Source organism: Vandammella animalimorsus, assembly GCF_002285285.1.
Taxonomy (GTDB): domain Bacteria; phylum Pseudomonadota; class Gammaproteobacteria; order Burkholderiales; family Burkholderiaceae_C; genus Lampropedia; species Lampropedia animalimorsus.
Window position 1 is genome coordinate 1 of the sequence record NZ_NSJF01000009.1, and the last position, 56,992, is coordinate 56,992.

Here is a 56,992-nt window from a genome sequence, read left to right on the forward strand (position 1 = left end):
TTCGAGGAAACTTCGCATTGTAGCAGAAATTTTGAGTCAGTCAACTAACCTCAAACCATCTGCCACCGCAACCACCCAACAGAGCAGCTGCAATCAAGCGAAGGCGTGACTATAACATAAGTTTTTCGACACATGCAAGTATTTCGCGAACGAAGAGCTGTGGCCTTGTCTAGACTGCATGGCCTATCGGGGCATGGAGGCACAGGGGACGCGAGGTCCCGATACGCCTCATGCCTGCGGCAAGAAGCCTTCTACTGACAGATAACGCTCGCCCGTATCGTAATTGAAGCCTAGCACCCTGGCTTGGGCGGGAAGCTTGGGCAATTGCTGCGCAATGGCCGCAAGAGTAGCGCCGGAAGATATGCCGACAAGCAGTCCCTCTTGAGTCGCGCTGCGACGTGCATATTCTTTTGCGTCTTCTGCATCAACCTGGATGACTCCGTCGAGCACACTGCTATCCAGGTTGCGAGGGATGAATCCAGCCCCAATGCCTTGGATGGGGTGAGGTGCAGGCTGGCCTCCAGAGATCACGGGCGACGCGGCAGGCTCAACGGCAAAGACCTTCAACTGTGGCCAACGGGCTTTGAGGGTTCGCCCCACTCCGGTGAGATGCCCGCCAGTGCCAACGCCGGTGATGATGGCATCCAGGCCTTCGGGAAAGTCCGCCGCAATCTCCTCGGCCGTCGTGCGCACATGGACATCGATGTTGGCCGGGTTCTCGAATTGCTGTGCAATCCAGGCACCCGGCGTTTGCGCCTGCAGCTCCTGCGCGCGCGCGATGGCGCCTTTCATGCCTTGTTCGCGCGGCGTCAGATCGAAGCGTGCGCCATAGGCCAGGAACAGGCGCCGTCGCTCAATGGACATGCTTTCGGGCATGACGAGAACAAGCTGATAGCCCTTGACCGCAGCCACCATGGCCAGGCCCACTCCTGTATTGCCAGAAGTGGGCTCGATGATGGTGCCGCCAGGCTTGAGCACGCCGGCCTTTTCTGCTTCTTCGACCATGGCCAGGGCGATGCGGTCTTTGATGGAGCCGCCAGGATTGGCTCGCTCGGCCTTGACCCAGACGTTCGCGTCCGGTCCAAACAAACGGTTGATGCGGATGTGCGGGGTGCGACCAATGGTTTCGAGTACGTTGCGAAAAGGCATGGTTTCCTCCTAAAAAATGACAGCACCGCTCGGCGGCACTTGATCGCATTGTCCAAGGCCTTTTATGACTGATTCGCAATGAGCTTATGGCCCGAGATCAAGGCGCTGAGCGCCCAACTCCTGCTGCGCCGGCCTCACTGTGCATGACGCCATACCACTCCGGGCAACTCACAAGCATGGATGGCATTGCGCAGCGCGACGATGGCTTCGTAGCGGGTGAAGCTGCGGCGCCAAACCAGAACGACCCGCCGCATGGGCGCTGCGTGTGTACCGTCGTCTTCAATAGGCAGGTAGTGGATGAGTTCGTCACTGCCTCGGGGCAATGATCGCTGCGCAATCACACCATCAGGCACGGCCAGGCGCGGCACCAGGGTCAAGCCCATACCTGCGGCCACCATGTGCTTAATGGTTTCCAGTGATGAGCCCTCAAAGGACTTTTGGATGCCCTCGCTGTCCGAAAAGCGGGCGAATTCCGGACAAACCTGCAGCACATGATCGCGAAAGCAATGCCCTGCACCCAACAGCAGCATGTTTTCCTTTTTTAGAGCGCTGGTGGTGATGAGCTGCTGCTGCGCCAGCGGGCTGCCTGCAGGCACAGCCGCCCAGAAGGGCTCGTCGTACAACTCGGCCACGGCCAAGCCCGCGCTGGGGAAGGGCTCTGCCAGGATGGCGCAGTCGATCTCCCCGGCTCGCAACATCTCCAGCAGCCGTGTAGTGAAGTTCTCTTGCAGCATCAGCGGCATCTGCGGCGTGCGGGCGATGGTCTCACGCACCAGCTTGGGCAGCAGGTAAGGGCCGATGGTGTAAATCACACCCAGCCGCAATGGGCCTTGCAGGGGGTCTGCGCTGCTTTGCGCAATTTCTTTCAGCAAATGGGCTTGGTCGAGGACGTTTTGCGCCTGCTCCACCAGGCGCTGCCCGAGTGCCGTGACACTGACTTCCCCGGAGCTGCGCTCGAAGATGCGCACGCCCAGTTCATCCTCCAACTTTTTCACCGCCACCGAAAGCGTGGGCTGCGACACAAAACAGGCTTCTGCCGCACGCCCAAAGTGCCGCTCGCGCGCCACGGCAACGATGTATTTGAGCTCTGTCAAAGTCATGGGGGTAGCCTGTTGCGCGATCGCGGATATGCCTGGACTGGATACCTTCAGAAAGGCTGCAGCTGACCATCAACAAAGGCTTTGAGCTCCCCCGATGCAAAGGGCACCCAGGTTTCATTGCTGGTCAACGGCGCCGTCACGATGATGGCAGTCTTGTCGTCTGGGCTGGTGTGCTGGGAGAAGTCCACGCTCAAATCCTCATCACTCAACGACACCATGGAGTAAGGCCAGGCGCGTTCGGTGTAGCAAAGCTGCGTGGTGGCGTGGGCCCAGAGCGCATCGCCATTGGAGAGCAAGAAGTTGAACGTGCCATGCCGGGCAATGCGCGCGGCCAGCTCCCGCAGCGTCAAAGTCATCTCCTGAATGCTGGGCACACCGGCGTGCGACTTGGCCAACTCCTGCATGATCCAGCAAAATGCCAGCTCGCTGTCGGTGCCGCCCACCGGGTGGAAGTGGCCATGCAGGCGAGCGTCGAAGCCCACCAGGTTACCGTTGTGCGCAAATACCCAGTAATTGCCCCACAGCTCACGCACGAACGGATGGCAGTTCGACAAGGCCACTGCGCCTTGCGTGGCCTTTCGAATATGGGCGATGACATTGGTGCTTTTGATCGGATAGCGCCGAATCAGCTCCGCGACCGGCGACTTCATGGCGCTTTGATGGTCCACGAAGTGGCGCACCCCGTGGCCTTCAAAAAACGCCATACCCCAGCCATCCACATGATCGCCGGTGCGCCCTGCGCGCTGCGCAAAACCCGTGAAACTGAACGTCAAGTCTGTCGGGTTCTTGGCATTCATTCCAAGCAATTGGCACATGATCAATACGCCGTCAGCGCCTGTCGCTTATTGATTGGGGCCACCCGATTCGTGAAAGGCATTCGCGCTCTGTGCAGCCCTGGCCTCACGCTCAGCCAGCGTCTTCTGCAGCTCCTGCTCGGAAATCAGCTCAAACATCCGCACCACCTTGCGCACCCCCGATACCGTGCGTGCGGCCTGGGTGGCGGCCTGCGCTTCACGGGGCGTGACTAAGCCCTGCAGATAAACCACTTCCTGCTCCGTCGTCACCTGCAGAGACTTGCTCGGCAAACCGTCTGTGGCCAATATCTGGCTGCGCACCTTGCCCGTGATCCAAGTATCGCGCGAGCGCTGCGAATAGCTGCTGGCGGGCATGATTTGCAGCTCGTTGTACACACCGCGCACGTTTTCCACCTCTTTGGCCAACTGCGCCGCGCGCTGGCGCTGCGCCTCATCGGGCACCTCGCCAGTCAGTAACACGCGGCGGTTATAGCTGTTGACGTTGATGTGGGCCTGATCGCCCAGCTGCTCATTGAATGCCGTGCGCACTTTCAATTGGATCGCCTGATCGTCCACTTGCGCGCCCGCAGTGCGGCGATCCAGCGCTACGGAGGTGGCCACCACAGCTCCACCAACAATCAAGGGTGCGCAGCCAGTCAGCCCTGACAGCCCCGCCACGCCCATCCATGCAATCGCCACAAACCGCTTCAAATACATAAAAGTGCACTTCCCATTCATGCCGTCGTATGCCTGGGCGTCTGTTCAAAACTACGGGCGCAATATCAAACCACTGCAATAGAGAAGCCCTGCACGCGAGGATCCGTTCGCGCGCGCATTCTTGCCGGCCGTAAAGAGGCTTTGAACAGGCACTGAAACCAGGCCGCGCACCGCCTGTGTGCGATGCGGCCGGAAACATACCATATCCGACCGCCCATGGCCTGCGCCCCCACCGCAAGCGCGTAATGGCAAGCCTGCCTGCCTGCCTCTTATTCAAGAATGATTTATCACTATAATTTGCCGTGTTGATAATCTATTTTCACAACAGGAGTTTTTCCATGGCGCAATTTGTATGGCATTGGCAAAAAAGCACACTGGTGCTGGCATGTGCAATGGCCCTGGCCGCATGTGGCGGTGGCAGCAATGATCTGGACACCAAGCCGCCAGCGGACGACGACCACTCCCATCCCCACATCGAAACGGCTGGGCGCCTGGTCGCACTGGAAGCTGGCAGCCCCCAGGTCCACGTCATTGATCTGGACAAAGGGCGCCTGCTGCAAAGCTTCACGCTGGACAACCCCACTTCGGCCATCTACCCCAGCCCGAACAACCGCTATGCCGTGCTGCCGCAGCGCGCGCAAAACCAGGTGCAATTCATCGACGGCGGCATCTGGCAAGAAGACCATGGCAACCATTTGCACGATTACATGAAGGATCCGGCGCTGCTGCCCACCCGCCTGACTGGCTCGCGCCCCACGCACTATGAACGCCACGCTGGCCAGGCAGCCCTCTTCTTCGATGGCAATACCGCAGCGGGCCAAAACGCCTCCGTGGCCGTGCTCACCGATGCCAGCATCGGCAAACCCCATGCGCCAGCAATGGCCACACAAGGTCTGTCGCTGCCCATGCACGGCACGGCCGAGCCACGCGGCGACTGGCTGCTGACCACCTGGCGCGCAGAGGTGACGCCCGGCGGCTCGACCCTGCCCAGCCAAGTTGAGCTCTACCACCGCCATGACGACCATTACCATTTCGAGCGTCGCTTCGATGAGCAGTGCCCGATGCTGCATGGCAGCTACTCCAATGAAAAGTACTCCGCATTCGGCTGCAGCGACGGCATTCTGGTGGTCAAGCAAGACGGCGATACCTTCACCGCCCGCAAGATCGACAACCCTGCCGACATCGGTGAGAACGTGCGCATCGGCGCCATCATTGGCAATGCCCACTACGGCAAATTCGTGGGCATCGCCAGCCCTGGCCATTTGTTCGAGATCGATCCGGAAGCAGGCCGCATCAGCCGCATCCAGTGGGGTGAGGGCTTGATCCGCCGTGCGCACGCCATGGATGCCGAAGGCGAAAACCTGCTGGTGCTCGACAGCACTGGCACCGTGCACATTTTGGACGTCAAGACCTGGCGCAAGCGCGCCGAGATCGCCGGCGTGATCGCCAACATGCCGGCCAAGGCGCCTTACCCCAGCTTCGCCGTCAGCGCCGCCCACGACAAGGCCTGGCTGAGCGATCCGCAGGGCCAGCGTCTGCACACCATCGACCTCGACGAGGCCCGCGTGCAAGGCAGCATTGCGTTGAACTTCAGCCCCACCAACATGGTTTGGCTGGGCCTGCCCGAGCACAAGCACTGATGGTCGGGCCAGGCGCGCGCGTGCAAGCACCGCCCGCGCCTGGCCGCATCCTTGCCAGCGCCTTGTTTCTTCACCGCCTGCCGCCTCGTGCGGCAGCGTTTGTTTTCAGGCCATCCGTGGCTGGCACTGCCCCGGTGGCTTGTCACACCGCCCCATTATTTTTCTGCATCGCCATGACCAAAGCATCTTTCCCATTGCACGCCCTGGCATTGCTGTGTGCCAGCCTGGGCGCACAGCCGCTGGCCCAGGCACAAACCCAGACTCAGTCGATCGCCGGCCAGAACCAGGCTTCCGCAACCGCCAGCACGTCTGAGCTGGCTGAGGTCAGCGTCAGCGGCCGCGCTCTGGACATCCCGCTGGAGGAGTCGGCCACGCCCGTGGATTTGCTGGATGCCGATGATCTGCAGCTGCGCGGTTCGGCCACGCTGGGCGACACCCTCGATGGCCTGCCCGGCGTGCGCAACAACAACTACGGCGCAGGCGCGGGGCGCCCGGTCATCCGCGGCGCCGATGGCGCCCGGGTGCGCATACTCAGCGATGGCAGTGAAGTGCAGGATGCCTCGACATCCAGCCCAGACCACGCCGTGGCCATCGAGCCCATGCTGGCGCAGGAGGTGGAGATCCTGCGCGGCCCATCGACCCTGCTGTATGGCGGCGGCATCACTGGCGGCGTGGTCAATCTGCGCGATGGCCGCGTGCCCACGGCCTTGCCAGACAAAGGCTATGAAGGCCAGCTGCAGCTGCGCAAGGACAGCAGCGCCCGCGAAGGCACAGGCGCCTTCGCGCTGACGGGCGGGCGCGGCCCGCTGGCATTGCACGTCGAGGGCCTCAAACGCTCGGCCGGCGAATACCGCGTCGGCAGCGGCTGGAGCAGCGAGCGCGTCAGCGGCTCCAACAACGCCACTTGGTATGGCAGTGTGGGCGGCGCGCTGGTGCACGAGCGCGGCTACCTGGGCCTGGCCTACAGCCGCCTGCGCAGCCAGTACGGCCTGCCCGGCCACAGCCACGAATACGAAGACTGCCACCTGCACGGCAACTCGCTGCACTGCGGCAGCCACGGCCATGCGCACGACCCGCGCCCAGCGCCGCCGGGCTGCCACTGGCACGGCCAGCACCTGCATTGCACGCATGGCCACGACGAGGACCATATTGCCCTGGTGAATATGGACACCGATCGCTGGGACCTGCGCGGCCAGTGGAGCGAGCCGCTGCCGGGCTTTTCACGCGCGCGCCTGCGCGCCAGCGTCACCGACTACCGGCACGATGAAATCGACCATGGGGAGATTGGCACCACCTTCAAGAACCAGGCCCACGATGCGCGCCTGGAGCTCGAACACCAACCCATCGCGCTGGGCGCCGGCCGGCTGCGCGGCCTGATTGGCTTGCAGCACAGCCGCCGCGAGTTCAGCGCCGTGGGCAACGAAGCCTACGTCGAGCCCACCAACACCAGCAACCGCGCCCTGTTTGCGCTGGAGGAATACCGCTTGGGCGACTGGCGCCTGGAGCTCAGCGGGCGCTACGAATGGCAGAACGCCCGGCTGATGGGCCAGCGCCGCAGCGGCAGCGTGCGGCACCACATGGGCTCGCTCTCGGCCGGCGCCAGTTGGCAGTTCGCGCCTGGCTACGTGCTGGCCGCCAGCGCCTCGCGCTCCTCGCGCGCGCCCACGGCCGAAGAGCTGTTTGCAGGCGGCATTCACCTGGCCACCAACACGTGGGAGCGCGGCAACAGCCGCCTCAAGGCCGAACAATCGAACAACCTCGACCTCACGCTGCGCAAGAACAGCGGCGCCACGCGCTATGAGCTCACAGCCTTCTACAACCGCATCAACCACTACATCTACGCCCACACCACAGACCGCCACGAAAACTTCCGCCTGATCGACTACCGCCAGCACGACGCCGTGTTCAAGGGCCTGGAAGCGCGCATCAGTCATCAGCTCAACAGCCAGTGGCGCGTGGGCGCCTACGCCGACATGGTGCGGGCGCACTTCGTCGGCGCGGGCGCGCGCGTGCCGCGCCAGCCCGCCCATCGCCTGGGCCTGAACGCACTCTGGCAGTCCGGGCCCTGGTCCGCCGGGGCTGAGTGGTACCACAGCTTCGCCCAGAATCGCTTTGCCCACTACGAAACCCGCACCCCAGCCTACGACATGCTCAACCTGCACGCCAGCTGGCGCCAGCGCATGGGCGCGTGGGGGCATTACAGCCTGTATGCACAACTGTCCAACGCGCTGGACGAGCTGGCCTTCAACCCCAGCTCCTTCGTCAAGGAAGCCTCGCCACTGCGCGGGCGCAATCTGACGCTGGGCCTGAAGCTGGAGTTCTGAGCAAGCTCTGGCCCAACTCGGGCGCCCCATCAGCCGCCTCGGCCACAGGCCAGGGCGGCTGTTTCGTTTTCGTAAAATGCGCCCTTTTGTTCAATGACGCCGATGATGCGCGCCGCTGCAGGCATGGCAGCCACGCACACGGCATGGAAAGACGAGGCAAGCACCCATGGCAGGGCATAGCAAGTGGGCCAATATTCAGCACCGCAAAGGGCGCCAAGACGAGAAGCGCGGCCGCATCTGGACGCGCCTGATCCGTGAAATCATCGTGGCCGCCCGCGCCGGCGGCGGCGACCCGGGCGCCAACCCGCGCCTGCGCCTGGCCATCGACAAGGCCAAGGCCGCCAACATGCCGGCCGACAACATCAAGCGCAACATCGACAAAGCCACGGGCAACCTCGAGGGCGTGAACTACGAGGAAATCCGCTACGAGGGCTATGGCATCGGCGGCGCGGCCATCATCGTCGACACCATGACCGACAACCGCCAGCGCACCGTGGCCGAAGTGCGTCACGCCTTCAACAAGTACGGCGGCAACATGGGCACCGAAGGCTCGGTGGCCTTCCAGTTCCAGCACGTGGGGCAGCTCTTCTTCGCCCCCGGCACCGATGAGGACAAGCTGATGGAAGTGGCCCTGGAGGCTGGCGCCAACGACGTCATCAGCGACGACGAAGGCGCCATCGAGGTGCTGTGCGCGCCGGGCGATTTCGAAGCTGTGAAAAACGCGCTCGAAGCGGCAGGCTTTAACGCAGAAATGGCCGAGGTGACCATGCGCGCCGACAACAGCATCGCCCTCGAAGGCGAAGACGCCCAGCGCATGCAAAAGCTGCTGGACGTGCTCGAAGATCTGGACGACGTGCAGGACGTCTACCACAACGCCGAGCTGGCGCTGTGACATTGCGCCGCACGGCCTTGGCCGCCGTGCCTGGCCCAGCCCCAATCCCCTTTGTCTGACCCCCGTATGAAAGTCCTCGTCATCGGCTCTGGCGGCCGCGAACACGCTCTGGCCTGGAAACTGGCGCAATCGCCGCGCGTGACCCAATTGTTCGTTGCCCCCGGCAACGGCGGCACGGCGCGCAACCCAAAATTCACCAATCTGCCCATCACTGAGCCCCAGGCCCTGCGCGAATGGGCACAGCGCGAAAAAGTGGCGCTGACGGTGGTCGGCCCCGAAGCCCCGCTGGCAGCTGGCGTGGTCGATGAATTTCGCGCCCACGGCCTGCGCATCTTCGGCCCCACCAAGGCTGCCGCGCAACTGGAAAGCTCCAAGGCCTTCTCCAAGGCCTTCATGCAGCGCCACGGCATCCCCACCGCCGCCTTCGACACCTTCAGTGACCCGGATGCGGCCAAGGCCTACATCGACCGGCTGGGCGCGCCCATCGTCGTCAAGGCCGATGGCTTGGCCGCAGGCAAGGGCGTAGTGGTGGCCGAGACCATCGAGCAGGCCCACCAGGCGGTGGACGACATGCTGCTGGACAACCGCTACGGCGCAGCCCACAACCAGGGCCAGGCGCGCGTGGTGATCGAGGAATTCCTCAGCGGCGAGGAAGCCAGCTTCATCGTGCTGTGCGACGGCAAGAATGTGCTGGCGCTGGCCACCAGCCAAGACCACAAGCGCCTGCTCGACGGCGACCAGGGCCCCAACACCGGCGGCATGGGCGCGTACTCGCCCGCGCCCATCGTCACGGCCGACGTGCACGCCCGCGCCATGCGCGAAATCATCCTGCCCACCATCCGCGGCATGGAGCGCGACGGCATCCCCTTCACCGGCTTTCTCTACGCCGGCCTGATGATCGACGCCCAGGGCCAACCGCGCACGCTGGAGTTCAACTGCCGCATGGGCGATCCGGAAACCCAGCCCATTCTGATGCGCCTCAAGAGCGACTTGTTCGAAGTGCTCAGCGCCGCAGTGGATGGCCGGCTCGACCAGGTCGAGCTGGCCTGGGACCGCCGCGTGGCGCTGGGCGTGGTGATGGCCGCGCACGGCTACCCCGAGTCGCCACGCAAGGGCGATGCCATCAGCGGCCTGCCCAGTGACGATGCATTCGATGATGCCGTGGTTTTCCACGCCGGCACCACGCTGGAGGAGGGCGTCATCAAAACCAGCGGCGGCCGTGTGCTGTGCGTGACCGCGCTGGGCGATAACGTCAAACTGGCCCAGCAGCGCGCCTATGCCGTGCTCAGTCAGATTCAGTTCGACGGTGTGCAATACCGTAAGGACATTGGCCACCGCGCCATCAAAAGCCAGGGTCGGGGCGAGGCCGGCTGAGAGCCTGTTCAAAATCTCGGCGCGAGTGGGCAAGAAGCGGTTTGGGGTGGGCTGCAAGGCGCAAAACGCAGCCATAGCTCTGGGGCTATGGCGAGGCTTTGCGGGCGCAGCAGAGCGCCCCAATCCGCTCTCTTGACCGCCGTGCAAAGATTTTGAACAGGCTCTGAGACCGCTGAGCCATTCGGCGCCGCCAGCGCGCCCCGGCAAGCGCCTGCCTGCCAAGGCGATCAGCCAGACCGAAACACAGGTAACAGTGTGCATGCGCCCATTCGCTCTACGGCAAGGCACCTACAATGCGCCACGCATCTTGGCAGGCGCAGACTTTGCGCCGATCCTGCCAAGCCTGTTTTCATACTCATACTTTGAAGGGAGTATTGCCATGAACATCAAAACCCTGTCCATGCTGGCCGGTTGCGCTGTGGCGCTGGCCGCTTGCAGCGGCACACAGCCCAAGCAGCCTCAAAACCAAGTGACTGGCCATGCCGCAACAACGGTTGCGCCCGCCCAGCATCACGAAATGATGGCCAGCAAATTTGCTTGCCAAAACGGTCTGACCGTCTGGGTGCAGCCCCGGGGCACAGAGCAGCTGGAACTCAAGCTTGACGACAAGAGCGCCATGCTGAACATCACTGTCTCCGGCTCCGGCTCGCGCTACGTCGGCAAGAGCGGGCTGTTCGGCCGCGGCGCTGAATGGCACCAGAAAGGCAATGAGGCTTTCTTCAGCTTCTACGATCCTTACAACAATCTGGTGGAAACCAACTGCACCAGCGCCGCAAACTGAATCAGCCAGCGCTAAGTTCATGAAAAAAGCCCATGCAGTTTTTGCTGCATGGGCTTTTTTCATGGCTGCGATGCATCAGGCATCGCGAAAAACCGGCTGGCGTTTTTCCAGCCCAGCCATCACGGCCTCGCGCTGGTCGGCGCTGCCCAAGAGCTGCAGCTGCTCCAACGATTCGGCCAACAGCAATTCGCCGGCCGAGGCATCGGCCGTGCTGTTGAGCAGACGCTTGGCCGCGCGCATGGCCTGCGGGCTGAAGCCAGCCATTTGCCGGGCCAGCTCCAGCGCTTGCGCCAAAGGGTCTTGCACCAGCCGGGTCGCCAGACCGATCTGGCAGGCCTCCTGGGCGTCCACCATGCGACCGCTGAACACCAGCTCGCGCGCGATGTCGGCGCGCACCAATTCACGCAACAGCGCCATGCCCGCCATGTCGGGCACCAGGCCCCAATGCATTTCACGCACCGACAGGCGCGCATCGGGCGCCACCAGGCGCACATCTGCGCCCAGGGCCAATTGCAGGCCACCGCCCAAGGCCACGCCATGCAGCGCGGCCACGACTGGCACCTCCAACGTGCGCCACTGCCAGCAAATGTGCTGGGGCAGGTTGGCCTGGCCATGGCTTCGCTCAGCCAGCCGACCCAGGGCTGGATCCAACGCCTGGCCACGCAGCAGGCCCTCGAAATTGGCCATGTCCAGCCCAGCGCAAAAGGCTTTGCCTTCACCGGCCAGAACCACAGCGCGCAGGCCAGCGGCCTCGCGCAGCCAGGCGCCGGCGGCAGCCAAGCCCTTGAACATGGCCACATCCAAGGCGTTCATCTTTTCCGGGCGGCGCAGCATGACGGTGGCCACGCCATCGGCCCCCAGGTTCACGGCAACTCGGTCTTCAAAAACTTGTTCCTGCATGGCAAGACTCCTGTGGTGAATGTCATCGGCCCGTGACCGGCGGGCAGGGCAGGGCGCTGAGGACGGCGTCACAAACGCTCGACGATGGTGACATTGGCCATGCCGCCGCCCTCGCACATGGTCTGCAGGCCCCAGCGCTTGCCGTGCCGGCCCAGCGCATGCACCAACGTGGTCATGAGCTTGGTGCCCGAGGCCCCCAGCGGGTGGCCCAGCGCAATGGCGCCGCCGTGCACGTTCATGCGCGCGGCATCGGCGCCCAGCGCCTGCTGCCAGGCCAGCGGGATGGGCGCAAAGGCTTCGTTGACTTCGTACAGATCCATGTCCTCGATGCGCATGCCGGCTTTTTTCAACGCCGCCTCGGTGGCCGGCAGCGGCGCTTCGAGCATGATCACCGGGTCGTGGCCCAACACGCTCATGTGGTGGATGCGCGCCAGCGGCGCCACGCCCAGCGCGCGCAGGCCGCGCTCATTGACCACCAGCACGCCCGAGGCGCCATCGCACACCTGGCTGGCATTGGCGGCGGTGATGACGCCGCCTTCCTGCAGCAGCTTGACGTTCTGGATGGCTTCGAGCGTGGCGTCAAAACGCAGGCCCTCGTCCACGGTATGCCACTGGCCGGTGCCCTGGCCCTGGGCGTCGCGCACTTCAATGGGCAGAATTTCCGCCTCGAAGTGGCCTGCCTGGGTTGCGGCCACGCCGCGCTGGTGGCTTTGCAGCGCATAGGCGTCGAGCTGCGCCTTATCCAGGCCGTATTTCCTGGCCATCATTTCCGCGCCCATGAACTGGCTGAACTCGACCCCGCCGTAGCGCGCGTCGATGCCTGGGCTTTGGTAATAGCCCATGCCCGCCTTGCGCGGCAAGGCCATGGGGCTGCCCATGGGTACGCGGCTCATGGATTCGACACCAGCGGCGATGACCACATCCATGACGCCAGACATCACGGCCTGCGCGGCAAAGTGCAGGGCCTGCTGCGATGAGCCGCACTGGCGGTCGATGCTGGTGCCGGGCACGGCCTCGGGCAGCACGGAGGCCAGCACGGCATTGCGCGCCACGTTGGCGGCCTGCTCGCCGATCTGGCTGACGCAACCCATGAAAACGTCCTCGACCTGGGCAGGATCGACGCCGCTGCGCGCCACCAGCGCGTCGAGCACCTGCGCGGCCAAATCCACGGGATGCCAACCGGCCAGGCGGCCATTGCGACGACCGCCGGCGGTGCGCACGGCGGCCACGATGTAAGCGGGGGAGGGCATGGGCAAGGATCTCCTTGAAAAAAACAGGCCACCGTTCAGCAGCGCCTGTGCAAGGCCGCATCGCAGCCCGCAATGCGGCCAGGGCAGGGCAGATCAGCCCATCAGGCGCTGCAAGGCCTCGGTGTACTTGGCGGCAGTCTGCGCAATCACTTCCGGCGGCAGGCGTGGCGCCGGCGGGGTTTTGTCCCAGGGCTGGCCGTTGACGCGCACCTGCTCCAGCCAATCGCGCAGGAACTGCTTGTCGTAGCTGGGCGGATTGCTGCCTTCGCGCAAGGCCTGCTCATAGCCTTCCACGGGCCAGTAGCGCGAGCTGTCGGGTGTGAGCACCTCGTCCATCAGCGTCAGCGTGCCATCGGCGTCCAAACCAAATTCGAACTTGGTGTCGGCAATGATGATGCCTTTGGCCAGGGCCAATTGCGCCGCGCGCTCATAGAGCGCCAGACTGACGCTGCGGATCTGCGCGGCCAGCTCGGAACCGACCATTTCGACGGTTTTCTCGTAGCTGATGTTCTCGTCGTGCTCGCCCACCTCCGCCTTGGCAGCCGGCGTGTAAATGGGTTCGGGCAGGCGCTGGGCATTGCCCAGGCCAGCGGGCAGCGGCACGCCGCACACGGACTGGGTTTGTTGGTATTCCTTCCAGCCGCTGCCAGCCAGGTAGCCGCGCACCACGGCCTCGATGGGCAAGGGTTTGAGGCGCTTGACCAGCATGGCGCGGCCTTGCACCTGCGGCAGCTCCTGCTCGGTGACGACGCTCTCGGGCGCCTGGCCGGTCAGGTGGTTGGGGCAGATGTCGGCCAGCTTGTCGAACCAGAACAGCGCCATGCGGGTCAACAGCTCGCCCTTGCCGGGGATGGGCTGGCCCATGATGACGTCAAAGGCGGAGATGCGGTCGCTGGCGATCATCAGGATGCGGTCATCGCCAACGGCGTAGTTGTCCCGCACTTTGCCGCGAGCCAGCAAGGGCAACGAAGTCAGGGAGGAGGTGTGCAGGGCACTGGTCATGTCAACAAGCCAACAAACAATCGAGAGTATCTACAAATGCCTTGGAGCCGCAGAGCAAGGCCTGCAGGGCAGGGGAGGGCAGGCGGCATTATTGCCCAGCCACAGGGCCGCGCACCGCTGCAGGGCCCGTGCGCTCACATGGAAGAGCGCGCCAACATCCACAGTGCCCAGGCACGCGCCACCAGCCAGCCGTTGAGCGCGCCGCCCAGCGCCGCCGTGGCCAGCACGAATGCAGGCTGCGCAGCCAACGCCGGGTTCACGGCCTGCGTGGCGGCCACCGCATAACGCAGACAAAAGATGCCCAGGATGATCAGCAGCGGCGCCCAGCTACCGGCCAAGTGCAGGCGGCGCGTGGCGGCGTCGAAATGCTCCCCGGGAAGCAAGGCCCGGCGGCGGCCAATGAGGGCAGCGCCCAGGGTGCCGGCGCCCCAAACCGCCAGCGCGGCCGTCAGAGAGCCTGTGGCGGCCAAGCGCACGACCAGCGTCGCAGGCGTGAGGATGAGCATGACCAGCGGCAATGCCAGCGCACGCGCCAGCGAGACGCGACGCGCACGCGTTTGCATCCAGCCCAGCGCCAGCAGCGCCGCCAGCAATGGCCAGACCCACACAGGTGTGTGCGTGATGAGTTCCGTGGCCGTCATGGCGGCAGGCGCTCAAGCAGCCGCCGCGCTGCTCTTGAGAAACAGGCGATAGGCCGGGTTGTCGCTTTCCTCGACATAGGGATAGCCCAACGCATCAAGAAACTGCTGGAATGCCGCATCGTCCTCCTGCGGCACCTGGATGCCCACCAGGATCTTGCCGTAGTCCGCCCCTTGGTTGCGGTAGTGAAACAGGCTGATGTTCCAGCTCGGCTGCATCAGGCTGAGGAACTTGAAGAGCGCGCCAGGCCGCTCCGGGAAGATGAAGCGCAGCAGGCGCTCGTGGTTGGCCAGCGGCGCTGGCCCGCCGATGAGGTGGCGCAAATGCTCCTTGGCCAGCTCGTCGTGGGTCAGGTCCAGCGTCTTGAAGCCGTGCGCATCCAGGTGCGCGGCAATCTGCGCCGATTCGCCCGGCCCATTGGTGGCCAGGCCAACGAAGACATGCGCGGCATGCCGGTCGCTCATGCGGTAGTTGAACTCGGTGACGTTGCGCGCTGCGCCTGGCAGCTGGGCAATGGTTTCGCAAAAGCTGCGGAAGCTGCCGCGCTCTTCCTTCATCGTCACGGCAAACAGCGCCTCGCGCTGCTCACCGACCAGCGCGCGCTCGGCCACGAAGCGCAGGCGGTCAAAATTCATGTTCGCGCCGCACAGAATGGCTGCGTAGGTCTGGCCCTGGGTGTGGTGCTGCGCCACGTACTGCTTGATGGCCGCCACGGCCAGAGCGCCAGCTGGCTCGACGATGCTGCGCGTGTCGATGAAGATGTCCTTGATGGCGGCGCAAACCTCGTCGGTGCTGACGACCACGTAGTCATCCACCAGCTCGCGGCTGATGCGGAAGGTCTCCTCACCCACCAGCTTGACGGCCGTGCCGTCCGAGAACAGGCCTACGTCGGCCAGCTCCACGCGCTCGCCGGCCTCGGCCGAGCGCCGCATGGCGTCCGAATCGTTCATCTGCACGCCAATGACGCGCACGTCCGGGCGCACCGCCTTGATGTAGTTGGCCACGCCAGCAATCAGGCCGCCGCCGCCAATGGCCACGAAGACCGCATCCAGGCGGCGGCTGCCCAGGCTTTGCAGCTGCCGCAGCATCTCCATGGCGATCGTGCCCTGGCCGGCGATCACGTCCGGGTCGTCAAACGGGTGCACGAAAGTCAACCCTTGCTGCTGCTGCAATTGCAGCGCGTATTGGTAGGAGTCGCTGAAACTGTCGCCGTGCAGCACCACTTCCCCGCCCAGGCTGCGCACCGCGTCGATCTTGAGCTGCGGCGTGGACACCGGCATGACGATCACCGCCCGCGCACCCAGCCGGCTGGCGCTGAGTGCCACACCCTGCGCATGGTTGCCTGCCGAGGCGCAAATCACCCCGCGCTCGAGCTCTGCCGGTGAGAGCTGCGCCATCTTGTTGTAAGCGCCGCGCAGCTTGAAGCTGAACACCGGCTGCTGGTCCTCGCGCTTGAGCAGCACCTGGTTGCCCAGCCGCGCCGAGAGCTGGCGCGCCGGCTCCAGCGGCGTTTCCACAGCCACGTCATAAACGCGGGCAGTGAGGATTTTTTTCAGGTAATCGGCGGGGGTGAGCGTCATCGCAATCGGGGCTGCAGTGCCACAGACAAAACGGCGATGATAAGCGCGCCACCGGCCATGCCTGCCGCAGCAATGCTGCTCGCGCAAGGCCCGCACAAGAGGCCCGTGCACCATGGGCCAAAAAGAACCCCGCAGCGGCAAGTGGCCAGCTGCGGGGTCAATCCACCGGTTGAGAGGTGGAGGAGACAAACGACCGTTCAGCCCATCGGCATTTGCCCGGATTGCGCACTGGCCGGTGTTGCGCCAGTCTGCGCCCGCTGAACGGTGCGGGCATTCTACGGTCAAACCGCCAGTCCTGCCGCAGCGCATCCATCCCGTCGCACGCAGGCGACAGGGCCGCTGCACGATCCGCCCCTAGCATTGGGCTTTGCCCCATCCCATCGCCCAGACGGAGCCTTGCCATGACCCAATTCACCCCATCCCCGCAGCGCCAAAGCGCCGGCCGCGTGCTGGTCGATGCCCTGGCCCTGCATGGCGTGCAACGCGTCTTTTGCGTGCCGGGCGAAAGCTATCTGGAAGTGCTGGATGCGCTCTACGACGCCGCCGGCATCGAGGTGGTCGTCACCAAGCACGAAGGCGCGGCCGCCAACATGGCCGAGGCCGACGGCAAGCTCACCGGCCAGCCCGGCATCTGCATGGTCACGCGCGGCCCCGGCGCTACGCACGCCAGCATCGGCGTGCACGTGGCCCAGCAGGATTCCACGCCGATGATTTTGTTCATCGGCCAGATCGCCCGCGAGGACAAGGGCCGCGACGTTTTTCAGGAGGTGGACTACCAGCAGCTGTTCGGCCACATGGCCAAGCTGGTCATCGAGATCGACCGCGCCGAACGCATGGCTGAGTTGATTGCCCGCGCCTTCCACGTGGCCGTCAGCGGCCGGCCCGGCCCGGTGGTCGTGGCCCTGCCCGAGGACATGCTGCAGGAGGCCACCGACTGCCCGGCCTGCCGCGCCACGCCGCTGGCGCCAGCGGCTGTCGATGCCGCTACGGCGCAGCAGGTCGGCCAGCTGCTGGCCCAGGCGCAACGGCCGCTGCTGGTGCTGGGCGGCTCGGGCTGGACGCCCCAGGCGCACGCGCTGCTGCGCACGCTGGTGCAGCGCTGGCAGCTGCCCGTGGCCTGTAGCTTTCGCCGCCAGGATTTGTTCGACAACCGCGACCCGCACTTCGTTGGCCACCTCAGTCTGGGCATGAGCGCCTCGGTGCGCAGCATGGTGCAGCAGGCCGATGTGCTGCTGGCGCTGGGCACGCGGCTGACGGACGTGAGCACCGGCGAATACGAGCTGCTGCAGGTGCCGCGCCCGCAGCAAACCCTGGTGCATTGCCACCCCGGCGCCGATGAGCTGGGCCGCGTCTATCAGGCCGATGTCGCCATCGCCGCCAAACCTGAAGCCTTGCTGCAGGCCCTGCTGGACTGGGACCAGGCAACCAGCGCCGCAGCGCAGCCGGGCAACTGGGGCAACTGGCAGGGCTGGCTCAGCCAGGGCCGCGCCGGCTATGAAGCCTTCATCGGCCTGGGCGGCACCGCGCCAGACGGCCAGATCGACGGCGTGGACCTGCGCGCCGTCGTGCAATACCTGGACCGCGAGCTGCCCGAGGACGCCATCCTCACCAACGGCGCGGGCAACTACGCCATCTGGCTGCACCGCTTTTTTCGCTACCGCCAGCCGCGCACCGAGCTGGCCTCCACCTGCGGCGCCATGGGCTATGGCCTGCCTGCGGCCATCGCCGCCGCGCTGCGTCACAGGCAGCGCCAGGTCGTCTGCTTCGCTGGCGATGGCTGCTTCATGATGTACCCGCAGGAGCTGGCCACCGCCGCCGAATGCGGCGCCCGCCTGACCGTGCTGCTGGTCAACAACGGCATGTACGGCACCATCCGCATGCACCAGGCGCGGCGCTACCCCGGCCGTGTCAGCGCCACGCGCCTGCCCGGCCCCGACTACTGCGCCCTGGCGCGCGCCTGCGGCGCCCATGCCGAGCTGGTCACCCGCACCGAGGATTTCGCCGCCGCCTGGCAGCGCGCCCAGCAATCAGGCCGCCTGGCGCTGATCGAACTGCGCACCGACCCAATGCAAATCACCCCCGAGCAACGCCTGTCGCCAGAGAATGCCTGAGCGCCTGCTCGGCATGAATCGGCCCGCCAAGGCAGCGTATAGTCCGGCAGCGCCTTTGCACTGCCCACACCGCACGCCCATGCCCGCCGCCGCCTTGCACCAACCCCTGGCCGAACGCCTGCGCCCGCGCACGCTGGGCGAAGTGGTGGGCCAGCAGCACCTGCTGGGCGAGGGCATGCCGCTGCGGCTGGCTTTTGAGTCGGGCCGGCCGCACAGCTGCATCCTCTGGGGCCCGCCCGGGGTCGGCAAGACGACGATTGCACGGCTCATGGCCGGCGCCTTCGATGCGCAGTTCATTGCCATCAGCGCGGTACTCGGCGGCATCAAGGAAATCCGCGAGGCGGTCGAGCAGGCCCAGAAGGCCCGCGACGGCCTGGCGCCGCAGCCCACCATCGTGTTCGTCGATGAAGTGCACCGCTTCAACAAAAGCCAGCAGGATGCCTTCTTGCCGCACGTCGAAAGCGGCTTGTTCACCTTCATCGGCGCGACCACCGAAAACCCCTCGTTCGAAGTCAATTCGGCCCTGCTCTCGCGCGCTGCGGTCTATGTGCTGCAACCACTGCAGCATGCCGAGCTGCGCGAAATCGTGCAGCGCGCACAGGCGCTGGAGGCCGTGCCAGCCATTGAAGAGCAGGCGCTGCAGCGCCTGCTGGACTACGCCGATGGCGACGCCCGGCGGTTGCTGGGCACGCTGGAAACGCTGGCCATGGCAGCACAGCAGGAGCGGCTGGCGCACGTGGACGATGCCTGGCTGCTGCGCGTGCTGGGCGAGCGCATGCGCCGCTACGACAAGGGCGGCGACCAGTTCTACGACAGCATCAGCGCGCTGCACAAATCGGTGCGCGGCTCCGACCCGGACGCGGCGCTGTACTGGATGCTGCGCATGCTCGACGGCGGCGCCGATCCGATGTACATCGCACGGCGCATGATCCGCATGGCCAGCGAGGACATCGGCCTGGCCGACCCGCGCGCGCTGCGCCTGGCGCTGGACGCCACCGAAACCTACGAGCGCCTGGGCTCGCCCGAGGGCGAGCTGGCGCTGGCGCAGTGCCTGGTCTATCTGGCCGTGGCGCCCAAATCCAACGCCGTCTACACGGCCTACAAGGCCGCGCGCGCCTGGGTGCAGCGCGATGGCACGCGCCCGGTGCCCGTGCATCTGCGCAACGCGCCCACCCAACTGATGAAGCAGCTGGGCCACGGCCAGCACTACCGCTATGCCCACGACGAGCCCGACGCCTTCGCCGCCGGCGAGCGCTACCTGCCCGAGGGCATGGCCGAGCCCGGCTGGTACCAGCCCGTGCCACGCGGGCTGGAGATCAAGATCGGCGACAAGCTGGCCCAGCTGCGCGAGCGCAACCGCCAGGCCAGGCAGATTCAGCCCCCGCCACAGGGTCAACAGCCAGAGCAGCCCTGATGCGGCAGCAACCTTACTGTGAAAAAGCCCTGCCTGAATCCGCAGCGATGCGTATCTGCGGATTCAAAAGATTTGCTTCATTGCCTGCCGCGCAGATACTTTGAGCAGCCCCTCAAGTGCGCAGCGCCTCGCGCACGCCGGCCACCATGCGGCGCGAGACCTGCAGGGTTTCGTCCGTGCCGTGCAATTGCACGCGCCAGTGGTCACCGTCTTCCTTGCTGTGCACCTTATGCAGCGCGCGCAGCGCCTTGCGCGCCACCAAGGCATTGCGGTGCACGCGCAGCAGGTATTCGGGGAAGCGCTTTTCCAGATCGTTGAGCGAATCAACGCACAGGTAGTCGCGCTGCCTGGTGTGCAGCGTGACGTACTTCATTTCGGCGCGGCAGAAAATGATGTGCTCCAGCAGCACGCGCTCGCTGTGGCCGCGCTCGTTGATGTAGATGAATGGCCCGCTGGCCGCGGGCAAGCCAGGCGCTGGCCCTTCAGCAGCGGCTGGGCCTGCCGTGGCCCCGGCCTGTGGCGCCATGGCAGCCTGCTGCGGCTGCTGCATTTGCTGCCAGCGCTGCACGCGCTCGAGCGTCTGGCGCAGGCGCTCCAGGCGCACGGGCTTGGTCAGGTAGTCCAGCGCCTCCAGCTCAAAGGCCTGCGCAGCAAATTCGGCATGGGCGGTGACGAACACCACGGCAGGCTGCGGCTGCATGCGCCGCAGCAGCTGGGCAAAGGCCATGCCGTCCATGCCGGGCATGTTCACGTCCAGCAGCACCAGATCGATGCAGGCATGCTCTTGCATGCGCTGCATGATTTGCTGCGCCTGGCTGGCGGCAGCGGCTTCAAACACGCGGCAGGGCACAGCAGTTTGCTCCTGCAGCAGCATGGCCAGGCGCTGGCGCGCCAGCGATTCATCGTCAACGATCAAGATGTTCATGGCAGAAAGCAAAAGCTGATGTTGGTTGGTGTTCAATGAAATGCCGCGCGCTGGGCCGCATCACGCCCCAGCAGCGGTTTCGCTGGCAGGTTCATGGCCACTTCGTAGCGGCCATCGTGGGTGCGACAGCGAAAGTCGGCATTGACGTCGTGCATCAGGCGCAAACGATCGCGGACGTTTTGCAGCGCAATGCCGTTGCCCCCCCGGCCCGCAGCATGGGCCACTGCGCTGTTGGGGCCAGGCACGGTATTGCTGATGCGCAGCAGTACGCGATCGCCCTTGCGACGCACCAATACGTGGATTTCACCGCCTTCGCTGCTGGGTTCGATGCCGTGCTTGATGGCGTTTTCCACCAGCGGCTGCAACAGCAGCGGCGGCACGCTGGCCTGCAATGCCGCCTCGTCCACCGTCCAGCTCACGCGCAGGCGGCCTTCAAAGCGAATGCCTTCGATGCGCAGGTATTGGCGGGCAATCTCCACCTCCTTTTCCAGGTTGGAGACGCTGGAGGCATCGAGCAGCGCATGCCGGAACAGATCGCTCAAGTCTTCAAGCATGGATTCGGCCTTGGCCGGATCCTGGCGCACCAGGGCAATGGCGCTGTTGAGGGTGTTGAACAAAAAATGCGGCCGGATGCGCGATTGCAGCTCTGCCAGCCGCGCCACGGTGGACGCTGGTTGGCTGGCACGCTGGCGCATGGCGAACATGCTGGTGAGCAAGCCCGCCAGGCCCATGCCGCTCAGGCCCGAAGCGAGCCAGCCCGAACCATTGCCGCGCAGCTGACCAGGCATGACGTACAGGGCAAAGGCCAGCAGGCCGCAACACCAGCCCGTCAACAACGCATAGGCCCACTGTACAGAGGGAACCTGTCTGTCCAGCCAGTGCTTGAGCCAACAAGCCAGCAGCAGCCACAGCAGCAGCGGCGGGAACGCGATGCCGGTGAGCAGCGCAAAGTGGCCCAGCCACTGCTGAAGATCATCGGCGCCAAACAGCAACACCAGCGCCAGTGGGAGCTCCGTCAGCAACAAGGCGCGCAGCACCACGCCCATATGGCAGGCATCGAACAGCAAGCGCGATGGCGGCTTTGCGTTGGCCCGAGCCAAGGACTGAAGCGGCTGCGATGCCGCAGATAGAATGCTTGGTTTTCTCCCGCTCATTGTGTTCTTGTGTTTTTTGCGGCGGCGCGGCCCGATGCCGCGCGCCAGCGCCTGCATGCCAGCGCCACATGCCATTGCGTGCGCGGCCCAATGGCAAGCACCGCACGACACGATGCCAGCTGCCATTATTCCCGAGTTCCATGCCTGAAAACCGTGCACCGCAACCCTCTGCCAACCAGCTGGCCTCCAAGAGCGAAGGCTGGTCGGCCCTGTTCACCGAGCCGATGAGCGATCTGGTCAAGCGCTACACCGCCAGCGTGTTTTTCGACAAACGGCTATGGAGAGCCGATATTGCCGGCAGCCGCGCCCACGCGCAGATGCTGCAAGCCGTGGGCATTCTCTCGGCAGAGGACGGCGCCGCCATTGCCCGCGGTCTGGATCAGATCAGCCAGGAAATCGAATCGGGCCAGTTCGACTGGCAACTGGACCTGGAGGACGTGCATCTGAACATCGAGGCGCGCCTGACGGCCTTGATTGGCGATGCAGGCAAGCGCCTGCACACTGGCCGCAGCCGCAACGATCAGGTGGCCACCGACGTGCGCCTGTGGCTGCGCGATGAAATCGACGCCATCATCGCCCTGCTGGACCAGGTGCAGCACGCGCTGCTGGACGTGGCGGCACAGAACGTGGACGTGATCCTGCCGGGCTTTACCCACCTGCAGGTAGCACAGCCGGTGAGCTTTGCCCACCACCTGCTGGCCTATGTCGAGATGTTCCGCCGCGATGCCCAGCGCCTGAGCGATGTGCGCCGCCGCACCAACACCCTGCCGCTGGGCGCTGCCGCGCTGGCCGGCACCAGCTACCCGCTGGACCGCGCCATGGTGGCGCGCGCGCTGGGCATGGTCGATGAGGCGGGCAACCCGCAAATCTGCCAAAACAGCCTGGATGCCGTCAGCGACCGCGACTTCGCCATTGAATTCAGCGCCGCCGCCGCGCTCATCATGGTGCACATCAGCCGCCTGTCAGAGGAGCTGATCGTCTGGATGAGCCAGAACTTCGGCTTCATCCGCATTGCCGATCGTTTCACCACCGGCAGTTCCATCATGCCGCAGAAGAAAAACCCCGACGTGCCCGAGCTGGCGCGCGGCAAGACCGGCCGCGTCGTGGGGCATTTGATGGGCCTGATCACGCTGATGAAAGGCCAGCCGCTGGCCTACAACAAGGACAACCAGGAAGACAAGGAACCGCTGTTCGACACCGTGGACACCCTGCGCGATACGCTGCGCATCTTTGCCGAGATGATCGGCGGCCAGACCGATGCGGCCACCGGCCAGCGCAGTGGCGGTATCAGCGTCAATGCCCAGGCCATGGAGCAGGCCGCGCTGCGCGGCTATGCCACGGCCACGGACCTGGCCGATTACCTGGTGAAAAAAGGCCTGCCATTTCGCGACGCCCATGAAACCGTGGCCCATGCCGTGCGCATCGCCATCAAGCGTGGCGTGGATTTGAGCGAGCTGCCGCTGGCCGACCTACAACGCTTCAATCCAGCCATCGAGGCCGACGTGTTCGAGGCGCTGAGCCTGCGCGGCTCGCTCAACGCGCGCAATACCCTGGGCGGCACTGCGCCAGCGCAAGTACGCCAGCAAATCCAGGCACACCGCCAGCGCCTGGGCGCCTCTGAATAAAAACCCGCTTGCTCAGCCAATGAAAAAACCGCAGCCATGCCTTTGTGCATGGGCTGCGGTTTTTTCATTGGCATCAGGCCTGCGTGGCCCGTGCCGCCTCACTGCGCCGGGCGGTAATAGGTGCGGCCGTTGATGGTCTGGTATTGGTGCTGCACCGGCGGCGCATCGACCGGGGCAGCACGGTAATAGGGCTGCGGCGCGTAGGGCTGGTGGTATTGCGGCGCCTGGTAGACCGGGGCCGGATAGACCGGATTGGCCTGCACTGGCGGCATGACATAACCGGGCGTGGCCCCGCCCTGGCCAGGGGCCACAGGCGGCTGGCTGGCCGATGTGGCGTTGGACAGTGCATAGCCCAGCAAACCGCCAGCCACCAATGCGCCCACGGCCAGTTCGGTGTTGCGTCGACGACGTTCACGGCGATCATCGTCGTGGCGCACCTGGGGTTGAGGGCGATAGGGCGGGTAGTAATGGCTTTGGCCGCGCTCAAACCGGGCATCGTAGTGCTGGCGGTAGCGATCGCCATCGTCGTAGTAATAGCCGTACTGCGCCGATGCGCTGCTTGCCAGCAGCGCAGCAGCAGCGGTCAGGGCCAGGCCGGCAATGGTTTTCTGTGTGGCTTGCATGGGATGAAAAACTCCTTCTCGTCAAGGCCGGTGCAAAGACTTCAGAGCCTATGCGCACCATGTAAAGCAGAGGTCAAGACCAGAAAAACGCCTGCAAACTCTGCAAACCCCTGGCAGGCCAAAGCACTCCCCCAGGGCTTTTCAAGACAACCTCCAACGTTGCCAAAGCCTTTTTCGTTGACCTTGGGACAAACAGTGCAGTGCGCGCGCGCAGTTCCATAATCGCAGGCATGGCTTTGATCACACTTTTAAACATGCAACTGGCCTTTGGCGATGTGGCGCTGCTGGACGGGGCGGATTTCTCCGTCGAAGAAAAAGAGCGCATTGCCTTCATCGGCCGCAATGGCGCGGGCAAGTCCTCGCTGCTGAAAATCATGGCTGGGCTGGCCCAAGCCGATGAGGGCACGATCCACCGGCAGACTGGCCTGCGCACCGCCTATGTGCCGCAGGAGCCGCAGTTCGACGCGCAGCACAGCATCTTCGAAGCTGTCTCGGCCGGGCTGCAGCCGGTGATTGCGCTGCGTGAGCAATATCTGCGGCATGAGCCGGGCGTAGACCTGGATGCGCTGCAATCGCAGATCGAGGCGCAGGGCGGCTGGACCTGGGAGCAGCGCGTGGCCGAAACGCTGCAGCGCCTGCACCTGCAGCCCGAGGCGCTGGTGGGCAGCCTCTCGGGCGGCAACAAAAAACGCGTGGCCCTGGCCCAGGCCCTGGTGCAGCAACCGGATTTGCTGCTGCTGGACGAGCCCACCAACCATCTGGATCTGGATTCCATCGCCTGGCTGGAGGATTTGCTGCTGGATTTCAAGGGCAGCATCGTCGTCATCACCCACGACCGGGCCTTTCTGGACCGCATCGCCACGCGCGTGGTCGAGCTCGACCGTGGCCAGCTGCGCTCCTACCCGGGCAATTACAGCCAGTACCGCGCCCTGAAGGACGAGCAACTGGCGCAAGAGGCCGTAGAGCATGCCAAGGCCGACAAGCTGCTGGCGCAGGAGGAAATCTGGATCCGCAAGGGCGTGGAGGCGCGGCGCACGCGCAGCGTCAGCCGCATTGCGCGGCTGCAGGCCCTGCGCCAGCAGCGCGCCGAGCGCCGCAACGCACTGGGCACGGTGCGCATGGAGATCGCCCGCGGCGAGGCCAGCGGCAAGATCGTTGCCGAGCTCAGCGGCGTCAGCAAGCAATTTGGCGCGCAGCCCTTGATCCGCGACTTTTCCACCACCGTGCTGCGCGGCGACAAGATTGGCCTGCTGGGCCCCAATGGCGCGGGCAAATCCACGCTGCTGAAAATCATCCTCGGCCAGCTGCAGCCCGACAGCGGCAAGGTGCGCCTGGGCACGAACCTGCGCATCGCCTATTTCGACCAGATGCGCGAGGCCATCGACCCCGAGGCCACGCTGGAGGACTTCATCAGCCCAGGCAGCGAATGGATCGAGATCGGCCAGCAGCGCAAGCACGTCAAAAGCTATCTGGGCGATTTCCTGTTCTCTCCGCAGCGCGCGCACTCGCCGGTCAAATCCCTCTCGGGCGGCGAGCGCAACCGGCTGCTGCTGGCGCGACTGTTTGCCACGCCAGCGAATGTGTTGGTGCTTGACGAGCCCACCAACGACCTGGACATGGAAACTCTGGAGCTGCTGGAAGAGCTGCTGCAGACCTACGACGGCACGGTGCTGCTGGTCAGCCACGACCGCAGCTTTGTGGACAACGTGGTCACGCACACCATTGCTGCTGAAGGACAGGGACTGTGGCGCGAGTACGAGGGCAGCGTGCAGGACTGGCTGCTGCAATCGCAGCGCAGCCGCGCCCTGGCCGCGCAGCGCCAGGCCGGCCAGCAAGCGCCTGCTGCCGAAGAACCGGCCACGCCGCCAGTTTCGGCCCCCACGCCAACACCCAACGCCGCGCCAGCAGGCAAGCGCAAACTCAGCTACAAGGAGCAGCGCGAGCTCGAGGCCTTGCCCGGGCGCATTGATGCGCTGGAGGCCGAGCAGGCCCAAATCCAGGCCGAACTGGCCGATGGCAGCCTGTACGCCAGCGACCACCAGCGCGCAGCAGCATTGTCCGAACGCAGTGTGGCCATCGAGGAGGAGCTGATGCAGGCGTTGGAACGCTGGGAGGCCTTGTCAGGCTGATGGCCTTGTTCTGAAGGCCTACCCAGCCCCTCATCCGCAGGCACGCACTGCAACCGTTTGCACCACTTGCGCTGGCCGCATCCATCAGGATGCGGCCATTTTTTTACCCTCGTATCTGTGGCCAAAAAAGCCCTGCAAGCCCATTTCATGGCGCATCAGTCCACAGGCCAGGTGGGGCAAAAATCTTTCCATTGCAACACATGCCGGTTCCAATTTTCGGATTTGCTGCGCGATCTCTCACTACCATCACTGCAAAACTTTTTTTAAAAAAGTAGTCGTAGTAGTAGATTGCTGTCAGGCTTGTGGATAACTGCCTTGGTGCGTGAAAAAACAAACACTTGCGGGGCAAAAAAGCCTGTGAGCGACTGCCGCGCAGCTTGGGCTGCAATTGGGGATAAAAACAGCACTTGCCAGCGCCGGAGCAGTTGTGCGCATTCCATCCCCTGCCAACCCAAAGGCTTGTGCACAACTTGTCCAGTGCGCGCTTTGTTTCACGTGGAACAGCCCCTTGATGACTGGCGCAGGGCTTGATGGCAGGTTCTAAAAATGACAGGCCGGTAAAATCGCGCCTTTTCAATCGGCCCCGCCGAATGGACATTGCCATGTCTGATTCAAGCAATCACTACACCTACCCACAGGAATTTGATGTCATCGTCGTTGGTGGCGGCCATGCTGGCACCGAGGCAGCGTTGGCCGCTGCGCGCATGGGTTGCAAAACCTTGCTGCTGACGCACAACATCGAAACCCTGGGGCAAATGAGCTGCAACCCATCAATCGGCGGCATTGGCAAGGGGCATCTGGTCAAGGAGGTCGATGCCCTGGGCGGCGCCATGGCGCTGGCCGCTGATTTGGGCGGCATCCAGTTTCGTACGCTCAACAGCAGCAAGGGTCCAGCGGTGCGCGCCACGCGCGCCCAGGCCGATCGTGTGTTGTACAAGGCGGCCATCCGCCACATGCTGGAGAACCAGGCCAATCTGTGGCTGTTCCAGCAGGCGGTGGACGATTTGCTCATCGAAGGCGACCGCGTGGCCGGTGCAATCACCCAGCTGGGATTGCGTTTTCGTGCCCGAGCCGTGGTACTGACGGCAGGGACTTTTCTCGATGGCCGCATCCATGTGGGCCTGAGCAACTACCAGGCTGGCAGGGCAGGGGATCCGCCAGCGGTGACCTTGTCGGCGCGTCTGAAGGAATTGCAGCTGCCCCAGGGACGACTCAAGACCGGTACGCCGCCACGGCTGGATGGGCGCAGCATTGATTTTTCCCGATGCACCGAGCAGCCTGGCGACGGCGTTCCCGGCGGCGACCGGCCCGATCACATGCCGGTGTTCAGCTTCATGGGCAGCCGTGCCATGCACCCGCGGCAGATTTCCTGCTGGATCACGCACACCAATGCGCGTACGCACGACATCATCCGCAGCGGTTTTGATCGCAGCCCGATGTTCACCGGCCGGATCGAGGGTGTGGGGCCACGTTACTGCCCCAGTGTTGAGGACAAGATCAACCGCTTTGCCGACAAGGACAGCCACCAGATCTTCCTGGAGCCCGAAGGCCTGGAAACGCACGAGATCTACCCCAATGGCATCTCCACCAGCCTGCCATTCGATGTGCAGTATGCGTTGGTGCGATCCATGCCGGGGCTGGAAAATGCCCATATTCTGCGACCTGGCTACGCCATCGAGTACGACTATTTCGACCCGCGCGCCCTCAAGAGCAGCTTCGAGACGCGGCAAATCCAGGGCCTGTTCTTTGCCGGCCAGATCAACGGCACGACCGGCTACGAGGAGGCCGCCGCCCAAGGCCTGTTTGCCGGCCTGAACGCTGCGCTGCAATGCCGTGGCGAGGGCCCCTGGCTGCCGCGGCGCGATGAAGCCTATCTGGGCGTGCTGGTCGATGATTTGATTACCAAGGGCGTGACTGAGCCTTATCGCATGTTCACCAGCCGGGCCGAATACCGTCTGCAGCTGCGCGAGGACAATGCCGACATGCGCCTGACCGAAGCAGGGCGGCGTTTGGGCTTGGTGGACGATGCGCGTTGGGATGCCTTTTGCCGTAAACGCGACGCCATCGAGGCCGAATCGGCACGCCTGAAGGCCACTTGGGTCACGCCGCGCAATCTGCCGCAGTCGGAATCCGAGCGCGTGCTGGGCAAGGCCATCGAGCGCGAGTACAACCTGTTCGATTTATTGCGCCGCCCAGGCATTGGCTATGAGGCGTTGATGGGCCTGAAGCCCGAGCCTCAGGCCAGCAGCCTGGCGATTGGAAATGAGGCTGTTTCACGTGAAACACTGGGCGAACTCTATGCCCCAGTGGTCGAGCAGATCGAGATTGCCGCCAAATACAGCGGCTACATCGACCGTCAAAAGGACGAGGTCGAGCGAGCCTCGCATTTTGAGAATCTGCTGTTGCCAGACGATCTGGACTACGCCGAGGTCACGGCCTTGTCGTTCGAGGTGCGACAAAAACTGGCGCAGCATCGCCCCCGTACGCTGGGCCAGGCCTCGCGCATTTCGGGCGTTACGCCGGCAGCTGTGTCGCTGCTGCTGATCCACCTGAAAAAGATGGGCAAGAAATGGTCGCCAGGGCTTGCGGATGAGGTGACGCAATGAGTGTTGAGCAGCTGCAGCGCAGCCTGCAGGCTGGCGCCGATGCGCTGGGGGTGCTGCTTGATGCGCAGCAGCAGCGCCAAATGCTGCAATACCTGCAGCTGCTGCAGAAGTGGAACCAGGTCTATAACCTCACGGCGGTGCGCAACCCGCAGGAGATGCTGCATCTGCACCTGCTCGATTGCCTGGCGGCGGTGCCGGGTTTTCTGCGGGCGCTGTATGAACAGCAAGCCCAGGCTCAAAAGCAGCCTGGTGCTGCGGCAATGCCGTTGCCCGTGCTGGATGTGGGGGCGGGCGGCGGCTTGCCGGGCGTGGTGCTGGCCATTTGTTGCCCGCAGGCACAGGTGCAATGCGTCGATGCCGTGGCCAAGAAAATGGCCTTTGTGCAGCAGGTGGCCGGGGCGCTGGGGTTGCCCAACCTCAAGGCTAGGCACGCTCGAGTGGAGGCGCTGCCCGGGCAGTATTCAATCATTGCCTCCAGGGCCTTTGCCAGCCTGTCGGATTTTGTTGCGCTGACGCGCGAGCGCCTGGCGCCCGCTGGCGTATGGATGGCCATGAAAGGCAAGTATCCGCAAGAGGAAATTGACGCCTTGCCGCAGGGTGTGCAGGTGTTTCACGTGGAACAGTTGCAGGTGCCAGGCGTGGCAGCCGAACGCTGCATCGTCTGGATGCGCCAGAGCGACGAGGTGGTTTGAGAGCTTGTTGGGGCGCGGCGCAATGCCGCTATGATCGCGGCTTTTGATGTCTGGGCTGGGCGCTGGCGGTGGTGATATTGCCAGGGCGCACGCCATCGACATGCATTGAAAAGACAGAGCAGACCATGGCGCAAATCTACTGTGTGGCAAACCAAAAGGGCGGGGTGGGCAAGACGACCACCAGCGTGAACCTGGCGGCGGCGCTGGCCCGGATCGGGCAGCGCGTGCTGCTGGTCGATCTGGATCCGCAGGGCAATGCCACCATGGGTTGCGGTGTGGATAAACGCGCGTTGCAGCATTCGGTGTACGACGTGCTGCTGGGCCAGTGCCTGGCAGTGCAGGCCTTGGTCAGCTCGCCGGCGGCCGATTTTCAGGTGCTGGGCGCCAACCGAGAGCTCGCTGGCGCCGAGATCGAGATGGTTGACCTGCCGCGGCGCGAACACCGCCTGCGCGATGCACTGGCCGACTTACAGGATCAGTTCGATTTCATCCTGATGGACTGCCCGCCTTCGCTGGGCCTGCTCACCCTCAACGGTCTGTGTGCGGCGCATGGCGTGATCGTGCCCATGCTGTGCGAGTACTACGCGCTCGAAGGCCTGACGGACTTGGTCAACACCATCAAGCAGGTGCATGCCAACTTCAATCGTGAGCTGAAAATCATCGGTATTTTGCGCGTCATGTTCGATGCTCGCGTCACGCTGCAGCAGCAGGTTAGCGAGGAGCTCAAACAGCATTTTGGTGGCAAGGTGTTCGACACCATCATTCCGCGCAACGTGCGCCTGGCCGAGGCGCCCAGCCATGGCTTGCCTGGCGTGGTCTATGACCCCAGCGCCAAGGGCAGCAAAGCCTTTGTGCAGTTCGCGCAGGAGCTCAGTCAGCGCCGCTCTGGCCAACAGCGCGCCCCAACTGCTGTGCCCCAGACCCAGCCTGCTCAGGAGCAGGGCGATGCACCAAGCCAAGCTGCGGACGAGGAGCAAAAGCCTGCACCAGCGCCTGCCAGTTCGCCAGGCGGTGGTGTGCCACTGGGGCTGCGCAAGCCCTCGGCCTCATCATGAGTGTTGCAGCGCCGGCCGTGCAGCTGCTGCTACTGCCCGCACACAAAGCTGCAAGCATGGATGCTGCTGCGCCCGCTGGCGTGCTATCGCTTTGGCAGACGGCCTATGGCGACCCCTGTGTGCCGCAGCACGATTGGCAGCGCCCGCGCAGTGGTGACTGGCAGATTCAGCTGGAACAGGCAGTGCTGCACAGCCAGCTGCCCGTCGTACTGCTGGCCGAAGGCCTGGGCTGTCAACTGGTGGCGCGCTGGGCACAGCACAGCCGCCATGCCCGGCGCGTGTTGGCGGCGCTGCTGTTGGCGCCGCTGGATGTCGAGACTGCGCAATACCAGCACCAGCTGCCCAGCTGGCAACCCATGGCGCGCATGCCCTTGCCCTTTGCCAGCCAGTTGCTGTTGCCTTGGCCCATGGCGGGCGAGCCGCTGCAGCGCATGCAGCAGATGGCCGCGCATTGGGGCAGCAGCCTGCGTTGGATCGATGAAGGGCAAGGGCCGCAGCCGCAAGAGGCCCTGCTCGGACCCCTGAGGCTGGCCTTGCAGGAGGTGTTGGCCAGCGTGACGGCGGCCTTGCCGGGGCAGGGGGCGCATTGACCCACAGATTGAAGTTGGCCGCGCTGGGGCGCTGCCACTGCCTTCAACAAGCGCCCGGGGCCTGGCCCCAACGCCTGGCCGCAAATGGATTTCAGCGATTTTTCGAGGAGTGCACACAATGACAAGCAAGAAAGCAACCAAGGGGCTGGGCCGCGGCCTGGGCGCCTTGCTGGGCCCGCAGGTCAGCGATCTGGGGGGCGATGAATCGGCCTTTGCCCAGGCCCATGGCGCGCCGCGCGAGTTGGAGATCGACGCACTGGTGCCCGGCCAATACCAACCGCGCACGCACATGGACGAGGGCGCTCTCTACGAACTGGCCGAAAGCATCAAGAAGCAGGGGGTGATGCAGCCGCTGCTGGTGCGCAAGCTGCAACAGGGCGAGCATGCCGGGCGTTATGAAATCATTGCTGGCGAGCGCCGCTACCGCGCCAGCCAGCTGGCCGGGCTGACATCGGTGCCGGTGCTGGTGCGCGAGGTCGATGACCGCAGCGCCGCCGCCATGGCGCTGATCGAGAACATGCAGCGCGAGGATTTGAACCCGCTGGAAGAAGCGCGCGGCTTGCAGCGCCTGGTGCAGGAATTTGGCTTGACGCACGAGCAGGCCGCCCAGGCCGTGGGCCGCTCGCGCAGCGCCGCCAGCAACCTGCTGCGCCTGCTGAACCTGGCCGAGGCGGTGCAAACCCTGTTGATGGCCGGCGACATCGAAATGGGCCATGCGCGCGCTCTGCTGGCGTTGGGCAAGGCCGAACAAATCACTGCGGGGCATGAGATCGTGGCGCGCAAACTCAGCGTGCGCGAGACCGAGGCCCTGGTCAAGCGCCTGGCCCAGGGCAAGGGCGCTGAAGCGGCCAGGAAAGCCAGCAACCGCAAGAGCGGCGACGTGCGCCGGGTGGAGGAAATCCTCTCCGACCTGCTGATGGCGCAGGTGGACATCCAGATCAAGAAGCGCACCAAGAAGAAAGACGGCCAGATCCAGGAGTCGGGCGAAATCCGCATCCCGTTTGCCTCTATCGAGGTGCTCAACGGCGTGCTCGAACGCATCCAGGGCCGCCAGGAGGAATTCTGAATGCCGCACGCCGCGCCCCCCGCTGGCGTCGATCCTCTGGCCGATCTGGCCGCTGCCGATGCCGCCAGCCACGCCGTCGCCCAGCCCAGCGAATGGATGCAGCGCAGCCTGGCGCTGGCGCGGCAGGCCATTGGCCTGTCCAACCCCAACCCGGCCGTGGGCTGCGTCATCGTCAGCGCCGATGGCCGCACGCTGCTCGGCCAGGGGCACACCCAGGCCGTGGGCGGGCCGCATGCCGAGGTCATGGCGCTGCGCGATGCGGCTGCGCGCGGCCATAGCGTGCGCGGCGCGCAGGTCTACGTCACGCTCGAGCCCTGCGCCCACCACGGCCGCACGCCGCCGTGCTGCGACGCGCTGGTGGCCGCTGGCGTGGCGCGGGTCGTGGCCTCGCTGGCCGACCCCAATCCGCAAGTGGCTGGCCAGGGCCTGGCGCGCCTGCGCGCGGCCGGCATTGCCGTAGAACTGGGCGATGGGCAGGCGCAGGCGAGCGACATCAACGTTGGCTTTTTGCAGCGCATGGCCACAGGCCGACCCTGGGTGCGCGCCAAGGCCGCAGCCTCACTCGATGGCATGACGGCCTTGCCCAATGGCCAGAGCCAGTGGATCACCAGCGCGCAGGCGCGCCGCGACGGCCAGGCCTGGCGCCAGCGCGCCTGCGTGGTGCTGACGGGCATTGGCACCGTGCTGGCCGACGACCCGCTGCTGAACGTGCGCGACTGGCCCAGCGCGCGCCAGCCCCATCTGGCCATTGCCGACAGCGCGCTGCGCACACCGCTGCAGGCCCGGCTGTGGCAGGTGCCCGGCCGGCAGGTGCTGGTGTTTGGCCGCCCGCCGCAGGCCGCTGCGCAACGACAGGCCTGGCAGGCGCGGCGCGCGGCGCTGCAGGCCCAGGGCGCGCAGGTCGTGGCGCTGGATGGGCAGGAGGCGGTCGGCATTGGGGAGCAGGGCGGCGGCTCAGGCCTGGATCTGGCCGCGCTCATCGCCCATTTGGGCCGCCTGCCGGTCAACGAAATCCACGTCGAAGCCGGCGCGCGCCTCAACGGCGGCCTGCTGCAGGCTGGGCTGGTCGATGAATGGCTGGTCTATCTGGCGCCGCAATTGCTTGGCGCCGGCCGCCCCATTGCGGCGCTGCCGCAGCCCTGGAGCCGCCTGGAGCAGGCCCAGCGCTTGCACTGGCACGGCATGCACATGCTGGGCGACACGCTGCGACTGCAATTGCGCGCCCAGCCATTGCAGGCATAGCCTTGCGCGCCAGCCTTTGTGAATCATCTGCCGTCGGCCCGAGCCGGGCACTGGCCGGTTTTGGCGCCGCTGTGCAGCGCGTAGATGTCGCAGTCCTGCGCGAAGGCCAGCGGGCCGCCGTATTGCCTGGCGATGGCCTGGGCCGTGGCCTGCTGCACGCCCTCGGTGCGGCGCATGAAGTGTGACAGCACCAGGCTGCGGCTGCCGGCCTGGGCGGCAATGCGGCCGATCTCCGAAGGCGGCATGTGCAGCAGCCTGGCAATGCGGTCTTCGCTGTCCTCCGGGATGGCGTTGTGCGCGATGAATACGTCCGCACCCTGGGCCAGCGCATCGAGCGTGCGGCCGCGGTTGCTGGTATCGCCGGAGACCACCAGCGCGCAGCCATCCTTTTCGATGCGCCAGGCCAGCGCCGGCACCAGCCCATGCTCGACGGGCATGGCCGTGAGCGCAAATCCGGCCAGCTCGGTGCGAAACGGCACGGGCTGTGCCCGGTCGGCGGCCACGGCCACGGGCTTGAGCGTGAAGGACTCATCGCCGCTGAGGTAATCGGCCAGGTAAGGGTAGACGCCCTGCGGGCCAAACTGGCGCTGCACGAACAGCGGCGTGGTCGGGAATAGCTCGCTGCCCGTGGGCCCGTACAGCGGCAAATCCTGGTTGCGCCGGCTGAAAAAGGCCGCCTTGATCAGCGCCGGCAAATCGCCGACGTGGTCCACGTGCAAATGCGTGAACAGCAGCGCCTGCACATCCTCGATGCGGCCCTGGGCGCGCTCGAAATTCAGCGCTGCGCCTGGCCCCAGATCGATCAGAAAGCGCGCCTGGCCATTCTCGCGCAACAGATAGCTGCTGGAGGCGCGCCGATCGCCCAGCTCCGGCCCGCCCGAACCCAGCACCACCACGTCCAGCCCGGTATTGCGGCAGCGCGCAGGCGCGGCAGGGGTTGCCGCCTGGGCCAGCGTCGGCGGGGCGTTGGCGGTGGCATTGGTGGGGGCATCGGGCGCGGCTGCAGCCTGTGGCGCAAGCACGGCCCCGGGCAGGGCCAGGGCCAGCGCGCGCAGCCAGCGGGCGGCGGGCAAGGGCGGTGACAAGAAGGACATGGGCAGATCGGCTGTGGTCAAGCAAAGCCGTGCATTGTGCGCGATGCGTCAGGCAAGGCCATTGGTGCAAAGGACTATTGGTGGCGCAGACCATCTTTCAGGGGCAGCGCCCAAGCCTGCAAACGGGGTTGCGTTTCGTGCCAAGCATGGCAGGGCAAAACTCCCATGCCCATGTGCAGCAGGCACAATGCGCGCTGCCTGCGCGCAGCGCAGCCGTGCTCCTTGCACGGCCGTTTTGTCCAACACACCCTTGAAGGAGACACCCCCCATGAGCAACCTGCCCGGCCTGAACTTCCAGCTTGGCGAAGACATCGACGCGCTGCGCGACGCCGTGCGCAGCTTCGCCGAGGCCGAGATCGCCCCGCGCGCGGCCGAGATCGACAAGAGCGACCAGTTCCCCATGGACCTGTGGCCCAAGATGGGCGAGCTGGGCGTGCTGGGCATCACCGTGCCAGAAAGCTACGGCGGCGCCGACATGGGTTACCTGGCGCACATGATCGCCATGGAGGAAATCAGCCGCGCCAGCGCCAGCGTGGGCCTGTCTTACGGCGCGCACTCCAACCTGTGCGTGAACCAGATCAAGCGCAACGGCAACGAGGAGCAGAAGAAGAAATACCTGCCCAAGCTGATCAGCGGCGAGCACGTGGGCGCGCTGGCCATGAGCGAGCCCGGCGCAGGCAGCGACGTGGTGAGCATGAAGCTCAAGGCCGAGGACAAGGGCGGCTACTACCTGCTCAACGGCAGCAAGATGTGGATCACCAACGGCCCCGACGCCGACACCATGGTCGTTTACGCCAAGACCGAGCCTGAGCTGGGCGCGCGCGGCATCACCGCCTTCATCGTCGAAAAAGGCATGAAGGGCTTTGGCACCGCGCAAAAGCTGGACAAACTGGGCATGCGCGGCAGCCACACCGGCGAGATGGTGTTCGACAACGTGGAAGTGCCCGCCGCCAACATCCTGGGCGAATTGAACGGCGGCGTGAAAGTGCTGATGAGCGGCCTGGACTACGAGCGCGCCGTGCTGGCTGCCGGCCCCATCGGCATCATGCAGGCCGTGATGGACAACGTCGTGCCCTACATCCACGACCGCAAGCAGTTCGGCCAAAGCATTGGCGAATTCCAGCTCGTGCAGGGCAAGGTGGCCGACATGTACACCGTGCTGCAAGCGGGCCGCGCCTTTCTCTACACCATCGGCAAAAACCTGGACGTGCTGGGCGCGGGCCACGTGCGCCAGGTGCGCAAGGACTGCGCCTCCGTCATCCTCTGGTGCGCCGAGCAGGCCACCAAAATGGCCGGCGACGGCATCCAGCTCTTTGGCGGCAACGGCTACATCAACGAATACCCGCTGGGCCGCCTGTGGCGCGACGCCAAGCTGTACGAAATCGGCGCGGGCACCAGCGAAATCCGCCGCATGCTCATCGGCCGCGAGCTGTTTGCCGAGACGATGTGATGACGTCGAATGCTTGCCGCCCACAGCCATTGGCCTTGCCTGTTCTGCCGCTCGGGCTGGATGGCTGGTGTCTGCGCGGGTGGCAAGCCTGCGATGCAGCCAGCCTGCATCGGCACATCAACCAACCCGATGTCAGCCGTTGGCTGGGCGACTGGATGCCCGACGAATACACCATGGAAATGGCCCAGGATTGGGTCAGTGGTGGCGCGCTGGCCATGCCGGGCCGTAGTTGGGCCGTCGCCCACGGTGCGCAGGCCGTGGGATCGGCGGGCGTCCACCCCCATGGCGATGCGTGCAACGCCATGATCGGTTACTGGCTGGGCCGCCCCTTCTGGGGCCAGGGTGTGGGCACGCACATCGTGCGCTGTCTGACGACAGAGGCATTTCAAGACCCTTGCGTCATGCGTGTGGTGGCCCCCATTCGCCCGGAAAACATCGCCTCACAGCGGGTGTGCGAAAAAAACGGCTTTGTGCGCGAGGGGCTGCTGCGCATGAGTGCGCTCAAGAAAGGACGTGCCGTCGATACCGTGTTATGGGCCGCCTACCGGGACACCTGGGCGGGAGGGCTCAAGCCGCCCCCCAACCAAATTTGAAAGCCAGGGCATGACTTCTTCCCTCCAACACCTCATCGACGCCAACCACGCCTGAGTGTCGGCCCATGCCCCATGCCAGCCGCAAAGGTCGGGCCGGCCGGGGGGCGCTCTCGTTTAGCGTGAGCGCCCGGTGTGGCCAGTGGCGCGCCGCACGGCGGGGGTGTCGGTCTGTTCCGCACGCTCGGCGGCATAGCCCCAATCGGCCGCGTACTTGCGCTTCATGCGCGCGTAGTCGCGCAGGTATTGCGAACCCAGGCGGGTTTTTTGCGCGTCGGTCAGGATCTTGCCGCTGACCTGGAAAAAACCGCGCTCCTCTTCTTTGAGGTGGTGCCGCACCTCGTGCGCAAGCGCCTTGGCCTTTTCGCCCCAGGCCTGGCCTTCGGGCGCCAACGCGCCCAGCTCGGCCACCAGTTCGTCCAGTTCGTGATGCTCGGCCAGGGCGTGGCGCGCGCTGTCCAGGCCCATGTCGTCCATCATCATGGGCGAATACAGAAAACGCTCTTCGGCGGCCGCGTGGGCGGCCAATTCCAGCTTGAGCATCAGAAAAGCATCGCGCCGACCCTGCGGGTTGGTGGCGCGGGTGCGCGTCAGGCGGGTACACCATTCGCGCTGGATGTCGTGGCTTTCGCGCAGAGCTTCGTAAATCGTGGGGGCGGACATAAAGGGTGCTTTCATCAAGGGAAGAGGGCGCATGGCCTGGCCTGATGCGGCGGCGCATGCGCGAGCATGGTAGCGCGGCGCATGTTTTCGCGTTGGCATTGGCCCTGCACTTAGAGCCTGTTCAAAATCTTTGCACGGCGGTCACGAGAGCGGATTTGGGCGCTCTGCTTCGTTGCAAAGCCTCGCCATAGCCCCAGCTATGGCTGCGTTTTGCGCCTTGCAGCCCACCCCAAACCGCTTCTTGCCCACTCGCGCCGAGATTTTGAACAGGCTCTTAGCCACCTCTGCAGGCCAGACAGCCATCGCAGGCGTGGCGGCGCGCCCAGTTCATGCTAACTTGCGAGGCTTTGAAACCTGCCCACGCCAGGGCCCGGAACAGGCCCTGATCGCATACCCCCATGACCAAACCCAACAGCCTCCAACACCTCATCGACGCCAACCACGCCTGGGCCGAGCAGGTGGCGCGCGACAGGCCCGGCTTCTTCGAGAACCTGGCGCACCAGCAAACGCCCAAGTACCTGTGGATCGGCTGCTCCGACAGCCGCGTGCCGGCCAACCAGGTCGTGGCGCTGGCGCCGGGCGAAGTCTTCGTGCACCGCAACGTGGCCAACGTCGTCGTGCACTCCGACCTGAACGCGCTCTCGGTCATCCAGTACGCGGTCGATTACCTCAAGGTCGAGCACATCATGGTCGTGGGCCACTACGGCTGCGGCGGCGTGCTGGCCGCGCTGCACGGCACGCGCGTGGGCCTGGCCGACAACTGGTTGCGCCACGTGCACGACGTGAAAATGCGCCACCGCGGCCGCCTCATGCACCTGTGCCGCCACGAGCAGGAAGATGCGCTGTGCGAGATGAACGTCATCGAACAGGTCGGCCACATCGCCACCAGCACCGTGCTGCAGGACGCCTGGGCGCGCGGCCAGCAGGTGGCCGTGCACGGCTGGTGCTACGGCCTCAAGGACGGCAAGGTCAAGGACCTGGGCGTGACCATGACCGGCCGCGAACAGGTGCTGGAGGTCTACCGCGCCGCCATCAAGCGCTACCCGCGCCGCTCCGACCCGCTGCCCAGCGAGCTGGTGATTGACGATTTGCAGGACGGCGACTGACCTGCGCCTGCATGAACGCCTTGGCAAGGCCCCAGGCGCGGCACAATGCGCCTTGCATGGCCTGTTCGCCCTTGGCGCCGGCCGTGGCGTTTTTTTGCTTTTCCTAAGGCCAGCCGCCTGCGCCGCCCCTTTGGGTCTTGCGCAGGATGGAGGGGCCCATTCAGGCCAGCTATGAGCAAACAGCAATCCAACCCGCGCAGCGGGCGCAAGCAGGCGGCCTTGGCCGCGCAGGAGGTGGTGGCGCAGCCGCAGGCTGCCGCCGTGCAGGGGGGCGGGGCGCTGCCCCAGTCGCTGGAATCTTCGCTGGCGCGCGACATTGCCAAGGCGATGATGGATGGCTTTAACCGCCATTACCGCCTGTTTCGGCAAGAGACGGCGCGCGCCAAGCACCGCTTTGAGACGGCCGACTGGCATGGCCAACAGCGCGGCCAGCGCGAGCGCATCGAGTTCTACGACGTGCGCGTGCGCGAGTGCGTGCAGCGGCTGGAAAAAGAGTTTCGCGCCGGCTCGCAGCCCATGGAGGTCTGGTACGAGGCCAAGCTGCTCTACATCGGCCTGCTGGTGGGCCATTTCCAGCCGGAGCTGGCCGAGACCTTCTTCAACTCGGTGACGACCAAGATCCTGCACCGCACGTATTTCCAGAACAGTTTTCTGTTTGTGCGCCCGGCCATCAGCACCGAGTACATCCAGATCGACGAGCCCTCGGAATCGACCACCTTCCGCTGCTATTACCCGCGGCGCGATGCGCTGGAGGAGGTGGTGGCGCAGATGCTGGAGGACTGCCGCCTGCAGCGCGCCTTCACCGACCGCGTGCGCGATGTGCGGCGCGTGGCGCAGGCGCTGTCGGCCATGCTGGGCGATGCCAAGATCCGCACCAATTTCCAGATTCAGGTGCTCTCCAGCCTGTTCTACCGCAACAAGGGCGCTTACCTGGTGGGCAAGCTCATCAACGGCTTTGACGAGATGCCCATTTGCCTGCCCATCCTGCACGATGAGCACGGCGGCCTGTACGTGGACGCGCTGCTGCACACCGAGCGCGACATGCACACGCTGTTCTCGTTCTCGCGCGCCTATTTCATGGTGGACATGGAAATCCCCTCGGCCTACGTGCAGTTTCTGCGCAGCATCATGCCGCGCAAGCCGCGCAACGAGATCTACAACTCGCTGGGCCTGGCCAAGCAGGGCAAGAACCTGTTCTACCGCGACTTTCTCAGCCACCTGCGCAGCTCCACCGACAAGTTCCGCATCGCGCCGGGCATCAAGGGCATGGTGATGCTGGTGTTCGACCTGCCGAGCTTTCCCTACGTGTTCAAGCTCATCAAGGACTATTACCCGCCGCAGAAGGAAACCACGCGCGAGCAGATCAAGGGCAAGTACCGCCTGGTCAAGCAGCACGACCGCGTGGGCCGCATGGCCGACACCATGGAATACAGCGAGGTGGCCTTCCCGCGCGCACGCTTCGAGGACGAGCTGATCGAGGAAATCCAGAAGTTCGCCCCCAGCCAGCTGGAGATCTCCGATCGCGACGGCGACGGCAACATCGAGGTCATCCTCAAGCACCTGTACATCGAGCGGCGCATGATCCCGCTGAACATCTACCTGCAGGAAACCTTCGACGCTGGCGAGGGCGACGCGCGCGCCCAGCGCCAGATGGAGCACGCCGTGATCGAATACGGCAACGCCATCAAGGACCTGGTGGCGGCCAATATCTTCCCCGGCGACATGCTGTGGAAGAACTTCGGCGTCACCCGCCACGGCAAGGTGGTGTTCTACGACTACGACGAGATCGAATACATCACCGACTGCAACTTCCGCAAAGTGCCCGCGCCGCGCAACGAGGAGGAGGAAATGAGCGGCGAGATCTGGTACAGCGTGGCCAAGAACGACGTGTTTCCCGAAACCTTCGGCCCCTTTCTGCTGGGCAACCCGCGCGTGCGCGACATCTTCATGCAGCACCACGGCGATTTGCTGGAGCCGCAGTTCTGGCAGCAGCACAAGGAGCGCATCCAGCAAGGCCATGTGTACGATGTGTTCCCCTACGACGGCAGCAGCCGCTTTGCGGACGAGGGCGGCGCAGCGCCTGCCGATGCCGCCGCACTGGCTCCGCCCGGTGGCACGGCCCAGAGCGGCAATGTGCCCGCCTGAGCGTCAGCGCGCGCCGCGCCGTCTGGCGTTGGCAGATGCGCTTTGAGTCTTATGAATAGCCCTCTTGCTTGCCGCGCCTGCCCGCTAGCCGCCTTGCAACCATGACATTGCCCACTGCGCAACCCCAGACCATCTGGCGCATCAACGCCTACCTCATCCTCATCACCTGTGCGCTGGCTTCGGTGCTGCTGCTCGTGGGCCTGGCCCTGCTGGCTTGGGAATGGCGGCGTGCGCGCCCGGTGCCGGTGGTTAACCTGGTGGCCACGGACGTGAGCGGCCATGTACAGCGCGAGCGCCTGTCCTACCGCCTGCGCCATACTCAGGGCCAGGTGGTGGTGCTGGACGTGGTGGCCGACCAGCAGATCGAGCAGGCGCTGGGCTCCAAAACAGCCTCGGGCGTCATGCGCAACCAGTTGTTCGTGAACGTGGCCGATGGCAGCAGCGCGCGCCTGTTGCCCGATGATCGCGGCTTGGTCGTGCAAGTCTGGGCCGTACGTGGTGACGGCGCGGTGAGCAGAACCTATGGGCCTGAAACCGATGAGCGGCCGCCGCCTGCCGTGCGCGCACGCCTTTATGAAGTGGTGAGTCAAGATAGCAACGGCGATGGCCGCCTAAGCCCCAGCGACCAGCGCCGCCTGCTGCTGGCGCGCGCCGACGGCAGCGCGCCCGTTACCCTGGTCGAAGGCATGGCCCGCATGGACGGCGCCGCGCTGGACGCTGCGGACGAACTGCGCCTGACCGCCGTCCTTACCGGCGGCGGCATGCAGCTATACCGTTTTGATCTTTCACGTTGGGCGGCCTTGCCGCCCGTTTCCCTTCCCTCATTGCCAAAGGAGCACTGAACCCATGTCCGAATCCATCGTCATCGTCTCCGCCGCCCGCACCCCCATGGGCAGTTTTCAGGGCGACTTCGCCGCGCTGGCCGCGCACGATCTGGGCGGCGCCGCCATCAAGGCCGCTGTGGAGCGCGCCGGCGTCCAGCCCGAGCAGGTCGATGAAGTCATCTTCGGCAACGTGCTGATGGCAGGCCAGGGCCAGGCCCCGGCGCGCCAGGCCACGCTCAAGGGCGGGCTGCCGCTGTCCACCGGCGCCGTCACCGTGCACAAGGTCTGCGGCTCGGCCATGAAGACCATCATGATGGCCGCCGACATGCTCAAGGCCGGCTCGGCCGAGGTCATCGTCGCCGGCGGCATGGAGAGCATGACCAACGCCCCCTACCTGCTGAAAAAAGGCCGCGGCGGCTACCGCCTGGGCCACGACAAGGTCTATGACCACATGATGCTCGACGGCCTGGAAGACGCCTATGAAGAAGGCCGCAGCATGGGCACCTTCGGCGAGGACTGCGCCGCCAAGTACGACTTCACGCGCCAGGCGCAGGACGAATTCGCCATGGCCAGCGTCAAGCGCGCCCAGGCTGCCATCGCCAGCGGCGCGTTCAAGGAAGAGATCACCCCCGTCACCGTCAAGGAGCGCAAGGGCGAGCGCGTGGTCGATACCGACGAAGGCCCCGGCCGCATCAACCCCGAGAAAATCCCCACCCTCAAGCCCGCTTTCAAGAAGGACGGCACCATCACCGCCGCGGCCAGCTCCAGCATCAACGACGGCGCTGCCGCCGTGGTGCTGATGACCGAAAGCAAAGCCAAGGCCCTGGGCCTGACGCCCCTGGCGCGCATCGTCAGCTACGCCACGCACGCGCAAGAGCCCGGCTGGTTCACCACTGCGCCCGTGCCTGCCAGCCAGAAAGCGCTGGACAAGGCCGGCTGGAAGGTCGAGGACGTGGACCTGTGGGAAATCAACGAAGCCTTCGCCGTCGTGCCCATGGCGCTGATGCACGAGCTGAACGTGCCGCACGACAAAGTCAACGTCAACGGCGGCGCCTGCGCCCTGGGCCACCCCATCGGCGCCAGCGGCGCGCGCATCCTGGTCACGCTGCTGTACGCCCTGAAAAGCCGCGGCCTGAAGAAAGGCCTGGCCACGCTGTGCATCGGCGGCGGCGAGGGCACGGCGATGACGGTGGAGCTGCTGTAAGAGCCTGTTCAAAATCTTTGCACGGCGGTCAAGAGAGCGGATTTGGGCGCTCTGCTGCGTTGCAAAGCCTCGCCATAGCCCCAGCTATGGCTGCGTTTTGCGCCTTGCAGCCCACCCCAAACCGCTTCTTGTCCACTCGCGCCGAGATTTTGAACAGGCTCTAAGAGCCGGCTCAAAACCCTGGCGCGGCGGGCGCTCAAGCGGATTGGGGCGGTCTGCGCCTGGCATCCCATCCCCAAACGCTGGTTGCCCACGCACGCCGGGGTCTTGACCAGGCTCCAAGCAGCAAGCGGCCTGCATGCCTGACCGGGGCGTGCTCCAGGCTGCACCACAGCCGCATCGCAGCCACGGCGCAGCCCGGAAAAAATGCTGGGCCGCTCCTGAAAAAATAGCGCCATCGCCTGCCAATAGGGCGATGGCGCTGTTTTTCATTCATCCCACCCAAGCAAGAAAGGCCCGCCCCGCCATGATCGAGTCACTGCAAGCCCTGCGCCAGCTCTACCCGCAAGCCTCGGCGCGCTCGCGCGCCAAGCAGCTGGACCATCTGGACGCCACCATGCGCCGCTTCATTGCCCACGCGCCGCTGTGCATCCTTGCCAGCGCGGGCGCGAACGGGCAGGGCCTGCTGGACGCCTCGCCGCGCGGCGGCCTGCCCGGCTTCGTGCAAGCGCCCGATGCGCGCACCCTGCTCATCCCCGACGCCACGGGCAACAACCGCCTGGACACACTGGAAAACCTGCTGGCCGACCCGCGCCTGGGCCTGCTGTTCCTGCTGCCCGGTGTGGACGAGGTGCTGCGCGTCAACGGCACGGCGCGTCTGCGTGACGAAGCCGCCTTCACCCAGCGCTTTGTGGCAGGCGGCATCCGGCCGCCGCGCCTGGTGATCGAAATGGCTGTGCAAGAGGCCTACCTGCACTGCCCCAAGGCCTTGATGCGCGCCCGCCTGTGGCGGCCCGAGGCGCAGGCGGCGCCAGGCACCTTCCCCAGCATGAATGCCATGCTGCGCGCCCAGCTCGGCGCGCAGGTCGTGCCTGAAACGGAGGAAGAAGCCCGCCAGCGCTACCGCACCCAGCTGCGCGAGGAAGGCCTGGACCCGCACGTGAACAGGCCCTAGGGAGGTGGCGAGATTGGGTTGGCGAAGCGGTTTTTCGAGGCAAAAGCCGCAGAGGCCAAGCAAACATGCGCGCAAGGTCGCACGCGCCGCGCACGCATTTTCAACGCAGCAGATGCGGCGTTTGGGCCGAAAACACCGCTGCGACACTCAGTCTCAACAGCTCCTGGAGCGCGTTCAAAATCTCGGCGCGGTGGGCGACGACCGTGCAGCGCAGGCATTGGCCATTCAGCCTGCGCAAGCGTTTGCAGGCCAGCGTTGGCCTTGAGGCTCAATGCCCGTCGAACTGCACCAACGTCAGCAGCGGCGTGCCGCGCTCGCGCACCTTGGCCGAGCCGCCCAGCTCGGGCAGATCGACGATGACGGCGCATTCCATGACCTGAGCGCCCAGGCGTTCGAGCAGCTTGATGCCGGCCATCATCGTGCCGCCGGTGGCGATCAGGTCGTCGATCAGCAGCACGCGCTGGCCCTGGTGCACGGCGTCGGTGTGCAGCTCGACGGTGGCGCTGCCGTATTCGAGCTCATAGGTCTCCTCCACCGTGGTGAAGGGCAGCTTGCCTTTCTTGCGGATGGGGATGAAGCCCACGTTCAGTGCATAGGCCACGACCGAGCCGATGATGAAACCGCGCGCGTCCAGCCCTGCGACCACATCCGGGCGCATGCCGGCGGCGCTGTAGCGCTGCACCAGCACGTCGATGAGCACGCGAAACACCTGCGGGTTTTGCAGCAGCGGCGTGATGTCACGAAACTGCACGCCCGGGCTGGGCCAATCGGGCACGGTGCGGATGTGCTGGCGCAAAAAGGCGCGAGGGTCGAGTTCAGGCTGGTGCAAGGCGGCAGGGCTGGGCATGGTGTGGCGTTGGCGTGTGTGGGGCAGGGCGCGCGTGCGGGACACGAGCGGGCGGCCGCACAAGCAGCGATGGCCAGTGCAGCGGGCTGCGTAGTGTAAAGTCCCGGCGGGCCGGGCGGCAGCCCGCGCGGGCCCGCCGCAGGCTATGGATGGGCTGTACGAAACCAGCGACAAAGTGTGCGCTGCAATTCGAACAGGCCTTTGCTAGGCATTGCACTGCGCCCACAAGTGCCGCGCTTTGGTCGCGCTTTGGCTGCAGCGGCGCATTTTTCCCCTCTTTCTTCAACCACTTGCCAGTGGCAAGACATCAGGCAGTACGAACATGAGCATCCAGACAGTAGGCATCATCGGCGCAGGCACCATGGGCAACGGCATCGCACAGGCAGTGGCAGCTGCAGGGCTGCAGGCCATCATGGTGGACATTTCTCAGGCGGCGGTGGACAAGGGCCTGGCCACCATCGGCACCAGCCTGGATCGCCTGGTCAAGAAGGAAAAGATCAGTGAGGCCGACAAGGCCGCCATCCTCGGGCGTGTGCAGGGCGCGACGGACTACGCTGCGCTCAAGCCGGCGCAGATCATCATCGAGGCCGCCACCGAGAACTACGAACTCAAGCTCAAGATCCTCAAGCAGGTCGAGGACGTGGCCGCGCCGGGCACCATCCTGGCTTCCAACACCTCCTCGATCTCGATCACCAAGTTGGCTGCGCACACGCGCGAACCCGAGCGCTTCATTGGCATGCACTTCTTCAACCCGGTGCCGATGATGGCGCTGGTGGAAGTCATCCGCGGCCTGCAGACCAGCGATGCCACGCACGATGCCGTCACCGAGCTGGCGCGCACGCTGGGCAAGACGCCGGTGTCCGTGAAGAACGCGCCGGGCTTCGTCGTCAACCGCATTCTGGTGCCGATGATCAACGAGGCCTTCTTCGTGCTGGCCGAAGGCTCGGCCGAGCCCGAGGCCATCGACGAAGCCATGAAGCTCGGCGCCAACCACCCCATTGGCCCGCTGGCGCTGGCCGACCTGATCGGCCTGGATGTGTGCCTGGCCGTGATGGAGGTGTACCTGGAGGAGTTTGGCGACAGCAAGTACCGCCCCGCGCCGCTGCTGCGCGAGCTGGTTGCCGCCGGCTACCTGGGCCGCAAGACCAAGCGCGGCGTGTACCAGTATTGAGCCCGTCCCAAGCCGCGCCGGGCGGCCATGGCCTGCGGGCCTTGGCCGTCGGCTTCGTGCCCAACCGAATGAATGGCCGGCGGCGCTGGCGCGCCGCCATGCCCAGGAGCTGCCGCCATGTCCAGCCCGATCATCACCAGCCTGCTTGATACCGACCTGTACAAGTTCACCATGTGGCAGGCCATGCTGCACCGGCATCCGCAGGTGCAGGCCCAATACCGCTTCGTCTGCCGCAAGCCGCCCAAGATCCCGCTCAGCGGCCTGCTCGATGCGGTCAGCCGCGAGCTCGATCATCTCTGCCAGCTGCGCTTTACCGAGCAGGAGCTGCGCTATCTGGGCGCGCTGCGCTTCATCAAGTCGGACTTCATCGACTTTCTGCGCATCTTCCAGTTCCAGCGCGCCTTCATCCGCGCCTATGCCGAGGGCGATGAGCTGCACATCGAGGCCACAGGCCCGCAGGTGCACGTCATGGCCTTCGAGATCTTCGTGCTGGCCATCGTCAACGAGCTGTACTTCCGCCAGTTCGACGCCCAGGCCGCGCTGGCCGAGGGCAAGAAGCGCCTGGCCGTCAAGGTCGAGGAACTCAAGACCCTGGGGCGCGAGGCGGCGCTGCGCCACCCCTTCGAGCTGTTCGATTTCGGCGTGCGGCGGCGCTACTCGCGCGACTGGCAGCACCACGTGGTCAAGACCTTTGCCGAGCAAACCCCGCAGTGGTTCAAGGGCACCTCCAACGTGCGCCTGGCCATGGAGCTGGGTATCGTGCCCATTGGCACCATGGCGCACGAATACTTCCAGACTTACCAGGCGCTGGGCGTGGTGCAGCTGCGCAACTTCCAAAAAGCAGCGCTGGAGAGCTGGGTGCAGGAATACCGCGGCGATTTGGGCATTGCACTGACCGACACCGTCGGCATGGACGCCTTCATCCGCGACTTCGACCTGTACTTTGCCAAGCTCTTCGACGGCCTGCGCCACGATTCGGGCGACCCCATCGTCTGGGGCGAAAAGGCGCTGGCGCACTACGCGCAGCTGCGCATCGACGCGCACACCAAGCGCCTGGTGTTCTCCGACGGGCTGAACGTGCCCGAGGCGCTGCGCATCTACCACCACTTCGCTGACCGCACGCAATGCGGCTTTGGCATCGGCACGCAGCTGACCAATGACATGGGGCTGGAGCCGCTGTCCATCGTCATGAAGCTCACCAGCGCCAACGGCCAACCGGTGGCCAAGCTCTCGGACTCGCCGGGCAAACTGCTGTGCGATGACCAGACCTTCCTGGACTATCTGCGCCAGGTCTTCAACGTCCCCCCCGAGAGTGCGGGCGCTGCGCGCGCCTGAGGGCCAGGGCCATGAGCGCCGCGCCGCAGCCCCAGTACGACGCCGCCGTCTTCATCGGCCGCCTGCAGCCGCCGCACAACGGCCATTTGGCCATGCTGCGCCATGCGCTGCGCGTGGCGCCGCAGGCCGTTGTCGTGCTTGGCTCGGCCCACCAGGCGCGCAGCCCCAAGAACCCTTTTACTTGGCAGGAGCGCCAGGCCATGCTGCAAGCGGCGCTGACGCCCGATGAGCGCCAGCGTGTGCACATCCTGCCCATGCGCGATTTCTACGACGAGGCGCGCTGGGTGCAGGCCGTGCGCCAGGGCGTGCAGGCCTTGTTGGCGCCGCTGGTCTTGCCGGCCGCGCCGCGCATCGCGCTGGTGGGTCACTTCAAGGACGACAGCAGCGCCTACCTGGCGCAATTTCCCGACTGGGCACTGCTGAACCTGCCGCGTCAGAACCAGACCGATGCCACGCTGGTGCGCGAAGCCTGTTTCGCCACCGCGCCCGATGCCGACGCCAGCGCCCAAACGCAATTGCAGCAACTGCTGGAGGCACACCTGCCGCCAGGCGTGGCGCAATGGCTGTTGCAGTGGCGCGCCAGTGAGGCATTCCAAAGCCTGCGCCAGGAGTGGCAGATGCTGCGTGCCTACCGGCAATCCTGGGCGGCAGCGCCCTTCCCGCCGACTTTCGTGACTGTTGATGCGCTGGTGCAATGCCAGGGCCATGTGCTGCTGGTCGAGCGCGGCCAGCCGCCCGGTCAGGGCCTGTACGCACTGCCCGGCGGCTTTCTGGAGCCGCGCGATACGCTGTGGCAATCCTGCCTGCGCGAACTGCGTGAGGAAACCGCGCTGGCGCTGCCGGAGGCCGCCTGGCGCACCGCGCTGCGCGGCAGCCGCGTGTTTGACCACCCAGGCCGCAGCCTGCGCGGGCGCACCATCACGCACGTCTTTCACTTTGATTTGGGCCATGGCGCGTTGCCGCCAGTGCACGGCGCCGACGACGCCCGCGCCGCGCTGTGGCTGCCCATCGCCCAGGTGGCCAGTCAGCCCGAGCGCTTCTTCGACGACCACTTCTTCATCCTCGACATGCTGCTGCAGCTCACGTATGAGCTGTGAAGCCCTTTGCCAGAGTCACGGGGGGGATGCATAGCCGCCCGGCCAGCGGCGGGCAGCAGGCTTTTGTGGGTGTGAGCAAAGCCATTGTCAATGGGGCAGTACAAGTGGGTGCGTCAGCACCCACCCAAGGGCCGAGCGCAGCGATGGCCCGAATAGAGCCCCCTTCTGCCTGCGCCTGTGACGGTGCCTGGCCAGGGCGGGCAGGCCCACACACAGTGGGTCTGCTTCCAAAAATCAAATTTCGCTGCGGCTGTTTGAGCGTAGCGGCAAAGCCGCGCAGCGAGTTTCCGCAGCACCCGCCCTGGCCAGGCACCGGCACAGGTTGCCCCGTAGCGCAGCGAAGGGGACGCAGGCAGTGGGGTCGCCTTCTTTTGCCTACTTTTCTTGGCGAGACAAGAAAAGTAGGTGCGCCGCCGGGCGCATATCCCGGCCTCGGACCGTGCCCTCAATGCGGGCGGTTGTGACTGGCCACCCTGTTGCCTGTGCACGGCGGCCGCGCAGCCCTGCAGATCGGCAGCAGAGGCGCACTGCCGCTCAAGCGCCAGCGCCAGTACCAGCCGTGGCGGCGGGCGCGACGCGGGCGCCGTGGATGTGGTGGCGTTGCAGGGCCTGGGCGACGAAGCCGCTGGCCTTCATGTCCTCGACGAAGGCGGCCAGGTACTGGGCCAGCTCGGGGCCGCGCGCCTTGGGCAGGCCCATGGCTTGCTCGATGACCATGAAGCTCTCGGGCAGCATGCGCAGCGCGTGCTGGCCGGCCAGGCGCTGCACGTCGGCCTCGAGCTGCTGCTTCACGCCGGCGGCCACCTCCAGCTGCTGCTCCAGAAAGGTCTGGACCACGGTTTGCGAATTGCTGGCGCGCACCAGCTGGGCCTGCTCCAGCGTGCGCGTCAGATACAGGTCGTAGGCGCTGCCCGCGCCCACCACCACGCGGTGCTGGGGCTGGTCAACCTGGGCATTGGTCTGGATGGGCGAATCCTGCGCCACCAGATAACAGCCTTCAATCAGCACGTAAGGAGCGGTGAAGGCGATGCCCGCACCGCGCGCCGGGTCGATGGCGAAGAAGCCGATGTCGGCCGCTTGCGTGGTCACGGCCTCGACCGATTGGCTGGCCTTTTCAAACACCAGCGGCTCCAGCTCCAGGCCCAGGCGCTGCGCCAGCGCGCCGGCCAGATCGACGGACACTCCACAGGGCGCGCCCGAGGCATCGAGGCTGGCCAGAATGGGGTTGCCCAGATTGATGGCGGCGCGCAGCCGGCCTGTGGGGGCAAAGGCTTCAAGGGCTTGGGCGGGCAGGGTCATGGCGGCGTCCTTTCGAGTGTGTTGAGGCCAGTCGGGGGGTTATTTGATCCACAGCAGCATGGAGTCCCACATGCGGCCAAAGAAGCCGGCCTCGCCCACGTTTTCCAGCGCGACCACGGGCACATCCTTCAGGGCCTGGTTGCCGATGCTGATCTTGAGCGTGCCCAGCGACTGATCCAGGTGCACGGGCGCCAGCAGCGGCTCGGGGCGCTCGATGACGGTGCGCACCTGGCCGGCCGAGCCGGTGGGCAGCGCCAGGTACACGGCCTCGTGGCTGCCGATCTTGACGCTTTCGCGCTCGCCTTTCCACAGCTCGGGGGTTTCCATGGCCTGGCCGGCGTCGAAGAGCTTGACCAGGTCGAAGGCGGTATAGCCCCAGTTGAGCAGTTTCTGGCTTTCGTTGGCGCGGGCGTTTTCACTTTCTGTGCCCAGCACGATGGACAGCAGGCGGCGCGCGCCGGTGTTGGCTGTCTCGCGCTGCGCCGTGGCCACCAGGCAAAAGCCCGCTGCCTGGGTGTAGCCGGTTTTCAGGCCATCGACCGTGGGGTCGCGAAACAGCAGCAGGTTGCGGTTGTTGCCGTTGGCCGCAGGCGTGCCGGGGTAGCGGTACTCCTTGGTGGCGTAGTAGTGCATGTATTCGGGGAATTCACGCATCAGGCTGACGGCCAGCACGCTCAGGTCGCGCGCCGTGGTCAGGTGGCCCGGCGCGGTCAGGCCCTCGGGGTTCATGTACTGGGTGCGGGCCATGCCCAGGGCCTTGGCCTGGTCGTTCATGAGCTTGACGAAGTGCTCGACAGTGCCGCCCACGCCTTCGGCCAGGGCGATGGTGGCGTCGTTGCCCGATTGCACGATCATGCCCTTGAGCAGGTCGTCAATGGGCACTTGCATCTTGGGGTCGATGAACATGCGCGAGCCGGGCATTTTCCAGGCCCGTTCGCTGACCGGCAGTTTTTGCTCCAGCGTAATCTTGCGCGCGCGCAGCGCGTCAAAAACGATGTAGGCGGTCATCAGCTTGGTCAGCGAGGCCTGCTCGACGGGCGCATCGATGTCTTTGGCGGCCAGCACCTGGTTGGCCGTGACGTCGAGCAACAGGTAGTTGCGTGCAGCAATTTCTGGCGGTGCGGGCAGTTGCGCCCGGGCGCTGGTGGCGCCCAGCAGCATCAGCAGGCTGGTGCACAGCAGCGCGGCGCAGTGCGCCCAATACCAGGGGTGAAGTCTTCGGATGTTGAGCATGGTCACGGTGTTTGGCAAAAGGCAAATGGCGTGCGCCCTGGGCTGACTGATTGCTGCTGGCCGGGGCGGTAGGCCGGGATGTGGAAGGTCATGGCTGCGCGGGCGGGGGCATCTGCCGCACGGCCAACATGTGGCGCACCACCAGCTCCTTGAGTTGTACCTGGCGGCCATGGAAGAAGTGTTCGCCGCCGGGGATGACCGTCAGCGGCAGCGATTGTTCCCGCGCCCAGTCCAGCACGGGGCCGATGGGCACGGTGTCGTCCTGCTCGCCATGCACCACCAGGCTGCGCACGTGCAGGGGCTGGGGGATGGGGGCCACGGCAAAGCGGCTGGCGGCGGTGCCTACCAGCACCACAGCCTCGATGCGGCCGCTGGCCTGCAGTTGTGCCAGCACCTGGCTGATGACGTAGGTGCCGAACGAAAAGCCCGCCAGCACCAGCGGCCCTTGCGGCGCCACTTGCTCGATGACCTGCAGCAGATCCTGCGCTTCGCCCCGGCCCTCGTCGTACACGCCTTCGGATTGGCCCACGCCGCGGAAGTTGAAGCGATAGGCGTCCCAGCCGGTGGCCACCATGGCGCGCGCCAGGGTCTGCACCACCTTGTTGTTCATCGTGCCGGCAAACAACGGGTGCGGGTGGGTGATGATGGCGCTGCCGGCTTTGGCCGCGCCGTCCGGCAACTGGGCGTAGTCTTTGAGGGCTTCGATGGCGCCGGCAGCGCCGCTGAGGGTGATTCGTTCGGTTTGTGCGTTCACGGCGGCTGATGGTGGTGATGTGGCTGCGGCCTGCGCAGCCATCATGGAGCAGCTTGAGGGGCGACAGGCGGGGGGGTGGTGATTTGCACCGGCTCGAATTCGCCAGAGGAAGGCTGGGGTACGGCAGGGGGTTGGGCCGCGCTGGCGGCCTGCTCGGGCTCAGGCGCCTTGGGCGGCTCCACGCGCAGCAGGCGGCCATCGGGGCGGTCGGTCAGCACGTAGAGCAGCCCGTCCGGGCCCTGGCGCACGTCGCGCACCTGCTCGCCTTCGGCAATGCGGTGCCAGGACTCCTGCTGCACTGCGTCGTCCGCCACTTTCAAGCGCACCAGCGCGCCATGACGCAGCGAGCCGATGAAGAAGCTGCCCTGCCATTGGGCGCCGTAGCGGCTGCTGTCCAGATAGGTCAGGCCCGAGGGCGCGATGGCTCGGCCCCAGTAATGCACGGGCGCCTCCAGCGCAGCATTTTTGCGTGGCTGGCCGGCGCGCGGGCCAGCGCCTTGGGCGCGGCCATAGGTCACCAGCGGCCAGCCGTAGTTGGCGCCGCCGCGGATGTGGTTGAACTCGTCACCGCCTTGCGGGCCATGCTCATGCGCCCACAGCTCGCCATCAGGGGTGATGGTGAGCCCTTGCGGGTTGCGGTGCCCCCAGCTCCAGGTTTCGGGCAGGCCTTTGCCCTTGGTGCTGGCCAAGGGGTTGTCGGCAAAGGGCTTGCCATCGGGCTGCAGGCGCACGATGGAGCCCAGGTGATTACTGGTGCGCTGGGCCTGCTCGCGCGCGATGGAGCGCTCGCCCAGGGCCAGGAACAGTGAGCCGTCTTGCGCCTGGGCGATGCGGCAGCCAAAGTGGGCGTCGCTGCGCACGCGCGGCATTTGGTGGAAGATGACCTGCACATTCTCCAGGCGGGTATGGCGTTCGTTGAGCCTGGCTGAGGCCAGCGCCGTGCTGCTGCGGCTGGCATTGCTGGGGTCAGGCTCGGAGAAGCAGAAAAACAGTCTGCGGTTCTGTGCAAACTGCCGGTCCAGCACCACATCCAGCAAACCGCCTTGGCCTTGCGCGGCCACGGGCGGCACGCCAGCAATGGGGTGGCCGATGCGGCCATTGGCCTGCACCACGCGCATCGTGCCCTCGCGCTCGGTGACCAGGAAATCGCCGCTTGGCAGAAAGGCCATGGCCCAAGGTTGCTCCAGGCCGAAGGCGATTTCGGTCAGCACCAGCGGCTCGGCCCGATTGACGTCCCAGGTCGATGCGCTTTGGGCCAGCGCAGTGCCAGCCGCGCCGCTGCAGAGCAAGCTGGCCCATGTGATGCGGCACGCTGTTTGTGTCAGCTGGCGCAGGGGGCCCCGGCCAGGAAAAGAGGAGGCCCGTTGCGGCCGGGCATTCAAGTGCTGATCCTGCATACTGTGCCGCCCTTGGCATGGCGATCGGCGTGTGCACGCAGCACGCATCTGCCAAGGACGTGGAGAACGAAAAGGCGGCAATCCTAACGCAGCGCGCTGTGCCGCCCGGCAAAACCCCATGAGGCCTGCGCCGGGCTTTGCCCACATAATCTTGCGCGCAGTGGGCAACGATATGAACAGGTTCTAAGGATTGACGATATGAGCAACATGCGCCTGGCAGATTTGGCTGCGGCCTTTGCCGCGCCACTGGACCCCGAGGCCATCGGCAAGCCCCTGGCAGCAAATCATTGGGAACTTCTGGCCGGTTTTCTCACGCCCACAAACCTGATGGAGGGCGAGACGCTGTTTCAGCGCTACCGCGACGAGCGCAGCCTGTACTTCCTGGAAAGCGGGCGCGTGACCATCCATTACGAAAACGAAAAAGGCACGCTGCGCGTGGCGCTGGTGTCCTCAGGCACAGTGTTTGGCGAGGCCAGCTTCCTGGGCAATATGCCGCGCCAGGCTTCGGCGCAGGTGGCCACGGCCGGGCGCGCCTGGCAGCTCTCGCGCCTGAAGTTCACCGAGCTGTACCAGCGCCATCCCAGCGTGGCGCTGGATGTGGTGCAGCTGGCCTCGGCCACGCTGGCGCGGCGCAGCCGCGATGCACGCCGCCGCCGTGCCATTGCGTGAGCAGGCCCCAGGAAAAAAGTGTGAAGCAGGCCGATACGCCGGATTCTGTGCGCGGCCATGTGCATGGCCGCGTGGCCGCCATTAATCTGGGCTGGCGGTCGCCCTGCCAGCTCGGTGCTACCTACCCGCATGCTCGCCGGAGCCAGTTCATCGCATGCCTATTTGGTATTGCTGCGCGTAGAGATTGCCCGTTTCACCCGCCCCGCAGCGCGCTGCGGGGCGACTCGTCTCTGTTGCTCTGATCCTCACCTCACGGTGGGCAGGTGTTACCTGCTACGCTGCCCTGTGCAGTCCGGACGTTCCTCCAATGCCTGTGTTGCCACCTTGGCATCAGCGGCGGCCTGGCCTGCTTCACAGTCGCGCATTATGGCAATGAACCGCAGGCCGCGCCGCCTGAGCCCGCTGCGGCAGGCATGGCAGAATCGGCGGCGCAACCGCCCTGCCTGCGCAGGCGTTTTTCTCCCTCTTTTTGCACCATGAGCATCCAGACCGACAGCTGGGCCGCAGACGGCCCCGCGCCACGGGCCGAGCGCCTCATCAGCGCCGAGCTGCGCTCAGGCCGCGAGGAGGCGCTCGAGCGCGCGTTGCGCCCCAAGGCCCTGCAGGAGTACGTGGGCCAGGTCAAGGCGCGCGAGCAATTGAACATCTTCATTGGCGCGGCGCGCAAGCGCGGCGAAGCGCTGGACCACGTGCTGTTGTTTGGCCCGCCCGGCCTGGGCAAGACCACGCTCAGCCACATCATCGCCACAGAACTGGGGGTAAGCCTGCGCCAGACCAGCGGCCCGGTGCTGGAAAAGCCCCGCGATCTGGCGGCGCTGCTGACCGGTCTGGAAAAGAACGATGTGCTGTTCATCGACGAAATCCACCGCCTCAGCCCGGTGGTGGAGGAAATCCTCTACCCCGCGCTGGAGGACTACCAGATCGACATCATGATCGGCGAAGGGCCAGCGGCACGCAGCATCAAGCTCGACCTGCAACCCTTCACGTTGGTGGGCGCGACCACGCGCGCGGGCATGCTCACCAACCCCTTGCGCGACCGCTTCGGCATCGTGGCGCGGCTGGAGTTCTATAGCCCCGAGGAGCTGGCGCTCATCGTGCGTCGCAGCGCCGGCTTGCTGGGCGCCCCCATCGACGACGACGCCAGCCTGGAAGTGGCGCGGCGATCGCGCGGCACGCCGCGCATCGCCAACCGCTTGCTGCGGCGCATTCGCGACTATGCCGACGTGAAGGGCACAGGCCGCATCACGCTGGACATGGCGCGCCAGGCGCTGGCCCTGCTGGACGTGGACCCGGAAGGCTTTGACCTGATGGATCGCAAGCTGCTGGAGGCCGTGCTGCAGCGCTTCGACGGTGGCCCAGTCGGCCTGGACAACATTGCCGCCAGCATTGGCGAGGAGCCTGGCACCATTGAAGATGTGATCGAGCCCTACCTGATCCAGCAAGGCTTTTTGCAGCGCACGCCACGCGGCCGGGTAGCCACGGCCGCCGCCTATCGCCACTTTGGCTTGCTGGCTCCTGAGCGTCAGGGCGGTGATTTGTTTGGCTGAGAGTCAGTCCAAATCAGGCCGCGCCATTGCCGGCGCGATGGCGCGCATTTCCTGCCCTCTCTTCTTCATCGACGTATGGAAAAAAACTTCAACCCACGCCGGCTGGATGTGCTGGCCTTTGCCCAGACCGGTGGCCAGATCAGCCAGGAAACGGCGCTGCATGAATTGCCGCGTCTGGCGCGCGAATCCCTGGGTGGAGCCTTGGGAGATGCTGCGCCTGCCAGCGTGCACTGGCAGGCGCAAGCCAGCATGCGCCGCAGCGCAGGGGGCCAGGCTGCGCCGTGGCTGCACTGCCAGGCCCAGACCATCTTGCTGCTGCAATGCCAGCGTTGCCTGCAGCCCGTGCCCATCACGGTCAGCAGCGACCAGTGGTTTCGCTTTGTCGCCACCGAGGCCCAGGCCGAGGCAGAGGACGAAGACGCGCAAGAGGACGTGCTGTCGCTGGAAGGTGGCCCGTTGGATCTGCTGGCGCTGATCGAGGACGATTTGCTCATGGCCTTGCCCCCGGTGGCCAAGCATGCGGACTGCACGCCGCCAGCGCCGCTGGTGCACCAGGATGCCGCCTTCGACGCAGCCCAGGCGCAAAAGCGCAATCCATTCGCCCAGCTGGCCCACCTGGCCACCCGGCCTTTGCAGGCAGGCAATGGTGGTGACGGTGGCGAGCAAGCCGATTGATCCAGGCAGACCCCGGCCTTCCTTTGAGGCGGAGCGCCATGCGCCTTGGCAGTGCCGGGCGGCATCGCCTATAATTACCAACTTTTGCGCAAAAAGTGCAGGCCTTTAAGGCTGTTTTTTGCGCCGCGCCATTTCCCATTCATCCATCTCGCACGCTGCTTTGCCTATTGGCCGCCAAGGTTGCCAATGGCCAGTCAAGTGGGGCGTGCGTCTTTTTTTCAGGAGCCGATCATGGCCGTTCAACAAAACAAAAAGTCGCCTTCCAAGCGTGGCATGCACCGTTCGCACAATGCGCTGAAGGCCCCTGGCATGGCCATTGAGCCAACCACCGGCGAAGTGCATCTGCGCCACCACATCAGCCCGGACGGCTTTTACCGTGGCCGTCGCGTGCTCAAGAGCAAGTCTGCAGAGGTTTGATCGGGCGCAGGCCCAATCCACCACAGTGTCTGGCTGGGGCGTTGCAGCGCCCTAGTCTGTGTTTGGGCGCACGGCCCGCGCCGCGCAAGCGGCTGCCAGGTTGAAGCATTCGTGCTTCTTCATTGTTTGCCTGCAGCAGTTTTGATCGCATGGCTTTTTGCCATGGCGCCGCAGATGCCGGCCTAATCCGCCGTATTGCCACAGAGACACCTCCCCGCCCAAGCGCAGACCATGCCCTTGGGCTTTTTCCGGGCTGGCCGGTGTGCGGGCGGTTGGGCGCAACGCTGACAGCAGGCGCCAACAGCGGCGCCTACCTGCCACGCATTCGCATAAGGACAGCAAGCTCTTGGCTGATCAAGCAACCACCATCGCCGTCGATTGCATGGGGGGCGACCATGGCCCCAGCGTGACCCTGCCCGCCTGCCTGGCATTGTTGGAGCGCCATGCTCAGCTGCGCCTGCTGCTGGTGGGGCGCAGCGATGCCCTTGGGGCAATCGCACACCCGCGTGCCGAGCTGGTGCATGCTGAGGAAGTGGTTGCCATGGACGACCCGGTCGAGGTTGCCATGCGTCACAAGAAGCGCTCTTCGATGCGCATAGCCCTGGAGCTGGTCAAGGAGGGGCGCGCCCAAGCGGCGGTTTCGGCAGGCAACACAGGCGCGCTGATGGCCATTGCGCGCTATGTACTCAAGACGCTCGATGGCATCGAGCGCCCGGCCATTGCCTATCCATTGCCCAATGTCACCGGTGGCGCCACCACGGTGCTGGATCTGGGCGCCAATGTGGACTGCACCGAGCACCATTTGCTGCAGTTTGCCGTGCTGGGCTCGGCGCTGGACATGGCGCTGAAATCGCGCGACAAGCCCAGCGTGGGCCTGCTCAACATCGGCTCCGAAGCCATCAAGGGCAATGACATGATCAAGCGCGCGGCCGAGCTGCTGCGCGAGGCCGATCAGAAATCGCTGATCCACTACTACGGCAACGTCGA

At 65.4% G+C, this 56,992-nt stretch carries 49 protein-coding genes, 1 other RNA gene and 1 pseudogene (1 of these 51 cut by a window edge); 30 read left to right on the forward strand and 21 right to left on the reverse strand.

The window, feature by feature from the left end; translation table 11 throughout:
- Positions 1-228: 228 nt before the first annotated feature.
- The 4 genes from cysK to CK620_RS13025 all read right to left on the reverse strand — a co-directional run bounded on the left by cysK (position 229) and on the right by CK620_RS13025 (position 3,664).
- Complete coding sequence (gene cysK, locus CK620_RS13010; protein WP_095550673.1) at positions 229-1,149, reverse strand: cysteine synthase A; 921 nt, start codon at positions 1,147-1,149, stop codon at positions 229-231.
- 134 nt (positions 1,150-1,283) lie between these two features.
- Positions 1,284-2,249 carry a LysR substrate-binding domain-containing protein gene (locus CK620_RS13015; protein WP_095550674.1) on the reverse strand — a complete coding sequence of 322 codons (966 nt, stop codon included), beginning with the start codon at positions 2,247-2,249 and terminating at the stop codon, positions 1,284-1,286.
- A gap of 47 nt (positions 2,250-2,296) precedes the next feature.
- Positions 2,297-3,064, reverse strand: coding sequence for a class II glutamine amidotransferase (locus CK620_RS13020; RefSeq protein WP_095550675.1), 768 nt, complete (start codon positions 3,062-3,064; stop codon positions 2,297-2,299).
- A 27-nt stretch (positions 3,065-3,091) separates the two neighbouring features.
- Complete coding sequence (locus tag CK620_RS13025) at positions 3,092-3,664, reverse strand: BON domain-containing protein (protein WP_238946140.1); 573 nt, start codon at positions 3,662-3,664, stop codon at positions 3,092-3,094.
- 434 nt (positions 3,665-4,098) lie between these two features.
- Here CK620_RS13025 and CK620_RS13030 point away from each other — a divergent pair, with 434 nt between their 5' ends.
- The 5 genes from CK620_RS13030 to CK620_RS13050 all read left to right on the forward strand — a co-directional run bounded on the left by CK620_RS13030 (position 4,099) and on the right by CK620_RS13050 (position 10,771).
- On the forward strand, positions 4,099-5,400 hold the full coding sequence (locus CK620_RS13030) for a hypothetical protein (protein WP_179290659.1): 1,302 nt from the start codon (positions 4,099-4,101) through the stop codon (positions 5,398-5,400).
- A 173-nt stretch (positions 5,401-5,573) separates the two neighbouring features.
- A complete protein-coding gene (locus CK620_RS13035) occupies positions 5,574-7,724 on the forward strand; it encodes a TonB-dependent receptor domain-containing protein (protein ID WP_095550677.1) in 2,151 nt (716 codons plus the stop codon).
- A gap of 166 nt (positions 7,725-7,890) precedes the next feature.
- Positions 7,891-8,616: a YebC/PmpR family DNA-binding transcriptional regulator gene (locus tag CK620_RS13040; RefSeq protein ID WP_095550678.1), complete on the forward strand. Its 726-nt coding sequence runs from the start codon at positions 7,891-7,893 to the stop codon at positions 8,614-8,616.
- A gap of 66 nt (positions 8,617-8,682) precedes the next feature.
- Positions 8,683-9,990, forward strand: a complete 1,308-nt coding sequence (purD, locus tag CK620_RS13045) for a phosphoribosylamine--glycine ligase (RefSeq protein WP_095550679.1) — start codon at positions 8,683-8,685, stop codon at positions 9,988-9,990.
- A 379-nt stretch (positions 9,991-10,369) separates the two neighbouring features.
- Positions 10,370-10,771, forward strand: coding sequence for an MliC family protein (locus CK620_RS13050; protein ID WP_095550680.1), 402 nt, complete (start codon positions 10,370-10,372; stop codon positions 10,769-10,771).
- A gap of 75 nt (positions 10,772-10,846) precedes the next feature.
- Here CK620_RS13050 and CK620_RS13055 read toward each other — a convergent pair whose 3' ends face one another.
- From CK620_RS13055 to ilvA, 5 genes are all read right to left on the reverse strand, one after another.
- A complete protein-coding gene (locus CK620_RS13055) occupies positions 10,847-11,671 on the reverse strand; it encodes a crotonase/enoyl-CoA hydratase family protein (protein ID WP_095550681.1) in 825 nt (274 codons plus the stop codon).
- Between the two features lie 68 nt (positions 11,672-11,739).
- Positions 11,740-12,921, reverse strand: a complete 1,182-nt coding sequence (locus CK620_RS13060; protein ID WP_095550682.1) for an acetyl-CoA C-acetyltransferase — start codon at positions 12,919-12,921, stop codon at positions 11,740-11,742.
- Positions 12,922-13,014: 93 nt separating this feature from the next.
- Positions 13,015-13,923: a phosphoribosylaminoimidazolesuccinocarboxamide synthase gene (locus tag CK620_RS13065; RefSeq protein WP_095550683.1), complete on the reverse strand. Its 909-nt coding sequence runs from the start codon at positions 13,921-13,923 to the stop codon at positions 13,015-13,017.
- A 134-nt stretch (positions 13,924-14,057) separates the two neighbouring features.
- Positions 14,058-14,564, reverse strand: a complete 507-nt coding sequence (locus CK620_RS13070; protein ID WP_095550684.1) for a DUF6622 family protein — start codon at positions 14,562-14,564, stop codon at positions 14,058-14,060.
- Positions 14,565-14,576: 12 nt separating this feature from the next.
- Complete coding sequence (gene ilvA / locus CK620_RS13075) at positions 14,577-16,142, reverse strand: threonine ammonia-lyase, biosynthetic (protein ID WP_179290660.1); 1,566 nt, start codon at positions 16,140-16,142, stop codon at positions 14,577-14,579.
- Between the two features lie 401 nt (positions 16,143-16,543).
- Here ilvA and CK620_RS13080 point away from each other — a divergent pair, with 401 nt between their 5' ends.
- Complete coding sequence (locus tag CK620_RS13080) at positions 16,544-18,253, forward strand: thiamine pyrophosphate-binding protein (protein WP_095550685.1); 1,710 nt, start codon at positions 16,544-16,546, stop codon at positions 18,251-18,253.
- Between the two features lie 79 nt (positions 18,254-18,332).
- Positions 18,333-19,667 carry a replication-associated recombination protein A gene (locus tag CK620_RS13085; RefSeq protein ID WP_238946141.1) on the forward strand — a complete coding sequence of 445 codons (1,335 nt, stop codon included), beginning with the start codon at positions 18,333-18,335 and terminating at the stop codon, positions 19,665-19,667.
- Positions 19,668-19,779: 112 nt separating this feature from the next.
- On the opposite strand, the gene CK620_RS13090 is transcribed toward CK620_RS13085, so the two are convergent.
- Together CK620_RS13090 and CK620_RS13095 are read right to left on the reverse strand one after the other, a co-directional pair.
- Complete coding sequence (locus CK620_RS13090) at positions 19,780-20,592, reverse strand: LytR/AlgR family response regulator transcription factor (RefSeq protein WP_095550686.1); 813 nt, start codon at positions 20,590-20,592, stop codon at positions 19,780-19,782.
- 32 nt (positions 20,593-20,624) lie between these two features.
- Entirely contained in the window at positions 20,625-21,659 is a 1,035-nt protein-coding gene (locus CK620_RS13095) for a sensor histidine kinase (protein ID WP_179290661.1), read from the reverse strand.
- A gap of 227 nt (positions 21,660-21,886) precedes the next feature.
- Between CK620_RS13095 and argH the strand changes: the two genes are divergently transcribed.
- Complete coding sequence (gene argH, locus CK620_RS13100; RefSeq protein WP_095550688.1) at positions 21,887-23,371, forward strand: argininosuccinate lyase; 1,485 nt, start codon at positions 21,887-21,889, stop codon at positions 23,369-23,371.
- 98 nt (positions 23,372-23,469) lie between these two features.
- On the opposite strand, the gene CK620_RS13105 is transcribed toward argH, so the two are convergent.
- Positions 23,470-23,994, reverse strand: a complete 525-nt coding sequence (locus CK620_RS13105; RefSeq protein ID WP_095550689.1) for a hypothetical protein — start codon at positions 23,992-23,994, stop codon at positions 23,470-23,472.
- Between the two features lie 230 nt (positions 23,995-24,224).
- Here CK620_RS13105 and CK620_RS13110 point away from each other — a divergent pair, with 230 nt between their 5' ends.
- Positions 24,225-26,123, forward strand: a complete 1,899-nt coding sequence (locus CK620_RS13110; protein ID WP_095550719.1) for an ATP-binding cassette domain-containing protein — start codon at positions 24,225-24,227, stop codon at positions 26,121-26,123.
- 145 nt (positions 26,124-26,268) lie between these two features.
- Here CK620_RS13110 and CK620_RS13935 read toward each other — a convergent pair whose 3' ends face one another.
- A complete protein-coding gene (locus CK620_RS13935) occupies positions 26,269-26,727 on the reverse strand; it encodes a hypothetical protein (RefSeq protein WP_143326104.1) in 459 nt (152 codons plus the stop codon).
- Between CK620_RS13935 and mnmG the strand changes: the two genes are divergently transcribed.
- From mnmG to ribD, 6 genes and pseudogenes are all read left to right on the forward strand, one after another.
- Positions 26,726-28,729, forward strand: a complete 2,004-nt coding sequence (gene mnmG, locus CK620_RS13115; RefSeq protein ID WP_095550720.1) for a tRNA uridine-5-carboxymethylaminomethyl(34) synthesis enzyme MnmG — start codon at positions 26,726-26,728, stop codon at positions 28,727-28,729. The two genes, CK620_RS13935 and mnmG, sit on opposite strands and share 2 nt — an antisense overlap.
- A complete protein-coding gene (rsmG, locus tag CK620_RS13120; protein WP_095550690.1) occupies positions 28,726-29,421 on the forward strand; it encodes a 16S rRNA (guanine(527)-N(7))-methyltransferase RsmG in 696 nt (231 codons plus the stop codon). Before mnmG ends, rsmG begins: the two co-directional genes overlap by 4 nt.
- Positions 29,422-29,546: 125 nt before the next feature.
- Positions 29,547-30,302: pseudogene (locus tag CK620_RS13125) on the forward strand (ParA family protein); the annotation flags it as partial.
- Positions 30,303-30,472: 170 nt separating this feature from the next.
- A complete protein-coding gene (locus CK620_RS13130) occupies positions 30,473-31,066 on the forward strand; it encodes an alpha/beta hydrolase (RefSeq protein WP_095550692.1) in 594 nt (197 codons plus the stop codon).
- A gap of 118 nt (positions 31,067-31,184) precedes the next feature.
- The gene (locus CK620_RS13135; RefSeq protein WP_095550693.1) at positions 31,185-32,132 is read left to right on the forward strand and encodes a ParB/RepB/Spo0J family partition protein; all 948 of its coding nucleotides are present in this window, start codon (positions 31,185-31,187) and stop codon (positions 32,130-32,132) included.
- 96 nt (positions 32,133-32,228) lie between these two features.
- Positions 32,229-33,374, forward strand: coding sequence for a bifunctional diaminohydroxyphosphoribosylaminopyrimidine deaminase/5-amino-6-(5-phosphoribosylamino)uracil reductase RibD (gene ribD / locus CK620_RS13140; protein WP_095550721.1), 1,146 nt, complete (start codon positions 32,229-32,231; stop codon positions 33,372-33,374).
- Between the two features lie 23 nt (positions 33,375-33,397).
- Here the strand turns inward: ribD and CK620_RS13145 are convergent, their stop codons facing one another.
- On the reverse strand, positions 33,398-34,468 hold the full coding sequence (locus CK620_RS13145) for an MBL fold metallo-hydrolase (RefSeq protein WP_095550722.1): 1,071 nt from the start codon (positions 34,466-34,468) through the stop codon (positions 33,398-33,400).
- 268 nt (positions 34,469-34,736) lie between these two features.
- Between CK620_RS13145 and CK620_RS13150 the strand changes: the two genes are divergently transcribed.
- A complete protein-coding gene (locus CK620_RS13150; RefSeq protein WP_095550694.1) occupies positions 34,737-35,918 on the forward strand; it encodes an isovaleryl-CoA dehydrogenase in 1,182 nt (393 codons plus the stop codon).
- A gap of 35 nt (positions 35,919-35,953) precedes the next feature.
- Positions 35,954-36,511, forward strand: a complete 558-nt coding sequence (locus CK620_RS13155) for a GNAT family N-acetyltransferase (protein WP_179290662.1) — start codon at positions 35,954-35,956, stop codon at positions 36,509-36,511.
- Positions 36,512-36,625: 114 nt separating this feature from the next.
- Here the strand turns inward: CK620_RS13155 and CK620_RS13160 are convergent, their stop codons facing one another.
- A complete protein-coding gene (locus CK620_RS13160) occupies positions 36,626-37,171 on the reverse strand; it encodes a hemerythrin domain-containing protein (protein ID WP_095550696.1) in 546 nt (181 codons plus the stop codon).
- Between the two features lie 398 nt (positions 37,172-37,569).
- Here CK620_RS13160 and can point away from each other — a divergent pair, with 398 nt between their 5' ends.
- The 5 genes from can (at position 37,570) to CK620_RS13185 (ending at position 43,564) form a co-directional block, all read left to right on the forward strand.
- On the forward strand, positions 37,570-38,277 hold the full coding sequence (can, locus tag CK620_RS13165) for a carbonate dehydratase (RefSeq protein ID WP_095543282.1): 708 nt from the start codon (positions 37,570-37,572) through the stop codon (positions 38,275-38,277).
- A gap of 327 nt (positions 38,278-38,604) precedes the next feature.
- Entirely contained in the window at positions 38,605-40,422 is a 1,818-nt protein-coding gene (gene aceK, locus CK620_RS13170; RefSeq protein ID WP_238946144.1) for a bifunctional isocitrate dehydrogenase kinase/phosphatase, read from the forward strand.
- Positions 40,423-40,523: 101 nt separating this feature from the next.
- The gene (locus CK620_RS13175) at positions 40,524-41,264 is read left to right on the forward strand and encodes a hypothetical protein (protein WP_095550698.1); all 741 of its coding nucleotides are present in this window, start codon (positions 40,524-40,526) and stop codon (positions 41,262-41,264) included.
- A gap of 4 nt (positions 41,265-41,268) precedes the next feature.
- Positions 41,269-42,450 (forward strand): acetyl-CoA C-acyltransferase, encoded by a 1,182-nt coding sequence (locus CK620_RS13180; protein ID WP_095550699.1) that lies wholly within the window; start codon positions 41,269-41,271, stop codon positions 42,448-42,450.
- A 466-nt stretch (positions 42,451-42,916) separates the two neighbouring features.
- Positions 42,917-43,564 carry an MSMEG_1061 family FMN-dependent PPOX-type flavoprotein gene (locus tag CK620_RS13185; protein WP_095550723.1) on the forward strand — a complete coding sequence of 216 codons (648 nt, stop codon included), beginning with the start codon at positions 42,917-42,919 and terminating at the stop codon, positions 43,562-43,564.
- 268 nt (positions 43,565-43,832) lie between these two features.
- Here CK620_RS13185 and CK620_RS13190 read toward each other — a convergent pair whose 3' ends face one another.
- On the reverse strand, positions 43,833-44,411 hold the full coding sequence (locus tag CK620_RS13190) for an adenine phosphoribosyltransferase (RefSeq protein WP_095543292.1): 579 nt from the start codon (positions 44,409-44,411) through the stop codon (positions 43,833-43,835).
- A 322-nt stretch (positions 44,412-44,733) separates the two neighbouring features.
- Between CK620_RS13190 and CK620_RS13195 the strand changes: the two genes are divergently transcribed.
- The 3 genes from CK620_RS13195 to CK620_RS13205 all read left to right on the forward strand — a co-directional run bounded on the left by CK620_RS13195 (position 44,734) and on the right by CK620_RS13205 (position 48,014).
- On the forward strand, positions 44,734-45,582 hold the full coding sequence (locus CK620_RS13195; protein ID WP_095543277.1) for a 3-hydroxybutyryl-CoA dehydrogenase: 849 nt from the start codon (positions 44,734-44,736) through the stop codon (positions 45,580-45,582).
- Between the two features lie 117 nt (positions 45,583-45,699).
- Positions 45,700-46,917: a nicotinate phosphoribosyltransferase gene (pncB, locus tag CK620_RS13200; RefSeq protein WP_095543276.1), complete on the forward strand. Its 1,218-nt coding sequence runs from the start codon at positions 45,700-45,702 to the stop codon at positions 46,915-46,917.
- Between the two features lie 11 nt (positions 46,918-46,928).
- Positions 46,929-48,014, forward strand: a complete 1,086-nt coding sequence (locus CK620_RS13205; protein ID WP_095550700.1) for a bifunctional nicotinamide-nucleotide adenylyltransferase/Nudix hydroxylase — start codon at positions 46,929-46,931, stop codon at positions 48,012-48,014.
- Positions 48,015-48,548: 534 nt separating this feature from the next.
- On the opposite strand, the gene CK620_RS13210 is transcribed toward CK620_RS13205, so the two are convergent.
- The 4 genes from CK620_RS13210 to CK620_RS13225 form a co-directional block, all read right to left on the reverse strand.
- Complete coding sequence (locus tag CK620_RS13210; protein ID WP_095550701.1) at positions 48,549-49,313, reverse strand: ABC transporter substrate-binding protein; 765 nt, start codon at positions 49,311-49,313, stop codon at positions 48,549-48,551.
- A 39-nt stretch (positions 49,314-49,352) separates the two neighbouring features.
- Positions 49,353-50,474 carry a D-alanyl-D-alanine carboxypeptidase family protein gene (locus tag CK620_RS13215; RefSeq protein ID WP_095550724.1) on the reverse strand — a complete coding sequence of 374 codons (1,122 nt, stop codon included), beginning with the start codon at positions 50,472-50,474 and terminating at the stop codon, positions 49,353-49,355.
- Between the two features lie 160 nt (positions 50,475-50,634).
- Positions 50,635-51,300: an alpha/beta hydrolase gene (locus CK620_RS13220; RefSeq protein WP_095543290.1), complete on the reverse strand. Its 666-nt coding sequence runs from the start codon at positions 51,298-51,300 to the stop codon at positions 50,635-50,637.
- Positions 51,301-51,341: 41 nt separating this feature from the next.
- A complete protein-coding gene (locus CK620_RS13225; protein WP_238946142.1) occupies positions 51,342-52,589 on the reverse strand; it encodes a PQQ-dependent sugar dehydrogenase in 1,248 nt (415 codons plus the stop codon).
- A gap of 306 nt (positions 52,590-52,895) precedes the next feature.
- Between CK620_RS13225 and CK620_RS13230 the strand changes: the two genes are divergently transcribed.
- The gene (locus CK620_RS13230) at positions 52,896-53,366 is read left to right on the forward strand and encodes a Crp/Fnr family transcriptional regulator (RefSeq protein ID WP_095543272.1); all 471 of its coding nucleotides are present in this window, start codon (positions 52,896-52,898) and stop codon (positions 53,364-53,366) included.
- An 18-nt stretch (positions 53,367-53,384) separates the two neighbouring features.
- Here the strand turns inward: CK620_RS13230 and rnpB are convergent.
- Positions 53,385-53,719, reverse strand: an RNA gene (gene rnpB / locus CK620_RS13235) — RNase P RNA component class A.
- Between the two features lie 123 nt (positions 53,720-53,842).
- On the opposite strand from rnpB, the gene ruvB reads away from it, so the two are divergent.
- From ruvB to plsX, 4 genes are all read left to right on the forward strand, one after another.
- Complete coding sequence (ruvB, locus tag CK620_RS13240; protein WP_095550725.1) at positions 53,843-54,913, forward strand: Holliday junction branch migration DNA helicase RuvB; 1,071 nt, start codon at positions 53,843-53,845, stop codon at positions 54,911-54,913.
- Between the two features lie 75 nt (positions 54,914-54,988).
- Positions 54,989-55,588, forward strand: coding sequence for a YceD family protein (locus CK620_RS13245; RefSeq protein WP_095550703.1), 600 nt, complete (start codon positions 54,989-54,991; stop codon positions 55,586-55,588).
- A gap of 231 nt (positions 55,589-55,819) precedes the next feature.
- On the forward strand, positions 55,820-56,005 hold the full coding sequence (rpmF, locus tag CK620_RS13250; protein ID WP_095540413.1) for a 50S ribosomal protein L32: 186 nt from the start codon (positions 55,820-55,822) through the stop codon (positions 56,003-56,005).
- 346 nt (positions 56,006-56,351) lie between these two features.
- A protein-coding gene (gene plsX / locus CK620_RS13255; RefSeq protein ID WP_275250718.1) for a phosphate acyltransferase PlsX crosses the window boundary here: on the forward strand, positions 56,352-56,992 show its 5' portion. The gene runs 376 nt beyond the window's last position; the window shows 641 of its 1,017 coding nt (coding positions 1-641); the start codon lies at positions 56,352-56,354; the stop codon falls past the right edge of the window.

Bases quoted from the DNA above. Each gene is read 5' to 3' on its own strand.
- CK620_RS13105 (WP_095550689.1), bottom strand. From the start codon at position 23,994: ATGCAAGCCACACAGAAAACCATTGCCGGCCTGGCCCTGACCGCTGCT.
- ilvA (WP_179290660.1), bottom strand. From the start codon at position 16,142: ATGACGCTCACCCCCGCCGATTACCTGAAAAAAATCCTCACTGCCCGC.
- ribD (WP_095550721.1), top strand. From the start codon at position 32,229: ATGCAGCGCAGCCTGGCGCTGGCGCGGCAGGCCATTGGCCTGTCCAAC.
- CK620_RS13035 (WP_095550677.1), top strand. From the start codon at position 5,574: ATGACCAAAGCATCTTTCCCATTGCACGCCCTGGCATTGCTGTGTGCC.
- CK620_RS13160 (WP_095550696.1), bottom strand. From the start codon at position 37,171: ATGTCCGCCCCCACGATTTACGAAGCTCTGCGCGAAAGCCACGACATC.
- CK620_RS13145 (WP_095550722.1), bottom strand. From the start codon at position 34,468: ATGTCCTTCTTGTCACCGCCCTTGCCCGCCGCCCGCTGGCTGCGCGCG.
- CK620_RS13065 (WP_095550683.1), bottom strand. From the start codon at position 13,923: ATGACCAGTGCCCTGCACACCTCCTCCCTGACTTCGTTGCCCTTGCTG.
- mnmG (WP_095550720.1), top strand. From the start codon at position 26,726: ATGTCTGATTCAAGCAATCACTACACCTACCCACAGGAATTTGATGTC.
- rsmG (WP_095550690.1), top strand. From the start codon at position 28,726: ATGAGTGTTGAGCAGCTGCAGCGCAGCCTGCAGGCTGGCGCCGATGCG.
- CK620_RS13130 (WP_095550692.1), top strand. From the start codon at position 30,473: ATGAGTGTTGCAGCGCCGGCCGTGCAGCTGCTGCTACTGCCCGCACAC.
- rpmF (WP_095540413.1), top strand. From the start codon at position 55,820: ATGGCCGTTCAACAAAACAAAAAGTCGCCTTCCAAGCGTGGCATGCAC.
- CK620_RS13030 (WP_179290659.1), top strand. From the start codon at position 4,099: ATGGCGCAATTTGTATGGCATTGGCAAAAAAGCACACTGGTGCTGGCA.
- aceK (WP_238946144.1), top strand. From the start codon at position 38,605: ATGATGGATGGCTTTAACCGCCATTACCGCCTGTTTCGGCAAGAGACG.
- argH (WP_095550688.1), top strand. From the start codon at position 21,887: ATGCCTGAAAACCGTGCACCGCAACCCTCTGCCAACCAGCTGGCCTCC.
- CK620_RS13175 (WP_095550698.1), top strand. From the start codon at position 40,524: ATGACATTGCCCACTGCGCAACCCCAGACCATCTGGCGCATCAACGCC.
- cysK (WP_095550673.1), bottom strand. From the start codon at position 1,149: ATGCCTTTTCGCAACGTACTCGAAACCATTGGTCGCACCCCGCACATC.
- CK620_RS13040 (WP_095550678.1), top strand. From the start codon at position 7,891: ATGGCAGGGCATAGCAAGTGGGCCAATATTCAGCACCGCAAAGGGCGC.
- CK620_RS13090 (WP_095550686.1), bottom strand. From the start codon at position 20,592: ATGAACATCTTGATCGTTGACGATGAATCGCTGGCGCGCCAGCGCCTG.
- CK620_RS13085 (WP_238946141.1), top strand. From the start codon at position 18,333: ATGCCCGCCGCCGCCTTGCACCAACCCCTGGCCGAACGCCTGCGCCCG.
- CK620_RS13195 (WP_095543277.1), top strand. From the start codon at position 44,734: ATGAGCATCCAGACAGTAGGCATCATCGGCGCAGGCACCATGGGCAAC.
- CK620_RS13110 (WP_095550719.1), top strand. From the start codon at position 24,225: ATGGCTTTGATCACACTTTTAAACATGCAACTGGCCTTTGGCGATGTG.
- CK620_RS13245 (WP_095550703.1), top strand. From the start codon at position 54,989: ATGGAAAAAAACTTCAACCCACGCCGGCTGGATGTGCTGGCCTTTGCC.
- CK620_RS13150 (WP_095550694.1), top strand. From the start codon at position 34,737: ATGAGCAACCTGCCCGGCCTGAACTTCCAGCTTGGCGAAGACATCGAC.
- can (WP_095543282.1), top strand. From the start codon at position 37,570: ATGACCAAACCCAACAGCCTCCAACACCTCATCGACGCCAACCACGCC.
- CK620_RS13935 (WP_143326104.1), bottom strand. From the start codon at position 26,727: ATGGCAATGTCCATTCGGCGGGGCCGATTGAAAAGGCGCGATTTTACC.
- CK620_RS13080 (WP_095550685.1), top strand. From the start codon at position 16,544: ATGACCCAATTCACCCCATCCCCGCAGCGCCAAAGCGCCGGCCGCGTG.
- CK620_RS13185 (WP_095550723.1), top strand. From the start codon at position 42,917: ATGATCGAGTCACTGCAAGCCCTGCGCCAGCTCTACCCGCAAGCCTCG.
- CK620_RS13060 (WP_095550682.1), bottom strand. From the start codon at position 12,921: ATGCCCTCCCCCGCTTACATCGTGGCCGCCGTGCGCACCGCCGGCGGT.
- CK620_RS13215 (WP_095550724.1), bottom strand. From the start codon at position 50,474: ATGCTGCTGGGCGCCACCAGCGCCCGGGCGCAACTGCCCGCACCGCCA.
- CK620_RS13190 (WP_095543292.1), bottom strand. From the start codon at position 44,411: ATGCCCAGCCCTGCCGCCTTGCACCAGCCTGAACTCGACCCTCGCGCC.
- CK620_RS13230 (WP_095543272.1), top strand. From the start codon at position 52,896: ATGAGCAACATGCGCCTGGCAGATTTGGCTGCGGCCTTTGCCGCGCCA.
- CK620_RS13015 (WP_095550674.1), bottom strand. From the start codon at position 2,249: ATGACTTTGACAGAGCTCAAATACATCGTTGCCGTGGCGCGCGAGCGG.
- CK620_RS13205 (WP_095550700.1), top strand. From the start codon at position 46,929: ATGAGCGCCGCGCCGCAGCCCCAGTACGACGCCGCCGTCTTCATCGGC.
- CK620_RS13050 (WP_095550680.1), top strand. From the start codon at position 10,370: ATGAACATCAAAACCCTGTCCATGCTGGCCGGTTGCGCTGTGGCGCTG.
- purD (WP_095550679.1), top strand. From the start codon at position 8,683: ATGAAAGTCCTCGTCATCGGCTCTGGCGGCCGCGAACACGCTCTGGCC.
- CK620_RS13210 (WP_095550701.1), bottom strand. From the start codon at position 49,313: ATGACCCTGCCCGCCCAAGCCCTTGAAGCCTTTGCCCCCACAGGCCGG.
- CK620_RS13070 (WP_095550684.1), bottom strand. From the start codon at position 14,564: ATGACGGCCACGGAACTCATCACGCACACACCTGTGTGGGTCTGGCCA.
- CK620_RS13055 (WP_095550681.1), bottom strand. From the start codon at position 11,671: ATGCAGGAACAAGTTTTTGAAGACCGAGTTGCCGTGAACCTGGGGGCC.
- pncB (WP_095543276.1), top strand. From the start codon at position 45,700: ATGTCCAGCCCGATCATCACCAGCCTGCTTGATACCGACCTGTACAAG.
- ruvB (WP_095550725.1), top strand. From the start codon at position 53,843: ATGAGCATCCAGACCGACAGCTGGGCCGCAGACGGCCCCGCGCCACGG.
- CK620_RS13180 (WP_095550699.1), top strand. From the start codon at position 41,269: ATGTCCGAATCCATCGTCATCGTCTCCGCCGCCCGCACCCCCATGGGC.
- CK620_RS13135 (WP_095550693.1), top strand. From the start codon at position 31,185: ATGACAAGCAAGAAAGCAACCAAGGGGCTGGGCCGCGGCCTGGGCGCC.
- CK620_RS13020 (WP_095550675.1), bottom strand. From the start codon at position 3,064: ATGTGCCAATTGCTTGGAATGAATGCCAAGAACCCGACAGACTTGACG.